This is a genomic window from Streptomyces sp. NPDC050263 (genome assembly GCF_040655955.1).
Lineage (GTDB): Bacteria > Actinomycetota > Actinomycetes > Streptomycetales > Streptomycetaceae > Streptomyces.
This window is the reverse complement of the sequence record NZ_JBFAKW010000015.1, coordinates 17,701-70,904: the sequence shown is the minus strand read 5'-3', so window position 1 is coordinate 70,904 and position 53,204 is coordinate 17,701. Positions and strand designations below refer to the sequence as shown.

The window sequence follows — 53,204 nt, the reverse complement described above, 5'->3', positions numbered from 1 at the left end:
GCGCTGACCCTGCGCGCCGCCCAGGGCTCGACGACCGTGGCCCTGATCACCACGGCGGGCATCCTCACCCCGCTCCTCCAGCGCGCCGACCTCTCCACGGGCCAGCTCTCCCTGGTCGCCCTGGCGATGGGCGCGGGCGGTCTCGCCGTCTCGCACATCAACGACGCGGGCTACTGGATGTTCACCAAACTGGCCGGTCTGGACGTCGCCTCCGGCCTGCGCACCTGGACGGTCCTGACGACCACGATGGGCGTCATCGGCTTCGCCCTGACGGCAGCGCTCTGGCCCCTGATGTGACGGGGACATCCCTGACGGGGACATCCCTGACGGGGACATCCCTGACGGGGATGTGGATCGTCGCCGGTACGACCGGGCTCAGCGGACGCTGACGCCGACCCCGAGCATCCCCAGCCGCCCTGCCCGCCGTACGGCGATCGACCCGTACGGGGTGCGCAGCCGCAGCCATCCGCCGAGCGAGAGCAACGCCAGGTCCCCGGACCCCGCCGAGGGGCGGAGGAAGCCGAGCGACTGGGCCGCGTGCACGGCCCGCACGGGAAGTCCGGTCTCCCCGACCGTCCGGGACCAGATCTCCCGCCCGATCCGGTCGAGCTCCGCCCGGGTCCGCAGCTCGGCCGCCAACTCCTCGGTACGGGACCGGAATTCGGCGACGGCCGCGCCGACCGTCGCGCGCAGCGCGTCCGGCGCGGGCAGCCCGGCCTCGGGCCGCCAGCCGCCGCGCGGCGGCAGCACACCGGCCCACGGCGGCCCGGTGACGGCCCCGGGGACCCCGGCCGTGGCGGCGGCCTCGTCGACGGACTCCAGCAGTTCGCCCGCCGAGACGGTCACGTCCAGCGTGGCGTCGATGCCGTTCTCGTACGGTTTGGCCAGCCGGACCGCGCGAATCGCGAGCACCTCGAAGGACGGCGGCCGGCCGAAGACGGCGAGCGCTGTGCCGGCCGCCTGCAGCCGGACCGCTGCTCCACGGTCGTAGTGGAGCAGCCGGGAGAGGAAGGCCGCGAGGTCCGCCGCCTCCCCCTCGTCGGCGAGGTGGAGCACCGTCATGCGGCGACGGCCTCCTTGTCGGCGACCTGGTCGTCGTCCCGGTACTCGTTCAGGAACTCACGCTCGTCCGCGGTGATCCGTCGCGGCAGCTGAGTCTCGAAGTCGAACGGCACCACGACGGTGGAGGCCTGGACATAGACGACGTCACCGTCCTTCACCTCGTAGGTGATGGTGAAGGACGCCGCCCTTAGCTCCGTGACCCACAGCTCGATGTCCACGGGCGTGCGCCGGTGGACGAGCTGTCGCCTGTAGTCGATCTCGTGGCGCGCCACCACGGACCCCTGCTTGAAGTTCTTCTCCGGGCGGAACAGGAAGTCGATACGGGCTTCCTCCAGGTAGCGGAGGAAGACCACGTTGTTGACGTGGCCGTACGCGTCCATGTCCGCCCAGCGCAGCGGGCAGCGGTAGATGTGCCGCAAGATCGATCAGCCCCGGGTCAGCTTCTTGTAGGTGGCGCGGTGCGGACGAGCTGCGTCCGCACCGAGACGCTCGATCTTGTTCTTCTCGTACGACTCGAAGTTGCCCTCGAACCAGAACCACTTGGAGTCACCCTCGTAGGCGAGGATGTGCGTGGCCACTCGGTCCAGGAACCACCGGTCGTGGGAGACGACCACGGCCGCACCCGGGAACTCGAGCAGAGCGTTCTCGAGGGAGCTGAGGGTCTCGACGTCGAGGTCGTTCGTCGGCTCGTCGAGGAGGAGCAGGTTGCCGCCCTGCTTGAGGGTGAGCGCGAGGTTCAGACGGTTGCGCTCACCACCGGAGAGCACACCGGCGGGCTTCTGCTGGTCCGGCCCCTTGAACCCGAAGGCGGAGACGTAGGCGCGGCTCGGCATCTCGACCTGGCCGACATTGATGTAGTCGAGCTCGTCGCTCACGACGGCCCACAGCGACTTCTTGGGGTCGATGTTCTCGCGGCTCTGGTCGACGTACGAGATCTTGACGGTCTCGCCGACCTTGATGCTGCCGGAGTCCGGGGTCTCGAGCCCCTGGATCATCTTGAAGAGCGTGGTCTTGCCGGCGCCGTTGGGGCCGATGACGCCGACGATCCCGTTACGCGGCAGCGTGAAGGAGAGATCGTCGATGAGCACCTTCTCCCCGAAGGCCTTGGAGAGGTTGTTGACCTCGACGACGATGGAACCGAGCCGCGGACCCGGCGGGATCTGGATCTCCTCGAAGTCCAGCTTCCGCATCTTGTCGGCCTCGGCCGCCATCTCCTCGTACCGCGCGAGACGGGCCTTGGACTTGGCCTGCCGCCCCTTGGCGTTGGACCGCACCCAGTCGAGCTCCTCCTTGAGCCGCTTGGCGCGCTTGGCGTCCTTCTGCCCCTCGACCTTGAGGCGGGTCGCCTTGGTCTCGAGGTAGGTGGAGTAGTTGCCCTCGTAGGGGTGGGCCCGACCGCGGTCGAGCTCCAGGATCCACTCGGCGACGTTGTCCAGGAAGTACCGGTCGTGGGTGACGGCGACGACGGTGCCGGGGTACTTGGCGAGGTGCTGCTCCAGCCACTGGACGGACTCGGCGTCCAGGTGGTTGGTGGGCTCGTCGAGCAGCAACAGGTCGGGGGCCTCGAGCAGCAGCTTGCAGAGCGCGACCCGGCGGCGCTCACCACCGGAGAGGTTGGTGACGGGCCAGTCGCCGGGCGGGCAGCCCAAGGCGTCCATGGCCTGCTCGAGCTGGGTGTCCAGGTCCCACGCGTTGGCGTGGTCCAGGTCCTCCTGCAGCTTGCCCATCTCGTCGAGCAGCGCGTCCGAGTAGTCGGTCGCCATCAGCTCGGCGACCTCGTTGAAGCGCTTGAGCTTGCCCATGATCTCGGCGGCGCCGTCCTGCACGTTCTCCAGGACCGTCTTGGCCTCGTCGAGCGGCGGCTCCTGGAGCAGCATGCCGACGGAGTAGCCCGGCGACAGGAAGGCATCACCGTTGGAGGGGTGCTCCAGCCCCGCCATGATCTTCAGAACGGTGGACTTACCAGCACCGTTCGGCCCGACCACACCGATCTTCGCGCCGGGGAGGAAGCTCAGCGTCACGTCGTCAAGGATGACCTTGTCGCCGTGCGCCTTGCGCGTCTTGCGCATGGTGTAGATGTACTCAGCCAAGAGAAACCGTCCGGCAGCTTGAAATCAGGCAGTGGGCAGATACACCCCATCTTGCCTGAGGTCCACCCCCGGGTGGTAACCCATATGGTCGGGAGTGGCTGACCTGGGGGTTCGGGGGTGACGGCTGGGGGTGGTCCGTCGCCGACAGTCGGTTTCCGACGCGTGCCGCCGGAGCTACAGCTGACGGGACTGGTTCGTGCTGTTCTCCTTGCGGCCGATCAGGATCAGCGCCGCGCCGCCGATGACCACCAGGCCGATGGCCGTGCCCGCGATGAGGGGGGTCACGCTGGTGCCGCCTGTCGCGGCGAGGTTGGTGTCGTTCGTGACCGAGGTGCCGCCCACCGTGGCCGGGCTCGGTTGGCTGAGGGTCTGGGTGGTCAGGTCGGCGGTCTCGTCGGCCTGGGTCCGGCAGTCCAGGACGCCGGTGAAGCGGTTCTCGACGCCCTGCGGCCCGTTGATCGTGAAGTCGTAGGCCTGGTCCTCCTGGAGCGGGACCGTCACCGTCTGGGACGCGCCCGCGGGGACGGCGTGCTCCGTGCCCATCAGTTCGAAGACGAAAGCCGCGTCGCCCTGGTTGGTGGCGGTGATGTCCACGCCCGTCTTCGCGCAGTTCTTCGCCGCCGACAGTGCCGGAATCGCGCCCTGCTTCGCCCAGGTCGCGCTCGCCGTCGCCGACACCGTCGACTCGCTGGAGCCGGCCAGGATCTGGGTCTGGCTGCGGCTCTCGGAGGTGAAGGCGCGGCCGACCGGGACGGTGGTCGAGGCCTGGACGGTCAGCTCGGCCGAGCCGTCCGCCGCGTCGAGGGGCACGTCGAAGAACAGCTGGCTGCCGTTCGTCACCGACGTGACCTCCTTGCCGTCCTTCCCGACGATCCGTACGCCGCTGGTGGCGGCGTCCCGCGGGGGCGTCACCGTCACGCCGCTCGCGTTGGTGTGCACCGTCACCGGGCCGAGCAGTTCGCCGGGGTGGCCGGAGACGGCGGGTGCGTCGAGGGTGAGCGAGGCCGTGGGCTCGGCCAGGGCGCGGGCGGCCTTCTGGAGGTAGTCCGCGAGCCGTTCGGCCTGCGGGTCGACGGCGTCGACGGCCGCGCCGTCCGAGTAGCGCCAGATGGCGACCTGGGTGCCGGCGGCCGCGTCCTGCTCGGTGAGACCGCCGTCGATGCCCGCCTTGTCCGCGAGCGAGGCGAGGTTGTTGACCTGGGGGTAGGAGTTCTGCAGGATCCAGCGGATCCGGCCCGCGTCCCGGTTGGCGCCGAGCGAGGTGCCGCTCCACGGCGTCTCGTGGTAACGGGCGTCCTTCTGCGTGGGGTTGTAGAGGTCGACGCAGTAGGTCTGAAGGGTGCCGCCGCCTTCGACGGACATCTCGAACAGGCCGGCCGAGACCTCCTGGTCCCCGCCCGCGGCGTGGATCACTGCGGCGCCGAAGGTCTTGAGGCCGCCTATGGTCGCGGTGGCCCCGCCCTGACTCTGTGCCATCTCGGCGGCCGCGGCCGGACCGGCGCCCGCGAGCACTCCGACGGTCACGGCGACGAAGCCGGACACCAGCGTCGCCACCGTGAGGCGGACCGCACCCCGTCCACGCACGAACGGCGCGGAGAACGAAGAAATCACGCAATTCCCCTTCGAGCAGGACCCGTTGATGTGGGGGGTACGGTCCCACCAGCAGAATCAGAAGCCCCGTGAGCCACGTCCGGCATCCTAGAGACGCCGCGCACCACGCTTACCGGTCATCTCATCGGATCGCCGATCCGACTCGGAATCGTTATCCCCAAGATCGTCCACGAGCCCGGCTTATCGACAAATCCATTCGGCTGCTTGGAACGCATTCGCCGATAAGCCGCAGTTCGGCCCCGGGGCACGGTTACGGCAGTTGACGCTCCGTCACCGCCGCCCCGTCCCCCGCCCCTGAGCACCTGCCCGTCAGCACCTGCCCCTCAGCTCAACCCGACTGAGCTCGGCTCAGCTCACCGCCACCGGCTCGCGTCGGTGCGCAGTGTCGGGCTCCGGCCGCGCGGCGTCGGCCGGGGAATCCGCGGCCGGTGTCTCCCAGTCGGGTTCGGGCTGCGCGGGCGTTCCGGCGGCCGTCGGCTCGGGGCGGCCCGAGCGCCGGAACGCCGACGTGCCCCGCGAGATGTCGTGGCCGATCGCCACCGCGTCGATGTCCGCCGACGTCCGGCCCTGCTGTCCGTCGCGCAGCTCCGTGCGCACCTTCAGCCTGCCCTGGACGATCACCGGGTCGCCGACGTTCAGCGAGGCCGTCGCGTTCGTGGCCAGCTGCCGGTTGGCCCACACGGTGAAGAAGTTGGTGTGCCCGTCCGTCCAGGTGCTCTTGTCGCGGTCCCAGTAGCGCGAGGTCACCGCCAGCCGGAACCTCGCCGACCCGCCCGCCGCCAGGTCCCGGTAGACCGGTTGCGTCGCCACGTTGCCCACCGCGCAGATGATCGTGTCGTTCACTCGAAACCCCTCCTCGCCGGACGGCCGCGCCGCCCGGATACGCGTACGGGCCCCTCCCGTACGGTTGCGTCCGCCTCGGCGGTCACGGCCGCCGCGTGCACCGCGTACCGTCACCGCCCTCGCGGCGACCGCGTCCGTCGCGATCGCCGCAGAGCCAGACTGCCTCCGTCGGGCCGGGCCCGCCGAGCGCTGTGGATCACCGTCCGCCTGTGGAAAACTCCACCACCCGGACGAGTGACCTACACCCCGCTCCCCGTGATCACCCGAGCCCGCACGGCCCACACCGTCCACACGGCCCCCACCGTCCGCACAGCCCACACCCCCCGCACCTCCCTCACCGCACGCCGGCCCCCACACCCGTGACCCGCGCGTACTGCTCCCGGACCTCCCGGTACCGCAGCAGTTCCGCGGCCACGGGATCCAGCACGCGTGCCCGGCCACACCCGGCCGCCGCCTCCCGCAACCGGCGCTCCGCGTCCTGTCCGTACCGCCGAGCCGGTCCCCGGGCCGCCAGCCGGCAGCTCCACTCGACCAGCGGGCCGCCGATGATGCCGACCACCATCAGCAGCACCGGCACCCCCAGGTTCGGCGCCATGACCCCGACGATCTGACCGACCAGCCACAGCCCCCCGACGACCTGGAGGAGGGTCATGGACGCCTGCGCCAGGACGGCCACCGGCCACCAGCCCGGCCGCGGCGGTCGCCCCGGCGGCAGTCCGGCGCGCGCCGCCAGCTCGTCCAGCGCCTCGGGCAGCCCCTGCGCACCTCGTACGGCCGCCTCCCGCACGGCCTGCGCCCACGGCGTGGGCAGCCCCGCCGAGGCCCGCTCGGACACCGTGCGCACCGCCTGCTCGACGCGTTGCCGTGCCGTGGCCTCCTCGTCGGCCTGGGCGCGGACCGGGAGCCGTCCGGTGGGAGGGTCCCGCCGCTCCTGGTGCCACCGCCACAGCCGCAGCCACGGCGTCCCGCACGCACGCCCCGCGTTGCGCAGCCAGGCGCGTTCGGCGGCCTCGCCCGCCGCGACGGCGCCCACGGCGTCCGCGAGCAGCGCGGCGAACTCGTCCCGCGCCTCCTCGCTGAGCCCGGTGCGCCGCCCGGTGGCGTAGACGGACCGCAGCCGCCACGCGGCGGCGTCCAGGTCGGCGGAGACCCGCCGGGCCGCGGCGCCGCGCTCCGCGACGAACTGCCCGAGCAGCTCGCGCAGTTCCCCGATGCCGTCCCCGGTGAGCGCGGACAGGGCGAGCACGGTGGCGCCCGGCTCGCCGTACTCGCCGAGCGCGACGCCGTCCTCGTCGAGCAGCCGCCGCAGGTCGTCGAGGACCAGTTCGGCGGCCTCGCCGGGCAGCCGGTCGACCTGGTTGAGGACGACGAACATGACCTCCGCGTGGCCCGCCATCGGCCGCAGATAGCGCTCGTGGAGGACGGCGTCGGCGTACTTCTCCGGATCGACGACCCAGATGACGGCGTCGACGAGTCCCAGGACGCGGTCGACCTGCTCGCGGTGCTGCACGGCCGCCGAGTCGTGGTCGGGCAGGTCGACGAGGACGAGCCCGCGCAACTGCGCCTCCGCGTCCGCGCTCTGCACCGGCCGTCTGCGCAGCCGGCCCGGGATGCCGAGCCGGTCGATGAGGTTCGACGCGCCGTCGCTCCAGCTGCACACGATGGGCGCCGAGGTGGTCGGCCGGCGGACGCCCGTCTCCGAGATGGTCACTCCGGCGAGGGCGTTGAACAGCTGGGACTTGCCGCTTCCGGTGGCGCCCGCGATGGCGACGACGGTGTGCTGCCCGGAGAGCCTGCGCCGGGCCGCCGCCTCGTCGAGGACCCGGCCGGCCTGGGCGAGCGTCCGGCTGTCGAGGCGGGTGCGGGAGAGCCCCACGAGTTCGCGCAGCGCGTCGAGGCGGGAGCGCAGGGCTCCGTCGTAGGCGAGCGGGGTCGTGGGCAGGGGGGCGGCGCCGCTGCCGCCGGCCCGCTTCTCCATGACGGCGGCCTGCTCGGCGGCGGAGGCCTCGCTCACGCGACGGGCGATGAGACCGTCGTCCCAGGCTCCGGCGGAGTCCGGACGAGCGTACGCGCGCGTGTCCGGACGCGTGTCCGCGCGCGTGTCCGGACGCGTGTCCGCGCGCTCGTCTGTGCGCGAAGAGACGTCGGCGTCGGGCACGCGCGCGTGCTTCTCCTCCGCGCCGCCCTCCTCAGGATCTGCGCCTGTACCGTCCTGCGCCTGCTTCCCGCCTTCCTGGTTCGACTCCTCGTTCCCCGCGCCGTCACTCTCCCCCGGACTGCTGTCGCCCGTGTCATCGGTGTGGCCCATGTGGCCTGTGTGCTCCACGTGGTCCGTGTGGTCCGTGTGGTCCGTGTGGTCCGTGTGGTCCTGGTCAGTGACGGCGGTCACCGGTCACCTCTCCTTCTGAAGTACGGACAGCGCGGCGATGAGTTCGGCCTGGGGTTCGGGGTGGACCTCGAGTGCGTCGAGCGGGGCGAGGCGGCGCTCGCGTTCCGCGTGCATCACGCGGTCGAGGTGCTCGGTGAGCAGCCGGCCGGCCCGGTCGCGCAGCCGCAGCGCGCCGTGGGCGCCGATCCGTTCGGCCAGCCCCTCGCCCGCGGAACGCGCCCTGCGGCCGCCCAACAGTGCGGTGGCGACGAGGGCGGCGACCGCGTCCGGATCGGGCGCGAGAGCGCGCTCCAGGCCGCGTACCTCGTCCTCGGCGTACTCCTCGAGCTCGCGCCGCCACCGTCGTACCGCCAGGCCGATCCGGTGTTCGGCGTTCTCCTGCGAAGCGTCCCGTTCCGTCAGCGTCGGTGCGCTCGCCGCCGGTTCGCGCCGCCAGGCCTCGTCGATGCGCTCGTCGGCGGCGGTGACGGCGCACAGCAGGAGCGCGCCGAGGCTCTCCACCAGGGCGTCCAGGAGTTCGCCGGCGGTGCAGTCCAGCGGGAAGGACCGCCAGCGCTTGAGCGCGTCGCCGGCGAGCACCGCGCCGCTCTGCAGACGGCCCCGCACGCGCGTGTGCTCGCTGTCGTAGGCCCCGTCGACGGCCGAGGTGAGCCGCAGCGCGGCCGCGTACTGCGCGGCGGCGGCGCCGGCCAGTTCGGGCATCCGGGCCTTGAGCGAGGCGAGGACGCCGTGGGCGGTGCGGGCCAGCGCGTGGCGGCGGGCGCCGGAGTCCTGGGTGTGATGGACCAGCCAGGTCCGCAGCGGCGCGACGGCGCTGGCCGGGAGGAGCCCGCCGCCCCAGGCGGACTCGGGCAGTTCGGGCACGGTGAAGCGCGGTACGTCGCCCAGCCCGGCCTTGGTGAGCAGGGCGCCGTACTGCCGGGACACCTCGGAGACGACCTGGTGGGGCACCCGGTCGAGGACGGTCACGAGCATGGCGTCGTACTCCTTGGCGGTGCGCAGCAGATGCCAGGGCACGGCGTCGGCGTAGCGGGCGGCCGTCGTGACCATCACCCAGACGTCGGCGGCGCAGATCAGTTCGGCGGCGAGAACACGGTTGTCGGCGACGAGGGAGTCGATGTCGGGCGCGTCGAGAAGGGCGAGGCCGGGCGGGAGGGTGTCGGCGGTCTCGATCCGCAGCACCCGTCTGCCGGCCTCGCCGGGGAGCAACAGGTCGTCCGCCGACTCCTGATGGGGCGCCCACACGCGGGTGAGGCCGGGCAGCACCCGCATGCCGCTGAACCAGTGATGGTCCTCCGGGTGGCACACGAGCACCGGAGTCCGTGTCGTGGGCCGCAACACACCCGCCTCGCTGACGCGCCGCCCCACCAGGGAGTTGACGAGCGTCGACTTGCCGGCGCCGGTGGACCCGCCCACGACGACCAGAAGCGGCGCTTCGGGCTGCCTGAGCCGGGGAACCAGGTAGTCGTCGAGCTGGGCGAGCAGTTCGTCGCGGTTGGCACGCGCGCGTGGAGCCCCCGCCAGCGGGAGCGGAAAGCGCGCGGCGGCGACACGGTCGCGCAGGGCGGAGAGTGCGTCGAGCAGCTGAGGCCGTACGTCCAAGGTCACCACACGCGAAGAATGCCCAATTTTAGGGGATTTATGAAGCATATAGGCATGTCTGCGCGCCGATAGGACACAAGGGACGGAAGGCGCGACTGGGACAGAGGCACAGCCCAGGCATAACGAGTGCACAACACCCGTAGCCCTGGAGGGCAAAAGCGATGCACGATTCGCACCTGCCTGCGATTATCAGGACCGCTTCACCGAACCTCCACATTGAGCCACGGAGGGGAAGCAACCAGGACAAGGAACCGGGAGCCCTATCCTTGTCCCCGGCAACGTCACGGATCAGCCCACACCCGGGCAGCACGTACGAGGCCACCACACCCGGCCCCCGTAGCTCAGTGGATAGAGCAGGCGCCTTCTAAGCGCTTGGCCGCAGGTTCGAGTCCTGCCGGGGGCGCAAACAACCTCTGACCAGCAGAAACGGGTTAGGGGCTTTTTCATGCCCAAGCCGCACAGCGGTATTTAGCCAAGCGCCTTGCACCTTGCGCGATTCGGCGTAGCGTCAGCCTCACCCCCCTCGGAGCCCCTCTCCGCGCACCGAGAGGCGGCAGGCATTCGCGTACCCGAATGAGGACGGTGAGGCGTGACCCACGACCAGCCCCCCTACGACATCGCGCCACTGACGACGTCATGGATCCGATCGCTGCGCGCCCGGAACCTCTCCGCGAACACGCAGCGGATCTACTCGCGCGCGGCAGCCGGGCTACGCGACTTCCTGCTCGCCTACGACCCGGCGGACAGCGAACACCGGCCCGCGCCGACCGCCTTGGAGGGGGTGCACGGAATCCACCGAGAGCACATCGAGGTGTACATCGGGGACTTGGTCGAGCGCACCTCGCCGGGCAACGCTCACCAGCACTTCCGCTCGCTGAAGACGTTCTTCAACTGGGCGGTCGACGAGGAGGAGATGGACCGTTCCCCGATGCGCACGATGAAGCCGCCGGCGGTGCCCGAGGTGCAGGTGCCCGTCGTCTCTGACGACTCCCTGAAAAAGCTGCTCGGAGCCTGCAAGGGCAAGGAGTACAAGGACCGTCGGGACACGGCCATCATCATGATGTTCCTCGACACCGGGGCCCGCCTCAGCGAGCTGACGGTACGCAGGCAGGAGAAGCTGGACCTGGACCTGATGGTGCTCCACGTTCTCGGCAAGGGCGGCCGCGAGAGGCCGGCTCCGTTCGGTCGCGCGACGGCCGTGGCGATGGACCGGTACCTGCGGGCGGCGGGGAAGTATCTCGGCCGCGGGCTGGTCCCGTCGGACCCGCTGTGGTTCAGCGTGAAGCGGCGCGAGGCCATGACGGTGTGGGGGGTGGGGACGATGATCGAGAACCGCTGCCGGGAGGCCGGCATCCCTCACATCCACCCGCACCAGTTCCGGCACACGTTCGCGCACCTGTGGCAGGTGAACGGCGGAGGCGACGATGCACTGATGAGGATCATGGGATGGCGGTCCCGGCAGATGCTCTCGCGGTACGGCGCATCGGCAGGCACGGAACGCGCGCTGAAGATCCACCGGGATCTGAGCCCCGGCGACCGGTTGTAGCCGCCGGGTCGCTCGCTCAGTCGAGGTCGCTCGCCGGATGGGGGGCGGCCTCGTTCGGCTCCTCGCTCGCGCCGGAGTGGTCTCGCATGTCGTTGCGGGACCAGCGGCCACTTTCGACGCCGTCCGTGAACAACTGCTGAAGACTGGCGACGATCGCCTCCGGAGGCCAGGAGAAGTCGATCGCCAGGTCGTACTGTCGTAGGCCGTCGCGGACGGCGACGGGCGTCTCCCCTTGTAGATCGACAGCGTGCACGAACACCTTCGGCGGCTCTGCCACTCGACCCCCATTCCCGTGTGCGCAGGCAACATGAATCGCACACACGTACGAAGCGCGCGAGGTTTGATCACTCTACGCCGAGTGGCCGTAAATAGGTGGTCACCCAAAGGGGTGAAGCTGAAACGTTCTGTGCATGGAGAAGTTCAGTTCGACGCCTGGCCGCCTTCGGCCTGCTGCCTGCACAGCTCCTCATAGAAGGCCTTCACGGCCGGCATGTCCTCGTCCGTGACGCCCACGGCCGCGGCGACGCGGTACACGACGTCGTCGTCTTGGTCGGCGGGGACTTCGAACGGGGGCTTGCTGCTGTACCAGCCGATGAACTGGCGGTGGGCGGCGTCAGCCACTCGCTTCGGGGCAAGGCCGAGTCCAGCAGCAAGGGCCTTAACGAGGGGCGGATTGATCTTGACGCCCTGCCCCGAGGCGATCTTCCATACGAGGTTCGGGCTGGGGCTATAGCCGCTCTCCGGGTCGACTGACCGGTTCGCGAGCTGCTCGAATGTGTCCTGCTTACCTTTGCCCGCGCGGGCGCTGACGAGCTGCGCCAGAGTCTCGGCGTCCCGAGTGCTCATGTCTGAGGTCTCCACGTCTGCGGCGCGCAGGGCCGGACGGTGTCGGCGTCGCCCGGCGGGGGTCCCCCGCGCCGCTGCGTCCATTGTCCACACCCGCGTACGCGAATGGGTAGCTGGCCTGCCAAGACAGGCTCAAAAACGACCCGCGTGTGTACGCGTAGGGGGGCGCAAGGGACGGAGTGAAGCCGCCCAGCGCTGTGCTAGACAATCGGCGAGCGCTGTGCTTAGCTTCCTTCATCCCCGTTCGAGGATGGGGATGGCAATACCGGAGGTTCTGTGTCGGCAGACAGATACCGCGTACACGACGGCGAGTTGCTGCATCGACTGATGAAGCACCCGCTACAGGGGGGCACGGTCCACTCGGTCAGGTCTCTGGCCAGCGCGACTGGCGTCTCGTACAGCAAAATCCAGAAGCTCGTAAAGGAAGAGCGCCCCACGGTTTCGGAGCCGGAGGCCGACGCCATCGCGGCGGCCGTCCAGTCCCGTCGGCGGGCTCTTTTTTCGCCCACTCCATCTCCATTCGGGGATGGAGATGAAAAAGAGAGGGAAGGCCATGAGCCCGCAGGACCGCGTACTTCGAGCCAGCCTCGCCGCACATGCCAGTTGGGCGAACACGCTCGACCCGGCGAGCAGGACGGCGAAGGCACGAGCCGCGGCGAACGGCCGGTTTGAGCGCGAGGCCCGGGAGAAGCACCCGGGCGCGACGGAAGCGCAGATCGTCCGCGTGGCCGCGCATCTCAAGAGCGCGCACTTCAAGCGCCTCGCGCTGGCGGCGGCGAAGGCCCGCCGCGCGAAGGCCGGCGCAGCTGCCGTCTGACCGCACGCAAACGGGGCCGCCCCGGACCTTGCCCGTCCGTAACGACCCCGCTCGAGACATCACCTCACATCACCGTTCTGAAATGAGGTTCACGTGGAGCAGGCTATCGCCCCCACGACCACCACGCCCAGACGAGGCGAGTTCCAGCACGCGAACAGCGTTGCCGGATCCATCGTCTCCTCCCTCGAGCAGCAGCCGTTCGCGGTCGAGATCGAGGAGGACTTCCCCTCCGGCTGGCGCGTCCACCTGAAGTTCCGCGAGAGCCGCGCCGCCGGCCTCTTCGAGTTCGCCGCGCTCGTCGACGTTCCCGTCACCCGCGCCGAGACCACGTTCGGTGTACACCTCGACGCCGTCGCCCGTGTCGAGACCATCGAGGTCCGCGGCAGCGCGCTGGTCAGCCAGGCCCGGGCCGCCGAGCTCGAGGGCCTGCCCGCCCCGCTCCCGACGCCCGATGCCTCGCCTGCTGCGCAGCCGGTGCCGCTCGGCGCCAGCGTCCTGGCCCAGGTCCCCGCCATCACCCCCGTCGTCCCGGCCGGCGAAGAACCGCCGCCGGACGACGAAGACGGCGACGACGACGCGCCGCGGTGCGTGCGCTGCGGCTGCACCGAGGACGCCGCCTGTGAGGGCGGCTGCTCCTGGGTCCCCAACCGTCAGCTCATCGACCTGTGCAGCAGCTGCGCGACCAGCGACGAGATCGCGGCGATGGCGCACACGCTCGCGGGATCCGAGGCCGTCGGCGGCGGCCGGTGACCCACGACCCGCGGCCCCTGCCGCACCGCCTGCACACCGCCCTGCAGACCGCCACCGCCAAGCTCGACCTGCCCCTGGAGACCCGCCACATCGAGGCCCTCGCCGACGAGCTCGGCTCCTTCGTGCGGGCGTTGTGCGCCGAGGCCCGGGCGGACGCCGACGACGACGCGCCGATCCGCTACGCCGTCGCCGCCGCGTCCGCGTCGGTGGACGAGCAGGCCGGGGTGGAGACGACCGAGTACGCCGGATGCATCCGCCGGATCAGCGTCGACGTCGACCACGACTCGCCCGCCGCTGTCCTCGCCGAGCGGCTGCGCCGTCACCACGACGTCGTCGTCACCGACGTCCCCAACGCCGTGTACCTCGGGCTGACGATCCGCCCGAGGACGGCGGCCGCCTGGCGGTGGTGGCTGAAGGAGCTGTCGATCCCCGCCGCGTCGGTCACCGTCCAGGGCACGCACGCCTACGCGGCCGGCGAGGTCGACGGCGTGGCCGTCCACGTGTGCGGCGAGGACACCGGCACCCTCCTCTCCGCGGACGTCCACACCCGGCAGGGCCTGGCAGTCGACCTCGGCACCCCGGCCGGCGCCGCCGCCGCGTGGGCCCGACGCCAGCCCGACGTCACCTCGATCGAACTGCGCGACGCCCACACCCTCACCGTCACCGTGCGCGCCACCTCGCCGGTGGAGTGGCAGTGGTGGCTGAGGGAGCTCGGCGTCGAGCCCGGCTCGGTCACATTCGACGGCGCCACCGCGATCGCCGCCGGCGACAAGGGCGGCGCGGTCGTCCGCCTCCGCGGCGACGACGTCCAACCCTTCTACGAGGACCAGGCCACGGCCCGCCTCATGGGACTGATCGCGAGCACCACCCCGTGACCGGGGCCGCGACGACCGCGCAGTGGCTGACCTGCGCGGGCATCGGAACCGGAACCAGCGCCGTCGTCTTAGGCCTGCTGAAACTCGCCATCGACGGCCCGCCCGAGTTCCCGTACCGGGAACCGCCGGCCGGACAGCCGCCCGCTCTCCCCGCCGCGCCCGTGCCCGCCGCCGCGCCTGCTGCCGTGTCCCGGCCGCGGCACGCCGGGCCGCCGGCCGTGGACGAGACCCAGCCCATCACCTGCCTGCAGCCGACACGCGCACGCCACAGCAAGGGACCCGCATGGAACTGATCACCGAGACCTACTTCGGGTGGAAACCCCTCGCCCACGCGCCGGCCTGCCCGTCACCGGTGTGGGACGACGTCCAGGTCCTGCACTCCGAGGGCGTACGCCCCGGCTCCTACAGCGCGGACCAGCACCACACCTGCACGCACCCCGACTGCGGCCACACCAACGTCTTCGACCGCGTGCAGCTGCGGCTGCTGTGCCAGGACTGCACGACCGTCATCGTCATCTCCGGCGAGAGCCTCGTCCAGGTCATCACCCACACGTCCGCCACCGGATGGGGCCAGCCCCCCACCGAGCTCGCCGGCGTGTGGCTGTGGCCCGGCCGCCCCGCCATCGAAGGCGGACAGCCGCACCAGTACCTCGTCACCCGCCAGGCCCAGGCCGTCACCCCCGACCTGCTGTACGGGATCATCACCGCCTACCGCGACTCCGAAGGCAACCGCCGCTGGATCGCCGCCGCCGTCCCCGCCCCCGACGGCGCGCAACAGGTGTCCACCCTGCGCTGGCGGCACGCCTCCAACGGCCTCACCGACCTGACCGAGGCCGCCGCGTGGATCGCCGACGCCGAGCTCCGCGCACGCCGCCCGCTGGTGGTGGCCGTCTGATGCGCGAGATCACCGACGTCCTGCTCGGCGGAGTCATGGCGCTGGAGTCCGGGGCTTTCCGCGCCGGACAGGTAGCGCGGCGTCTGCTGTCCGAACACCCGGAGCTGACCGTGCGCAGGGCGACGTGCTCGGCGTACAGCCACGCCGACACATGGGATCCGCCGACCTGCACGCCGACGCTCGACCTGCGTGCCGACGGCCTGGACGGCGTCCGCGCCTGGGCGCTGGTCCTCGGTGCCGAGGTGAAGCCCGACATGCGGGGCGGACCGTACGTGTACGAGTCCGGTGACTGCGAGGCCGAGGTCGACGGCGTCCTGGTCCGGGTGACCGGCTCGCGCAAGCTCACCGACGACGAGGCCGCAGCCTGGCGCAACCAGCAGACCGAGGCCGCCGCGGGCGGTGAGGGTTGATGCCACGCCGTGCCTACATCGAGCGGAAGTTCAGCCCGGCCAGCAAGGCGCTGATCGTGAAGGCCGAGGAGATCTGCAGGGCGTACGCCGCGCAGGGCTTCGACCTCACTCTGCGGCAGTTGTACTACCAGTTCGTCGCCCGCGACCTGCTGCCCAACAAGCTGTCCGAGTACAAGCGCCTGGGCTCCGTCGTGAACGACGCGCGCCTGGCGGGCCTGCTCGACTGGTCCTACATCGTCGACCGGACCCGCAACCTGCGAGGCCTGCCCCACTGGGACGACCCTCGGTCGGTGATCCAGGCTGCCGCGTCCGGATACCGCACTGAGCGGTGGGCGTCACAGCCGTACCGCGTCGAGGTGTGGATCGAGAAGGACGCCCTGGTCGGCGTGATCGCCGGGGTGTGCGAGCGCCACGACATCGACTATTTCTCGTGCCGCGGCTACACCTCGCAGTCCGAACTGTGGGGCGCGGCCCAGCGGATGATCGGCTACCAGGGCTCCGGGCAGAAGCCGGTGGTCATCCACCTCGGCGACCACGACCCGTCCGGTGTGGACATGACCCGGGACATCCGCGAGCGCCTAGCCCTGTTCGAGGCCGACGTCGAGGTACGGCGCATTGCGCTGAACATGGACCAGGTCCTCGCGTACGACCCGCCGCCGAACCCGGCCAAGCTCACCGACTCCCGCGCTGGCGGATACATCCGCGAGCACGGTCGCAGCAGCTGGGAGCTGGACGCCCTTGAGCCGACGCTGCTGGACCGGCTCATCGAGGACGAGATCGAGCTGTTCCGCGACGAGGACCTGTGGGACCAGGAGACCCGGATCATGCGGCGGGAGCAGTCCCTCCTCGAAGCCGTCGCCGGTCAGTGGGACGACGTGGCGGCCATGGTCGCCGAGGGCGGTGAGAGCTGATGAACCGCGTCGAGGTCATCGCCGCCGTCTTCCGCCACCCCGCACCCGTCCGGCTCCCGCTGGCCTGGGAACTGCGTGGCCCCGTCGTGCAGTTCGTGGGCTCCGGCACCACCGACCCGACCTGGCAGGCAACCCCCGAGCTGCTCGCCTCCGCCGTCGACGCCGGCCTGGCCCGGGCGGAGCGCGAGGAGAAGGACATCCCCACGGGGACGGCGTTCACTCCTCTCTTCACCCCTCTCCCCTCGGACGGCCACGCCCTGATCATCCGGCCCGTCGGCACCGACTACCTCGGCTCCTGCCAGTGCGGCCAGGCCATCGGCCGCACCCCACGCACCAAACCGATCGACCACCTCGCCGGGCTGTGGGAGCGGCACGCCGCTCCGATCCGCGACCAGGCCTGGGCCGACGCCCTCACCGCCCTGCCCGCCGCATCCGTGAACGGAGCGTCATGAACGAGCCCCTGCCCCACGACACCTACATCACCGCCGTGCTCGACGCCCTCGACGACGCCCGCCTGGCGCCGACCGATTGGCACACCTCCGGCGCTGAGACCAACCGGTACGAGACCGGCCCGGACGCCGGGCTCACCACCCAGCTCGACGCGCTGCTCACCTGGGACGGCGACGCCGAGGGCCTGAACACGGACGCGCTCGAGGACGGCTTCGTCCTGCTATGGGAGCACCCGGCGGAACAGTGGCAGTGGGCACCCCGGAAGCAGCACGGGGAGCTGGTGCGCACCCCGGATTTCCTCGTCTCGCTGCCCCGCTGGGCGGACCCGCGCACAGTCGTCATCGTCGTCCGCGAGTTGTTGGCCGGCCGCCCCGCCCCGACGTACCCGGGCCCGCGCTTCCGGCACCACGAGCAGGCGCAGGCCGCGGTCGACGCCTGGGCCGCCGGGGGCTGAGCAGTGCGAAGCAAGCCGCCGGCCTGCGAGTGGCAGCGCGTCGACCTGCACGCGCTGACGTACGCGCGGCTCTACCCGTCCGGCTGGTGGTGCGCCCGCCACACCCCCAACCGCCAGGCCGGCCGCCCGGAGCCCCCGCCGGGCCCGGGCTGGCCGATCCACCGCCAGCCCCCGCCTGGCCCCGACCCCGAGGCAGCCGCCCCCACCGGCACCGAGCACGAACAGGAACCGACGACATGACCGCACCGCACGGCCGCTGCTTCAGCCCGCTCGACATGGCCCGCCGCAAGCCCAACCCCCCGGCCGCCCCGGCACGCAAGCCGACGCCGGCCGCCGCGCCGCCCCGCACCGGGCCCCGCCCGGCTGCCGCCGTTCCGGCCAGGCCTCAGCCCGTGGACGGCATGGTCACGGCCGCCGACGCCGTCCGCCAGGGCAAGCTCCGCCAGGGCGAGTCGTTCCGCACCATGCTCGAACAGGGCGTGCGCATCAGCGGGATGAAGCCGAACACCCGCCTCGTCGCGCTCACCCTCCTCGGCTACGCCAACTTCAGGAACGGCGAGATCCACGCCCGCTGGCGCCCCACCCCCGAGCAGCTCGCCATCGCCACCGGCCTCACCGCCGACCAGATCGGCGTGCAGCTGGCCGCCCTCACCAGCCGCGGCTGGATCCACGAATTCACTCTCGCCAGCGGCCCGCGCGCCGGCGAGCGGTGCTGGCAGCTCGGCGTACCGGTCGCCGTCCTCCAGCAGCTCCGCGACCGCGCTGCCCGCCGCGCCTCCGCGAAGAAGCCCTGACCTCGTTCGCTCCGCCCTCACCAGATCCGCCGGGCGGGCGATGCCCCGTCTCGCCCGCCCGGCACCCAACCCGCAAGGAGAACACCAATGGGCCTCTTCGGCCTCGGCAAGAAGACCACCACCCCGCCCCCGGCTCAGGCTGCCGCGGTCCCCGCGGTGAACACCCAGGCGCTGAACCTGACGGGCATCAGCCTCGCCAAGGGCGCGTCCACCGGCATCAGCATGGTCAAGGCCGACCCCACCGTGCAGATCACCGCGCACCTCGACTGGGACGGCGGCACCTCCGGCCGCCGCGCAAAGGGCGCCGACCTGGAGCTGTACGTCCTCTACGTGCCCGCCGCCGACGTCAAGACCGGCTGCGACACCACCTTCAACGCGATCTACTACCGCAACCTGGGCCGCCTGCACGACGCCCCGCACATCCAGCACCACGGCGACAGCCGCGTCCCCGGCCGCGAGACCGCCACCATCGGCCGCCCCGACCAGCAGGGCTACGCCCTCATCTGCGCCTACAGCGCCGTCGGCAACGGCGTCGGCAGCTTCCGCGAGTACGGGGCGAAGGCCATCGTCACCGACGGCCGCGGCCAGACCGTCACCGTCCCCCTCTACGACACCGACCGCTACGCGTACTGGGTGGCGATCGCCCTCGTCGACTTCACCGGCGACGGCGCGGTCATCTCCCAGGTCGAGAAGTACTCGGCACCCGGCAGCGAGGCCCGCCCAGTCCTCGCCTCCGACGGCCAGGTCCTCATGGACGCCGGGCCGGTGGAGTTCAAGTGACGCGCCCCCTCGCCGCGCTCGGCGCCGCGCTCACCGCCGTGGCCCTGCTGCTGACCGCCGCCGCCTGCGACGACGGATACCAGCAGGGACCGGCCGGCCACGTCGTCGCCAAGGACCGCGACTACGAATGCCGCACCGCCGGCACCGGCAAGAAGGCCCGCCGCTCCTGCCACTGGGAGTACGAGCTCACCACCCGCGACAGCGACGGCCAGGACCACGAGTTCGAGGTCTCCTCCACGGTTTACGACGCCTGCCGCCGCGGCTCCGCCTACCCCTCCTGCACCAACCGCTGACCCACCCCTCGAAGGAATCCGATGTCCGCCGCCGCAGCGCTCGCCGCGCCCCGCCACATTCGTGGCGGGGCCGGCAGTGCTGCGCCCGGCGTGCTGCCGCGCCGCCCCGCACGCCGCGCGACGCAGATGGTCGACATCCCCGAACGCGTCTACCGCGGCCCGCACTACAGCGATGTCTTCGTCAAGGTCTGGGGAAAGCTCGCCGCCCTCGATCTCGACGTGAACACCGAGCACTGCAACGCCCACGTCGCCGAACTCGCCCGCTTCGCCGGTCTGTCCGTCCGCGACCTCGAGCGCGGCCTCACCGAGGGCCGCACTCCTGGACCCGACGGCCGGGAACCGGAGTTCACCACCAGGCGTATGACCCGCAGCGGCGGCAGGGGACGCACCGCGATCCGCTCCGTCCGCCCGGTCACCACCGCCGAGCGGTCCGTCCGCGTGCCCGTCACGATGTGCGACGCGCTCACGCCCCGGCAGCTGCGTGCCGCGCTCCTGGCCGCCCACGCCGAAGCCGACGGCCACGTCTTCACCGCCGCCGAGCTCGCGGGTGAGCTCTTCCACCACAACGGTGAGAGCAAGGGCACGGCGCTCACGGACCGCACGGCCCGCCGCATCCTCAAAGACCTCGAGGCCTCGGGCTGGATCGGCGTCGGCCACCGCGCCGGACACCAGGGCCGCAACACCGTCACCCTGAACCGCCATCCCCTGCGCCCCACCCCGCTCGCCGACCCGGCCCCCGACGCGCAGCCCGCCGACGAGAGCACCGAGCTCCCGCCCGCCGCCGCCCCGGCCGCGGGCCAGCCGAGTGCGGACATCCATGGCGGATCCGGTCCGGACGCCCATGGCGGATCCCTCGCGATCAAGGAATACAGCGGGGTTACTACTGACGGGATGGCGCAGGGGGTGGTGGGTATCCGCCGTAGGCGTCCTACCGGTAGTAAGCCCGCCGCGCCTGTGGAAAACCCCGGCGGCCGTGTGCCGGACACCTTCGGCCCAGGCCCTGGCGTGCTGCGCACGGACGTCCCGGCGCCCGCCGCCGACGTCCTCGGACCACAGCTCAGCAGCCAGGAGTGGGCGGCCGTGTGGGCCGTCCTCGCCCCGGTGGCCCACGCCCTCACCGACCTCAGCGCCTGGGAGTGGACCCGCACCGTCCGCGAGATCCGCTGCCAGCTGCGCGACGGCACCACCGTCGACCGCCTCGCCGACCGCATCGCCCGCCGCTACGCCAGCACCGAGACGATCCGCTCCCTGGGCCGCTGGCTCCTGGGCGTCGCCCTCGTCCGCCGCGGCTGCGCCGACCCGCGCTGCGAGAGCGGCGTCATCCTCACCTCCGACCCCGACGACCACGAGGCCGGCCGCGACTGCCGCACCTGCGCCTACACCCGCGAAGCCGCCACTGCACAGGCGCAGCGCATGCGCGACCTCGAGGAGAGCGAGCGGCGGGCAGCGGAGCGGCGGGTCGAGCGGATGCACGAGGCGCAGCGCCTGGCCCGCGCCGAGCAGTCGGCCCCGGCGAAGGCGTCGTACCGGGATCGGGAGCAGGCGCCGGAGTGGGAGATCCGGGCGGCGATCCGCACGCTCGGCCAGGCCCGGGCGCTGCACGTGTACGGGGCGCTGCGGGTGCTGCCCCTCCTGGACCAGGACGAGCAGGCCGCCCCCGCCCCTGCCGTGCCCGTAGCGCCGGTGGTCGGGCCTGCGTACGCGTACGTGCCCGGCCAGGTCCGCGCCGCCCTCGGCGCACGCCGTGTCCTGCCCGGCGGTCTGTCCGCCGCCTGCCCCGACTGCCGTGCGCTGGCGGGCCAGGCGTGCACGACCCCGCGCGGACGCCGCCGCACCGACGTCCACCAAGCCCGCCACACCGCCGCCGTGTCGAGCGCGGCCGCCACCAGCGTGGAGGAGATCTGATGCCCACCACACCGCACCCCACCCGAGGCGTCACCACCTGCAACCGGTGCAGCGCCCCGATCCGCTGGGCCGCAGGCCCGGCCAAGGGCGAGCGCACACCGCTCAACGCCATGCCCTCCCCGGCCGGGAACCTCGCCGCGCGCACGGACAGCCACGGCGGTCTGGTCGTGCGCGTCCTGGACGCGGAGTTCCCGGAGCCCGAGGCCGCGCGCCTGGAGTGGCGGGCCGTCGCCCACTGGCACAGCTGCACCGGCAGCCAGCAGGCTCCGGCTGTACCGCTGCCGCGGTCGCGTCCGGCGAGGCGCAGGCCCACCGTGCAGCCCCCGCTGTTCGGCCAGCAGCCGGGGCGAGGTGGCCGGTGAAGGCCCGCGCGGATGTCGTCGAGCTGCTGCAGGCCGGGCACTGCGATGCGGAGATCCACCGCCGGACCGGGGCTGACGTCCGTGAGGTCGCCCGCACCCGCAAGGCCGGCCGCTTCGGTCCGGCGACGATCACCCGGCGTGGTACGCGCCCGCACCCCAAGGACGCGCAGATCCGCGAACTGCTGCACGCGGGCCTCGGTAACAACGACATCGCCCGGCAGTTGGGCGTGGACCGTGCGGCCGTACGCCGCATCCGCGCCGACGCCCGCGTGCCGCTCCCGCTGCGTCAGCCGATGTCCCTGGACGCGAAGTGGGAGGCGAACACCCAGCCGTTGGAGGGCGGACACCTGGAGTGGACCGGGTCGCGCGCCAAGAAGAGCGGTACCCCTGTCCTGCGTTCCGGGGACCGGATGCACACCGCGGCCGCGGTCGCGTTCCGCCGGCGTACCGGCCGCGACCCGGTCGGCCAGGTCAAGGCCGAGTGCGGCATGCGCCAGTGCGTCGCGCCGGACCACGTCGAGGACGAGCCCGGCCGCGTCCGGCTGCGCGAGCAGCTGCGCCACGTCATGGGCATGGGCGCCCGCAAGCCGCGCTGCAGGCGCGGCCACGACCAGGCCGAGCACGGCCGGTATGAGCCCGACGGCACCGCGTACTGCCAGGCCTGCCACGGTCAGGAAGCGGGCGCGCCATGACCGCCGTCGACGCGCAGCGTCCCCCGGTAGAGCGCCGCGCCGCGTCCCCCGCCTCACGCCCCAACGGCACACGCCTCACGGCCGAAGAGCGCGCCGAGGTCGAGGGCAAGACCGTCGCGCTGCTGCTGTCGGGCGCCACCTTCGATCAGATCCGCGCCGAGGTGGGCATCACCGCGCCGACCATCGTCCGCATCCGGCGTGACGCCGGCCTGCCCGCCTCCGGCAGAGGAAGGCGCAACCCGCCGCCGCGATCGATCGACGACGCCCTGGCCGCCGCGATCGAGGCAGGCAGTGACGGGCACGCCCGCTGGAGCGGGCCGATGGCCGGCCGGATGCCTCAACTGTTCGCCGAGGGCGACCGGTTCAACGCCCGCCACGTGATCTTCGAACGCCATCACGGGCGGCCGCCGGTCGGCTACGTCCGCAGCGACTGCGGCGACCAGGCCTGCGTGGCCGGCGCACACCTCACCGACGACGTCCTGCGCAACGCCAGCCCGGAGGAGCCCGTGACGATCCGCGCCCTCGCCGACCTGCTCGACGAGATCGACCGCGAAGGCGGACCGCAGGCCGCCCGCGACAACCGCCTCCGCCTACAGACCGAGGAGTCCCCCATGGCCATGGCCACCGCCGATGCGCCCGCCGTCCGGACCGCCGCCGTACGAGCAGCCCCGCCCGCCGTGCCCACCGCGCCCGGGCCCGCCACGGGCAGGAGTCCGTCGGAGGCCCTGCCGACCGGGAAGCTCCTGAAGTGGGCGGAGGACCACCCGGACACGGACGTCCAGGCCACGGCCCAGCGCACACGCGCCGCCCTGACCGGCCTGCGCAACCGCTACGACGCCGACCACGAGCTGGCCGAGCTGGACACGGAGGCCGAACAGCTCGAGCAGCGCCTCGCCGAACTCCGCGCCCGCCGACAGGAACTGGCCCCGGCGAAGCCCCGGAAAAAGCACACCCCGGACCCCGACGCCCCGGCGGCACGCACCTGGGCGAAGGCCAACGGAGTCGACTGCCCGGGCACCGGCCGCGTCCCCAAAGCAGTCATGGACGCCTGGCGTGCAGCCGCCGACCAGCCCGCTCATTGAAGGACATCCCTTGTCGATCATCAAGAACACCCAGCCTCTGTACGCGCTGACTTGCGACACGGAGCGGTGCGCCGCCGTCGCCGAGCACGACGACGGCATGCCCTGGTACTTCCAGTCCCGCGACGCCGCCGCCGGCTGGGCCCACGACAACGAGTGGGAAGGGCCGCACATCCTCAACGACGGCGCGCCCGCCTACTGCCCCGACTGCGCCCGCAACCGGGCCGAGGCCGAGGCCCGCACCCGGTCGGACCGCGAGCACCACCAGGCCGAGATCAACGCGGCGATCGCCTACGCCATCGAGGAGCTGTAGCCGTGGCCGTCGAGTGCGAGCTGTGCAAGCAGCCGATCCGGTCCGCCGCCGCCCGCGCCCGGCGGATCGGGTCCCGCTGCTGGCGCAAGCTCCGCCCCGACCAGCGCGCCGCGATCCGCCGCGACCCCGCCCGCATCCGCGCCGCCCTCAGCCAGCCCGCGCCCGCCGTCGACGGGCAACTCCCCCTCGAACCACAGGAGCCCAGCCAGTGAGCACCGACCAGCCCCGCCCCGACCACCGCTATCGGCTCCGCCCCGCCGACGTCGAGGCACGGCCCTTCACCGCCGACTCCAAGTACCAGATCCTGCAATGGGTCAGAGAGTGCGGCGCCACCGCCACCGAGGCCGCCGCACTCGACGGCGTCCCCCTTCTCCTCATCAAGGTGCCGGGCGGAAACGTCCGCGCCGAACCCGGCCACTGGGTCGTACGCGACGCGGCAGGCGCGTTCTCCACCGTGCAGCCCCAGGCCTTCGCCTCGAGGTACGAGCCCGCCGTCCTGAGCCCGGCCGTCGTCCAGCGGCCGGACCTGACCGGTGTGCTGTACGAGATCGCCGCCGAGCGCGCCCGCCAGGACGAGACGGTCGGCGAGCCCAGCCACCCCGACGGCACCGGCCAGTACCCGGAGACCGTCGACGCGGACGTCGCCCGGATGGCGTGCGAGCAGGCCGCCAAGGGCGGATACCTGGACTGGCTGCACATCCTGCGCGCCGACGTCGCCGAGGCCTTCGCCGAGACCGACCCCGTCCGGCTGCGCGCCGGGCTGATCCGGACCGCAGCCGTCGCGGCCGGCTGGGCACACGCCATCGACCGGCGCGCAGGCCGCGGCTCCCCGCCACCGCCCGTGGAGACCACCGCCGGGGCGTGCGCGCAGCACCCGCACGCTCCCGTCATCGGCGGTCACTGCGGCGGATGCACCGTCTACCCGGCCGACGTCCCCGCCCCGCTGCCCGGCAGGGGGCGTCCGTGACCGAGCCCTGGAGCGTCCTCACCGTCACCACGGCCGTCGTCCTGGTCCTCCTCGCCGCCGTCCTGCGCACGGCCCTGCACCTGATCAGCCCCCGCACGACCGTCGGCCTGTGCGCCGGGGCCTGCCTCCTCATCGCCGCCTGGACGTTCCAGCTCGAGCTGTGGCCGTGGGACGTCCTCTCCGCAGCCCTGACCCTCCTCGTCCTCTTCGCCTGGGCGCCCGGCCCGGACCGCACCCCACCCGACGCCGACGCCAGCACGCGGGAGTCCTGATGCGCGAACTCAACTGCCCCGGCTGCCCCGGCCGCCGCACCCCCCGCCAGTACCTGTGCTCCGCCTGCTGGCGCACCCTGCCCGCAGTCACCCGCGGCCGCCTCGCCCGCCGCGACCAGCACGCCGGGCTGCGCCTGCGCGAACTCCACACCGCCCTCGCCGCACGAACCCCGCTCGGCGTCATCCGGGTCAGCCGATGAACCGCCAGACCGCCCTCGGCGCTCCCGCCCGCATCCAGCGCCAGCACACCAAAGGCTGGCGCGCCCCACACGGCGCCGTCTACGTCGGCCGCGGCACCCCGTGGGGCAACCCCTACACCCTGCGCGAGCACGCCGGCCACCACCTGGTGACGAGCCCCGAGCGCGGCGTCATCTACGCCAGCACCGACGAGGACGACGCGCGGCGGGTCGCCGCCGACTGGTACCGGGCCTGGTTCTCCAGCCAGGCCGGGCTGCTCGCCGCGATCCGCCGGCAACTGGCCGGCCGGGACCTCATGTGCTGGTGCCCGCCCCCGGCCCCCGGCGGCCCGGACCACTGCCACGCCGCCGTCCTCCTCGCACTCGCCAACGAGGCCGGCCGATGAACCGATACCGGCGCACCTTCCGCATCGCCCGCACCGCCGCCCTCGCCCTGGCGGCCGCCGCCTGCTGGTCCGCCGTCGGCCGGCAGTGGTGGCTGGCCGACGGGTTCGGCTACCTGGCGTTCGTGTGCGCGTGGATCGGCGGCAACTACGCCGGCCTCCACCGCATCGAACGCGCCCGCCACGACCGGGCACGGCGCGCGAGCGGGACCGAAGGACCGCTGCAGGAGCGGCCCGTGCCGTGCTGCAGCTTCTGGCGCAACTCCAACGGCGCCGTCCACGGACCGGACTGCGCCCGCCGCGGCGACGAGCCGCGCGTGTACGACGGCCGTCCCCTCGACGAGCGGGAGACCGCCGTCTTCACCGCGATCGCCGCCCGCTACGACCACGGGAGCAGGGCATGACCGCTCACCCGATCCCGGAGAACGCAGGCTGCTGGTGGCTGGTGTGCGGGAAATGGCGACGGCTGCACGCCGTCCCCGGCCCGCAGGTCACCGCCGAGCAGATACGCGACGCCATCGACGACTCCCGGCCGATCGTGCGCCGCGCCGTGTGCGGGATACGCCGCGGCTGGTGGATGCCCGGCCTGAACTCCCGCCTCGGCCGCCGCCGCTGCGCCCCCTGCTGGCACGCCCTCGCCATCCCCACCGGATACGGCACGCCCGCCAACGAGAACGACCGGTCGAAGGTGGTGGCTCCGTGACCGAGCTCGTCGTCTACCGGTACCTGTGCCCGTTCTGCGAGCAGGGCGACATGGGCCCGTCCACCGGCCGCTGCCTGCACTGCGGCGGCAACGGCCTCACGAACGACGTCGAGCACGTGCCTGCCGACATGATCCGTGAGGCGCCCGTCCCGCCCGGCGTCATGCGCAAGCCGTGCGCGGACTGTGCGTTCCGGCCCGGCTCGCCCGAGCTCGAGGACGGCGGCCAGTGCTTCCCCGACGACGGCCCGTTCTGGTGCCACCACGGCACCACCCGCGGCTACGGCGGAGCCAACGTCCCCCTGGGCGCGTGGCGTCCGCCCGGCCACGCCCGCGACATCCCCCTCGGCGAACTCATCTGCGCCGGCTGGTGGGCCAAGCAGACAGGCCGGCCCCTGCCCACCGAACCCTTCCGCGACATCGACACCCCGAAGGACCGCACATGACCCAAGCGCACATCGACGAGGCCGAGCCCTGCCGCCAGGTGGAGGTAGACGGCGAGACGGTCCTCATCCGCGGCGCCGGCGACTTCACCGAACGAGACATCGAGCTCTTCGGCGAGATCGTGCGCGCCGCCAAGCGCAAGCACGCAGCCGAACACAGGTCTACCGCCGCCGCGGAAACGCGCGCCGCACGCCAGGCCAACATCCGCAGCCTCCTCGACCGCATCGGCCGCGGCGAGTCCCTCGGCGCCAGCGAGGCAGAGCTGCTGCACAACCAGGTCGAGGCCGAAATGCGCCTGGGCATCCACGCCGAGAAGCGATGCGAGGAACTCCGCACCGAATCCCGGCGGCGCGGCAAGGCGACGCTGCAGTACGCCGAGCGCGTCCGCCAGGTGGAAGCCGAAGTGCAGCGCTGGCTCGCGTTCATCGAACGCGGCATGGACACCCACATGCAGTTCAGCGTGATCCGCGAGGACGGCTCGACGGAGCAACTCCCGTGCGCTGACTGGTGCTACGCCTGCCGCATCGAGAAAGCCGAGGGCGCCGTCGCCCGTGTCGGCGAGCTGCACCGCAAGGCCAACAACGGCGACACCTGCGTCTACTGCGCGCACGGGCAGCGCGTCGGCTACGACACCACCTGGCCCTGCGACACCATCCGCGCCCTCGACGAGCCCGCGCCCGGCTCGGCAGCGACCGACGTGACCGAACTGGAGACGACCGCCCGCGTCTTCGCTGCCCTGCGCCAGTCCGCCGAGCAGGACGTGAGCCGCGTCATCGCCCTCTACGAGCAGTGGGTCAAGGCCGGGCCGCCACCGATCGGCGCGCCGCTTGCCCGCTGGTGGGACGCCCGCCTCGTTGAGCTGCACGCCGCGATCCTCCCGCCGGAGCAGCCGTCCGCCACCAACCCGACCAAGGAGCACGACATGGAGCAGCAGGAGCACGCCACGCCCGTCGACTGGCAGGCTGTTGCCGCGCAGCGTGAGCGCGAGCTGAAGACCGTCGGTGAGCAGAAGCACGCCGCCGAGGAGGAGCGGGACGGCGCGTACCGCGAGCGAGCCCACCTCGTCGCCCTCCTCGCCGCCATGACCGAGGGCGCGGTCATCGCCTCGGCGTACGACGTCGACGAACCCGGCTGGCAGATCGTCTACCTCTACGTCGGCGGCCGCCAGGCCAGCTGGCACATCAGCCCGCGCGACGCCGACCTGTTCGCCCACGTCGAGCATGTCGACCGGCCGCTGCGAGACCGCGAGGAACCGATGACTATCGAAATCTGGAGCAATTCGGACCGCGAGTGGAAGCCCGTGCCGGGCGTCACCGACTTCATTCTGTCCTTCAGCGCCGTCACGGAGGCCGTGACGACGGTGACCGAGAACACGGCCCGCGCCCTGGAGAAGTTCAGCGAGGCGCTCCGCCGCGACATCGAGCCAGCATCCGTACCCGTCGTCGCCTTTCCGTGCCGCTCGCCCCATGCAGTGACCTGGCCACAGCAGTTCGGCAAGACCGCTTTCACGATCGACATCCCGTTCAGCGGCGCCCTGCGTCAGTGCTTCGAGCCGCTGTTCGCCGCGGCCCGCGCCCGCAAGGACCGGCGGCTAGCCCGCCTCGCAGGCCAACTCGGCCGCAACCTGGGGGCCATGCGCCACCAGTTCGACACCGTGGTGCGCGTCCTCGAGGCCGCTGGCATCGCCGACGGTTACGGCAACCTCACCATCCCTCAGCCCGTACGCCCGCCCGTCCAGCCGCCGGTCGCCTCCGAGCTCGTGCCCGTCTACGCCGCCCCGTTCGAGCAGCTCGCTCGCCCGTCCGGCAGCCGACCCGCAGCCACCTGGTGCAGCTGGAAGTCGCGCCCTCAACACAACCACTCATGAGCCGCTGCGAGTTCACCGACCTCGAGCAGAGCACGTGCGCGCACTGCCGACCGTCGGCCGAGCCGGACCAGCGGCCGGCCGGCCGCTGGTTCCACGCCGTCCACCCCGGCGCGTGCGCCGACTGCCGTACGCGGTTCACCGCAGGGACCCCGATCCGCATGCAGATCCCGGCCGGCTGGATCGCCGACTGCTGCGACACCCCCACCTGGTGAACCCCGCCGGGCTCGCCTCACGCGAGCCCGGCGCCCCAGCCCCACCCGCACCACCCCGAGGAGAACCCCGGTGACCACCACCTCCTGTGCAGCCGAGTCCTGCACCCGCGCGCTGCGCGACACCGAGCAGGCGACAGGGCAGACCCTGTGCACCCCGTGCGTCGACGTCATCGGCGTGTGGCTGCGCGAGCTCCCCCTGCAGATCACCGTGCTCGAGGGCTCCCGCCAGCGCGAGACCACCGGCACGAGCGGCGGCGGCCGCACCGTCTACCGCACGGCGCCCCTGCCCGGCCGCGACGACGTCCTCAACCTCCTCGGCCCGGCCGCCTGGTCCGACGGCGTCCGCGACCCGCACGGCGACGCCACCGAAGACCAGCACGGACAGCTCCCCATCGCCGGCGTCCTCATTCACTGGGTCCGCGTCATCAGCGAAGACCGCCGCTGGAACCCGCCCGTCAGCCTCACCCCCCAGTCCCTCGCCGCGTGGCTCGCGGACGGCCGGCCCCTGGACTGGGCCTCCCGCCAGGACTGGGCCGGCGTCATGCACGACGAACTGCGCGACCTGATGCGTACCGTGCGCGACACCACGTGCCTGCGTCCGCGCCGCCGCGCGATCGCGCAGCCGTGCCCCCGCTGCGACTCCCTCGCCCTCGTCGCGACCGACCACCAGATCTACACCGAGTGCGGCACCTGCGGATCCATGTACACCCGGGAGGAACTCGCCCTCGCCGCCCGCATCACCTACGCCGCGCTCGACGCCGACGCGGCCTGACCGGACAGCGTGATGCCCCCACCTTCCGCGTGGTGGGGGCATCGTCAGGTACAGCTACTCCTCGGGCTGGTCCAGGTCGGTTCGCTTGCCCTGCCGGATGCTCGCCTGCCGTTGCGCCCAGTACTGATCGAACCAGGCGACGTCGTACTCCGGCCGCGAGCTGCCCGGTTTGAAGACAGGGGCTGGCCACCCCTCCGCGGGATTCGTGGCGAGCCGGTGAATCAGAGTCCGGCTCTTACCCACCCTCTCGGCGAGTTTCGGGATGGTCATCGTCTCCCTCTCCGGCTCTTGCCGCTCGGGGGCGTCGGGCATGGGCCAATCCTCTCGAAGAAGTGTGGACATTGTCCACACTTCTCGCTACGGTCGTTCTCGGCACAACGGGAAAACCCCTCAGCCCATATGGAGTTGGAGCTCCGGGCCGAGGGGTGGACCCGTCCTCAACGCGACGAGAGAGCAGGTCCGCCATGGAGCGTACCCAGTCCGCCGTACCCGAAGAGCCCCAGCAGTCCACCGCCATCGCCCGCCACGGCCACCCCAGCGCGTCGGTCGAGGCGCAGGTCCGCAGGTGGCTCGGTGAGATCGCCGACCGCCTCGAGCACAACCGGCCCGCCGCCGAGCTCACCCCCACCGCCCGGCTCGCCGTGCTCCAGGCCACGACCATGGACCCCGTCCTCAGTCACGCCCTGAACACCGCCGCCCCTGAGATCACCGGGCCGATCACCCGCCGTGACTACGCCGCGAGCCTCCGCGCGGTCCTGGACGGCACCCCGGCGGGTCAGCCGAGCCTCCTCGAGCGGTACGCCGCAGCCACCCAGCGCTGCCGCGACATCGCCAAGGACATCGGCTTCCGCGACTGCGACACCAACCCCCGCTGGCGCGCCGCCGACCGCCAGGCCGAGGCCGTCTGGAAGCAGGCCCTCGCCGCCGGCCACACCAGCGAGCAGCTGACCGCGGCGAGCAGGGGCAAAGCCGACAGCTGACAAGGCCGCGGGCCCCGCGTCCACCCCCGCGCGGGGCCCGCTCTTCCTCTTCTTCCCTCCTGCTGGAGCTCACGTGTTCCTGGACCAGCCCAACGCGTGGACGGACCACCTCTCCTGGCCGCCACTCCTGGCCGCGGCCCTCCTCCTCGCCACCGTCACCGGCGTCGCCGCCCTCATCGTCAGCCGCACCAGCGGCGCCGTCCTCACCGCCGGCATCGGCGCCCTCATCTGCACCGCCTACAGCGGCGACACGTCCTGGCGCTTCGCCGAGCACCGCCTCGGCATGGCCGACGTCGACGAGCGCGCCGTCATGTTCGCCGCCGGGGAGGCCGCCCTCCTGGCCTGCGCCGTCATGGCCCGCGCCAACAAACGCGCCACCGCCACCGCCGACCACGCCGGCACCCCGGGAGTGCCCGGCGTCCTCGTCTGGTGCATCACCGGCGTCCAGACCATCCCCGCCTTCGCCGAGTCCGGCTTCACCGCCGGCATCGTCCGCGCCGTACTCGGCCCCGTCATGGCCGCCCTGCTCTGGCACCTCGCCATGGGCCTCGAGATCCGCGTCACCCGACCCGAGGCCCTCTCCACCGGCCTGCCCGCACAGATCGGCCACGAGCTCCGGGAACGCCTCCTGTCCCACCTCGGCCTCGCCACCCGCAACCGCACCGCCGAGGACATCACCCGCGACCGCGCCCACGCCCGCGCCGTACGCCTCGCCTCCCGCCACTACCTCGGCCCGTGGGGGCGGGCCCGCCTCGCCGCAGCCGTCGCCCGCACCCACGCCGCCGCCGACGGCGCACGCCGACACGCCCTCCTCACCGACCTCGCCGGCCGTCGCACCGCCATCCACCTCAAGACCATGGACATCACCTCGCCCTGGGTGGCCGAGCCCGCGCCGCAGCCGCACCCGGCCACCCCCCTCGGCGTGACCGGCGCGCAACTGCGCCGCATGCATCCGCTCGACGCCGTCCGCGCCATCGCAGCCGCGCACTCCGAGGCGAGCGTCGAGGAGATCGCCTCCCTGTCGACCGAGTACGGGGTGCCCGTCTCGGCGACCCAGGTACGGATCGCGCTGCGCCCTACGGCTGCACTCCCGCAGCCGGACACGCAGCCGCTCCTCACCACGCAGCCGCAGCCGCTCCCCGCACCGGCTCCTGTACTCACGCAGCCGGATGCACCGCACCCGGATCCGGCTGCACCCCGCGACGTTGTAGCGGCTGCGGCTTCACCGGGTGCGGCTGAGTTCATCGCCCCCGGGGAGGCGCTGGTACTGGACCTGCGGCCGACGCTGCCGCCGCAGCCGGACCTCTGCGCACCCGACCCCGCAGCCGCCCCGGCCCGCAGCCGCAGCCAGGTCGCGCAGCTGCGCAGCCCCGACGATGCCGCAGTCCTCCAGAAGGCCCAGGCCCTCAACGCAGCCGAGCTTTCGCGGACCGGCAAGCCGGTGTCGAAGCGCCAGCTGCAGCGCGACCTCGGCATCGGCCAGCGCCGCGCCCAGCGCATCCACGAACAGCTCCCGGCTGCAGCGACCACGGCTGCGGCTGCGCAGCCGGACGCCAAGGAGGCGTCCGCACGATGAACTACACCTGCCACCTCCTGCTGCTCCTCGCGCTCCTGGCCCTCGTCGTCGACCCGGGCCCGCGGCTGCGCATCCCCGCCCGCATCCGCAGCTGGCTGCGCAGCCGACGCCACCCCGTCGGCGCCGGCGCATCCGCAGCCGCCCGCGCCCGCCGGCTGCGCACCCCCGCCGTGCGCGTCGCCGACCGCCTCGGCATCCCGACCCAGCGCGGCAGCGAGGCAGCCCGCTGGGCGGCCGGAGCGGAAGGGGAGCGCCGCACCGCCCGACGCCTGCGGGAGCTTGAGAGCGAGGGCTGGACCGTGCTGCACGACCGGGCGCTGCCCGGCAGCCGGGCCAACCTCGATCACCTGGCGGTCAGCTGGAGCGGCGTCGTCTTCGTCGTGGACACCAAGCGCTGGTCGGCGCACTGGCCTGTCTCCGTCCGCGACGGCCGCCTCTTCCACGGCGACCGCGACGTCACCGACCGCCTGGACGGCGTACGGCACGAAGCAGACGCGGTCGCCAAGACGCTCCGCCATCGCTTCCGCGTGATCCCCGTCGTCCTGGTCGACGGGCCATCATGCGACGGCCGGCCGCTCCTCCTGGACGACATCCACATCGTGCCCGCCAGCGAGGCATGCCTGCAGCTGCGCATCCTGGCCCGCATCCGCCCGGCGTACGACGGGGACGTCGTCGGCCGCGCCGTCCGCGAACTGTTCCCGCCCTACGGCCGGCGAGGCGACCGGTGACCCTCGCACTCCTCACCCTCGCAGCCGCCACGGCCCTGTGGCTGCGCAGCCGTATCCGCAGCCGCCACCTGACGGACGCAGCCGACCCGACCCCGGTACAGCTCCGGCTGCGGCACGCCGTCCTCGCCCTGGCCGTCGTCGCCGCCATCGCAGCCGCCCGCACCCTGCACTCCCGCGCGCAGCCGCAGCCGTACCGCTGCCCGGATACAGGCCACGACTGCACCGCAGCCGGGCAGTCGGCTGCACGCCGCGCGATCGGCTGCGACTGCACCGCCCCGTACCGCAGCCGGGCCCGCTGATGGCCGCGCGGCCGCACCTCGACGCAGACGAGCTGCGCGCCCGCGCCTACCTGCACCGCCTCGCCGCCCGGCCCCTCGGCCACCAGCACCAGGAGCACCCCGTGCCCGACCAGCCCATCGTCCCGACCCGCGTCATCCCCGCGGGCGTACCGCTGCCCGCCCGGCCGCCCGAGCCCGGCGAGCTCCCGCCCTGGCGCACCCCGCCCACGCCGCCACCGCCTCCTCCTCCCGCCCCGCCACCGCCTCCACCACAGCCCGCGGTGGTCCGGCACATCCACGAGGTCGTCCTGATCGTCCCCGAACCCGAGGAAGAGCGTCCGCCGCTCTGGTCCCGGCTCTGGGACCGGCTCGTCACCTGGCGGATGGCCGCCGCGATCCTCGCCGCGGTCACCCCTTGGGCCGACGGCGACAGCCCCATCGGCGCATGGGCCGACGCCCTGCACCAGGCCCGCACCGAGGCCGGCATCGGCGCCGCCTACGTCATCGCCGGCGTCGCCCTCACAGCCGCCTGGACGCTCGACCGGGCCACCGGCCGCCTCATCCCTCGCTTCTTCCTGGTCACCGCGCTGACCGGCTCCGTCGGAGCCCTCGGCTGGTACGACCCGATCACCCTGCTCACCGGAGTCATCCCATGACCGGCACCACCGCCCTCACCCTCGGCGGCCTCCTCTCCGCCCTCCTCGTCCTCTACGCCAACCTGCGCCCCTGGTGGACCGGCGGCCGCGAGATGAACAAGCTCGCCGCGTTCGCCAAAGGGTTCACGGCCGCCGCATGCGCCGCTGCCTGCCCCGGCGGCCTCCTCGGCTGGGCCTCCCACCGCTCCGGCACCGTCGCCAACGGCAGCGGCGAACGCCTCGGCCACGCCACCACCGGCACCGTCCAGACCGCCGGCCTGACCGCCGGCCAGCTCACCGGCCTCGGAGCCACCGGCGCCGCCATCGTCGTCCTGGTCGTCTTCGCCGTCAGCCTGTCCTGGAAAGACGCAGGCAAGGCCGACAAGCGGCGCATCATCGGCGGCGCATACACCGGCTCGGTCCTCTGCCTCACCGCAGGAGTGGCCGGCCTCCTCTCCTGGCTGCCCGCCGCCCTCAACGGCGCAGGCGCCGCCGCCGTCGAGGCCTTCCAGGGGGCGAACATCCTGTGAGCCGCCTCGCCTCAACCGCAGGCCGCCTCGCCGCCGGCTCCACCACGCTGGCCCGCCACCGCACCGCCCGCCTCACCGCCTGGGTCGCCCGCGGCCGCCGCACCGACCTCACCGGCTGGCGCGCCAGCCTCGGCTGCTGGGCACGCCTGCTCCTCCTCGCCTTCGCCGTCTACCTGCTGTGGTGCGTCACCAGCGCCGCCCCGAACCTCATGTGGCTGCTCACCGCAGCGTGGCTGACCGCCGCCTGGCGGGCCGGGAAACCCACCCCCCAGCAGGCCCTCGCCGACACCCCGGCAGCGCCCCGGGACGAGGCCATCCGCGCGCTGCTCCTGGACCTCATGGGCGAGGCCTCCGCCGTGCACCTGCGCACGGTCCTCGCCCACCTCCAGGAACACGGCCAGTGGGAGGGCCGCACGGTGAGCGACCTACGCGCCCACCTCGAGGCCCTCGGCATCCCCGTCCACCTCAAGGTCAAAGCACCCGGCTCGAAGGTCCCCACGAGGGGCGTGAAGCGGGCCGACCTGACCCCTTCCCCGGCCTCGGCCCCGGTCGCGTCTACCGCTCCGTCTACCGCCGCCTGACCTGCACGTCTACCGCCGCGTCTACCGGCGATCTACCCCGGATCTACCGGGCCGTCTACCCCGGGGCGGCCGCCCGCCTGGCAGCTGACCGACCGCCCCGGTCCACCCATCCCGTACACGAGACAGGAACACCATCATGGGCCTATTCAGGAGCAAGCCCGACGCCACGCCCGAGTCCACCGGACTCGCCGCCGCCCGCGCCGCCCTCCCGCAAAGCGTCGCCGACTGGACGTCCGAGCAGCGCCGGCGGTACGCCGACCAGTCCGACCGTGCGATGCGCGAACAGAACGGCGTCGCACAGCCCGGCGAACAGAACTGACCGGTACGTCACGTTCTGGTGAATCTCACCATTCGCCGCAACCACACAGCCCCTCCACAAGTCGTTCATCCGTACGTCGTCACTCACGCCTCGGGGAAATCATGAGCCAGCAATACCCGCACCAGCAGCCCAACCAGCCCTACCCACAGCAGCCGCACCCGCAGCACGGCTACGGAGCCCCGATGCCCCAGCCGCCGAAGAAGCGCAGCGTCGGAAAGATCGCCGGTCTCGGATGCCTCGGCGTCTTCGGCCTGTTCGTCATCATCGCCATCGCGGCGAACGCTGGCGGCGGCAACGACTCCACCGACAACAGCAACAAGGACAAGGCCGTCGCCGCCACCGCGTCCGCGAAGGCCGGCGGAGCCAAGGACACCCCGGCGAAGGAAGAGGCACCGGCCGAGAAGACCCAGGCCGAGGAGTTCCAGGCCTGCGTCGCCAAGACCGGCACCGCCACCGAGAAGACCGCCATCAAACACGTCACCAAGGTCACCGGCGCCGACAAGCGGAACAACCTCATCGACGCCCCCGAGGTGTTCACCGACTTCACCGGCGGCCTGATGGGACCGCACCAGGGCGAAGGCAAGCTGATCGCCTCCGCGTTCACCTCGTGCTACGAGTCCGACAACGGACTGGTCACCGTGTACGACAAGAATGGCGAAATCCTCGCCAACGCCAACTACTGACCGGACCGACCACGGTCCTGTAGCAGACTGGCCACCAGGCTCCGCCGCGCAATCCCCCGTCGCGGCGGGGCTCCCCCGCTCCAGCCGCCGTCCCGCTGCACGCCCCGTCCTCGCCACCCCAAGGGGGAGCCATGCGCCGCACCACCGCCCTGATCACCACCGGTGCCCTGGCCGTCGCCGGCACCGCCACGGCGACTGTGATCTGGCTCCAGCAGCCGTCGTACGACGACACCGTGAGCAGTTGCCGCAAGGCACTCGCCGAGCAGTACAAGAACGACGGCAAAGGCAAGCCCAAGGCCTGCGACGGAGTCAAGGAGGACGACTACGACGCCCTGGTCCTCGACGCCTCGCTCAACGACCTCGGCTGGACCGACAGCGACGGCAACTTCGACGAGAACAAGATGCTCGAGGACACCCTGAACGACACGCCGTGATCCCACTGGTCTAACTCGCGCACACCCGCGGCCCCCTTGGCTGGCTCGGCAAGCAGCCCCTCCTGCGCCCAGCCGCCGTGTTACTTGCTAGATCACAGCGCTGGACACGCCGACGATCAGCACTGCATAATCCGGTGCCAACAGCACAGTTGTGCCCACAAGCACCACGAGCCCCCGCCCAGCGCGGGGGCTTTCGCGTTCCCGAAGGGGGTGAGCATGCCCCACCCCGACGACTACGCCCCCGGACACGGCCGCGAGGACGCCGACGGCCGCCTATGGTTCACCGTCCGCGAAGCCGCAGCCTTCACCGGCCGCGGCATCCAGACCATCTACAGCTGGGAACGCCGCGGCCACCTCCAGCGCAGCGACGCCCGCACCGACGAGCACGGCCGCCGCATCTACAGCCAGGAGCAGGTCGCCGCCGCCGAACGCGCCGCCCGCCTCAACACGGCCGCCGCCCGCCGCCTCGCCGGCTGAACCCCCTGTACTCCGCCGCCCGGCGACGGGACTGAGGAAGTCTCCACCTCGGGGGGTCCCCAGCGGGACGCCTCCTGGTGTGCGCGCAGCGTCCGGGCGGCGGCCCCACACCGTGAAGGGAGGACAGCATGGCCTTCCCCGAGGGCGCCTCCACCATCACCCTCCTCGGCACCTTCCCCGTCCCCGTCGGCGGCACCGCCCGCACCGGACGCATCGTCCTCACCCCCTCCGCCGTCCTCGTCGACAGCCGCACGGCGGGCGCCCCTCGCCACAAGGAGCCCCGCATGCCCGACACCCCGCCCACCGCCTTCGACCGCGACACAGCACTGCGCATCGCCCAGCAACTCGCCTTCGAAAACGCCCACGCCGCCCAGGAGCACCACGACCAGGCCGCCCAGCACCGCACCGCCGCCGCAGAGATGGTCCCGGCCTGGGGCGAAGACCACGACCGCGAGCTCGCCTCCGCCCAGGAGCACCGCGGCCTTGCAGACCGCGCCCGCGCCATGGCGGACACCTGGGCCCACGTCGCCACCGCCCTGACCGCCGGCCTCGACGCCCGGCCCGCCGCCTACGACCTGAACATCCAGCTCGCCCCTGAGAACCCCGATCCCAAGGCCGTAGGCGAGGAGCTCGCGCGCCAGATGCGCAGCGGCCGGCGCCGCGACGGCGGCTGACCATGCCGACCAACCCCCGCAACGGCCGCCCCTACAGACGCCTCTGCACCAAGCAACGCGCTCTCCGCCTGCCCTGCTGGTGGTGCGGCGAACCGATCCGCTACGACCTCACCGGCTACGCCGCCCAACGCCACCGCGACGCCTTCACCCTCGACCACGCCATCCCGCTGTCCCGCGGCGGCGACCTCAACGACCCCGCCAACGCCCGCAGCGCTCACCGCAAGTGCAACTCACAACGCGGCAACCGCACCGACGCCGCCCGCCAGCCCGTCCGCTCCTCACGCAGGTGGTGACCATGAGCTACGACGACGACTACGCCAAGCTCGCCGCACGCTTCAAGGCCGAGGTCGCACGCGGCAGGCGACGCGTCCTCACACCCCGCAACTCCGCCTGGCAGGCACGCACTGGCCTCCGCTGGTGGCTCGGCTACGCACTCCACGAACCCCGCGACTTCGCCTACGCCGCACCCCGCCGCCTCGCCTGCACCCTCCTCGGCCAGCACAACCCCACCTGCATCGGCCGCCGCGCCCCACACCCCCGAACGTGGTGACCATGGCCTCAGGCGAATGGGACTGCCACGTCCGCTGCCCCGCGTGCGGTGAAGAGATCACCCTCGGGGCGCGCCTGCGCACCGACATGAAGCGCATGGTCCTCGGCTTCGACCTGGCCCCCGTCCACGCCCACATCGCCGAGCACCACCCCGAGTCGGACACGTAGCGTGCTGACCAGGCTCCTCGCCCGCATCGCCGGCCGCTGCCCCACCCACGACCGGGCCTCGTACGCCGTGACCAGCTGCCTGGAACGCGACCTCGGCATGACGCCCAGCCCGCCGCCCGACAGCCTCACCGACACGTTCAGCGACCCCGCCCTGATCGACTGCGGCAACACATGGTGCCGCACACGGAGGCCCTGATGCTCCCTAGCCTCATCGTCTTCCTTCAGACCGTCTCCGCTGCTGAGGCTGCACGCCAGCAGGGCACCACGACCGCCGAACGGTTCGTCACCACAGCAGCAGCCCTACTCAAGGACGGCCACACACCGGACTCCGTGGCCGCTGCGATCATCACCGGCAACCACGAGTTGCTGCGCCCCGCCCGAGGCAACGTTGAGCGCGTACTGCGCTTCCGGAACCGCCAGGAACTCCGCGAAGCGTTCACCCTCTTCGCCCGAGTCTACGAGGGCGATCGCTTCGTGAAGCGTGTATCGCACGCCTACGGCCGCGAGTTGATCGATTTCCAAGACGGCACGTCCGTCATCTTCCGCGCGGGCCCTGATGCAGGCTGCCTCTGGCCTCTCGCCTGCGACTACCCCGCCCCCTGCCCTGGCTGCCCGCCGCGCACCCAGCCAGGGACGTGACGCAGCGTGCTGTACGTCGTCACCGGCCCGCCGGCTGCGGGCAAGTCCTCCTGGATCGAGGCCCACGCCAAGGCTGCGGACATCGTGATCGACCTGGACCGCATCACCCGCGCCCTCACCGGCCCCGGCGCGCCGAACTGGAACCAGGACCCGATTCACCTGCGTGTGGCCCACAAGGCGCGGTACGCGGCCATGCAGGAGGCGTTCGAGGTGCGGGACCAGGTCGACGTCTACCTGATCCACACCATGCCCAGCGACGCCTGGCTCGCCCGCTACCGGGGCCTGGGCGCCGAGATCGTCACCGTCGACCCGGGCGAGCAAGTGGTGCGCGAGCGCGTGCGAGCGATGCGCTCGTCCGCCATGGACCGCGTCGTCACGCGCTGGTACCGCCACTACCGCGGCGGCGACCCCCGCCCGGCCACCGCCCAGGCGTCCCGTGACTGGTGACGGCCGGCCGCCCCGCGGCCGCCTCTTCACGCAGCGCGACGCAAAGCGATGACAGCGAGCGACGCGCAGCGCGGTCTGTGATCGGCCGGATGGCCGGCGGGAGAGAGTGGATCAAAAGTTCAGGGCAGGACCGGGCGACCCAAACGCCCTTGTCGCCCGTCTCTCTCCCCGACCAAGATTTTTCACGCGAACTCGGTTTGGACCTCCTAACTCGTCACACTCCGTGACCGCCTCATTGCTCACTCTATGTAACCACCGAGCCTGTCACTCCGCGTGACGCCCTTCGGTGTGCGGAGGTGATCATGAGCGAGCCCGGTGTCAAGCGAGTCCGCGCGGGTGCCGTCGCCAAGGCGACCAGGGCCGAGCTCGATGACCTCGGCGTCTCCTCCGAAACGAACGCTTCCGCTGCCGCCGCAATGAAGCTCGCCAAGATCATGGACTCCGCCATCGACCCCAAGGACGTCGCCAGCGCCGCCCGGGAGCTGCGGCAGGCCATGCACACAGTGCGAGGACTGGCGCCCCCGAAGGACAGGGGGGACAAGATCGATGAGCTTGCTGCTCGACGCCCCCGCAACTCCGCGTAGCAGCGACCCGATCGGCTGCCAGACCCCGCGGATCATCTCCACTCCGCACTACCGACGCATCGAGACGGGCCGGTGGAGCGGCGTCGAGGACCAGGCCGCGCTGGCCTTCCGGTCTCCGGCTGGCCAGGAGGCCGTGGAACTGGCCGCGGACTCCAACCTCGTGCTCGACCCGTGGCAGCAGCTGGGCCTTCACCACAGCCTGGCCGAGGACCGTGAGGGCCGCTGGACGTCGTTCGAGGTAGTACAGAACGTCACCCGGCAGAACGGCAAGGGCGGCTTCCTCGAGGCCAGGCAGATCGCCGGGGTGATGCTGTTTGGCGACAAGCTGGTCATCCATACCGCGCACGAGTTCAAGACGGCACAGGAGAGTTTCCGCCGCCTGGACCAGATGATCGAGGGCTCGTACGCCCTCAGCCGCCGCGTGAAGCGCGTGATCCGTTCCCACGGCGAGGAGGGCTTCGAGTTCCTCAACGGGGCGCGGATCCGGTTCCTGGCGCGCTCCGGGAGCTCGGGCCGTGGCTTCTCCGGCGACCTGCTGGTGATGGATGAGGCGATGTCGCTGCGGGCGGCGCCCATCGGTGCGCTACTGCCGGTGATGTCGGCGCGGTTCAACCCGCAGATCGTCTACACCTGCAGCGCCGGCATCGGTCAGGAGAGCGAGCAGCTTGCGCTGCTGCGGGCGCGGGCTCTGGCTGACACACCGGAGCCGGACGAGTCCCTGACGTACCTGGAGTGGTCGGCCGTACTGCACGCGCGGGAGTGCCCGCGGGACGAGGACGGACGCGTGGTGTGTGACGAGCACGACGACCGGGCGGACGTACGGACGTGGCAGCGAGTGAACCCCGCCCTCGGGATCCGGATCCGTGTGCAGGCCGTGAGACGTGAGCTCGCGACGATGCGCCCGGACCTGTTCGACCGTGAGCGGCTCGGCGAGGGCGACTACCCGGCGCAGGCCGAGGAGACATGGCAGGTCATCGCAGAGGCGGCGTGGCGGGCGCTGAGGGTGCGCCAGTCGCGTCTGGCGGACCCGGTGGCATTCTCCATCGACACGACCCCGGAGCGGACCGCGTCCGCCATCAGCGTGGCCGGAGGCACGGACGACGAAGCGCGGCACGTCGAGGTGGTGGACCACCGGCCCGGTACGGACTGGGTGGTGGAACGGGCGGACGAGCTGGACCGCAAGTGGTCACCGTGCGTATGGGTGATCGACGAGGGCGGGCCGGCCGGATCACTGGCCCCGCCACTGCGGAAGAAGCTCGCTGCGCGGGGCCGTGACCACCTGGTGGTGGCGCCGAAGGTCCGCGAACTCACCCAGGCCTGCGGCCAGTTCTACGACCGTACGCAAGACGGAAGCCTGCAGCACCTGGACCAGGCGCCCATGGCGGTCGCCCTTGCCGGGGCGACGAAGCGGGACGTGGGCGATGCGTGGCTGTGGTCGCGGCGCGGCGACGGTGTGGACGTGTGCCCGCTGGTGTCGGGGACGTACGCGCTGTGGGGCTGGGAGCAGTACCACGACGTCGAGCCGGAAGGGGCGCCGAACCTGTGGTGAAGAAGGAGCCGGTGGAGCCGGAGGCTCGTGCGGGCGGGCGTTGGCTGCTGGTCCTCGAGGCGCTGTTCGTCCTGGTCGTAGTGGCCGGGCTGGCGCTGTGGAGTGTGCCGGCGGCGGTGATGCTCGGCGGCGTGCTGGGGGTGCTGGCATGCGAGCGGGCGATGGCCGACCGGCGTGCTGCAGGTGGGCAGGGCGGCGAGCAGGGGGGAGGTGAGGGCACGTGAGCGGTCTGTTCGGCCTGTTTGATGGGGCGTCGAGGCGGGGGCTGGAGAGTCCGGCGCAGCCGCTCACCTCCGCCGCGTTGAGCGAGTTCCTCGGTGGCGTGCAGTCGGATGCCGGGGTGGCGGTGTCGGAGACGACGGCGCTGCGTGCGTCTCCTGTGTGGCGGGCGGTGTCGCTGATCGCTGGCGTGTCGTCGGCGCTGCCGCTGCCGACGTACAAGGAGGGCACGCGGGAGAAGCAGCCGTTCGAGCTGCTGCGCAATCCGCATCCGGATCTGACGCCGGTGGAGCTGTGGCGGTTCGCGTACCTGTACCGGGTGCTGTGGGGCAACTCCTACATTCAGAAGATCCGTGACGGGGCGGGGCAGATCCGGGAGCTGTGGCCGGTGTCCTCGGACCGTGTGCAGGTGGACCGGGAGAAGCCGAGCGACGGCAACCCGTCGGGCAAGTGGTTCTACGTCACGGACGACTGGGGAACGCAGCACGTCAAGACGCCTCACGAGATCCTGCACATCCCGGGCCTTGGCTACGACGGCCTCACCGGCTGCTCTCCCGTACGCCTGGCCTCGCAGGGCATCGGGCTGGCGCAAGCGGCGGAGAAGAGCGCGGCCCGCCTGTTCGGCTCCGGCAACCTGATCGGCGGCGTGCTCCAGACGGAGCAGCGCCTCGACCCGGACCAGGCCGCCCGGCTGAAGGAGCGCTGGAAGGCCAAGATGTCCGGCGTCGGCAACAGCCACGAGGTGGCCGTCCTCGACAGCGGGGCGTCCTTCAAGCCGGTCGCGATGCCGAACACCGACGCACAGTTCCTGGAGTCCCGGCAGTTCCAGGTCACCGAGCTGGCCCGCATGTTCGGCGTCCCGCCGTTCCTGCTCATGTCCACCGAGAAGAGCACGTCGTGGGGCACGGGCCTGGAGCAGCAGGCGCAGGGCTGGGTGACGTTCGACCTCAACCCGACCTGGCTGACGCCGACCGAACAGCGGATCACCAAGGAGCTGCTGCCGCGCGAGCTGTACGCGAACTACCAGATGGGCGGCCTGCTGCGGGGCGACTCGGCGGCGCGGGCGACGTTCTACCGGGCGATGCGCGACGTCGGCGCCTACAACGCGGACGACGTGCGGGCGCTCGAGGAGATGCCGCCGCTGCCTGCGGGCAAGGGCGGAGACGTCTACCTGCAGCCGATGTACATGGCCCCGCTGGGGTCGAACCCGCTCGCCCCGGACGGCGAGCAGCCCACAGGGGGCTCGAACAGGGCGCGGGCGGCCGCGCTGATGGCGGAGGCGCAGCGACTGCTGGCGGCCCCTGACGAGACTGAGGAAGGCGTGTGATGAGGACTCTGACGAGGACGACGACTGAGGAGCGCCGCCGCCTGCCTCTCTCGACCGCGGGCGTGGCCATCCGCGCGGACGAGGGCGTGGACGCCGGCGAGCGGTTCAACGGGTACGCCGCGGTGTTCAACTCCCGCACCGCCATCGGAAATCCCCTGCGCTGGGGGTTCTACGAGGAGATCGCTCCGGGCGCGTTCACCAAGACCCTGTCCGAGGGCGACGCGCGGATGCTCATCGACCACGACTCCTACTACGTGGTGTCGCGGGTGTCGGCCGGCACCCTGGCCCTGGCGGAGGACACACGCGGCCTGGCCGTCGACTCCGCCCTCGACGAGGGCCTGTCGTACGTATCGGACCTGAAGGCCAACGTCCGCAACAAGAACATCACCGGCATGTCCTTCGGGTTCTACGTCATCAAGGACGACTGGACCCTGGAAACGGTGGAGACCTCCGACGGGCAGAGTGCCGACGTCGAGGTGCGGCGGATCCTCGAGGCCCGCCTCATCGAGGTCAGCGCGGTCACCTTCCCTGCATACGTCGACACGGAAGCCGAGCTCGCCAGCGTCGCCAGCGCGCTCGTCAGCCGCGGCGACCAGAGCGCGATCGAGCAGCGCGCCAAGCTGCGGCCGGAGCTGCGCGACCTCCTGCAGCTGGTCGGCGCCGGAGCCACGGCCGGTGACGCGCCGGCCGGGCAGGCGCCTGCTGCGGGCGAGAGCGTCCGGCAGGCCGCGGCCGCCGAGGAACGGGGCGGCCTGGCCGTCCACTCCACCGACACCTCCGACACCGCGTGGGACGGGCCGGCCAACTCCAGCGATCTCCCCCAGGAGGAATCGGCGCTGCGGATGGCGCACGCCTGGGTGGACCCCGACGGCGACGCCGCGGCGAAGTCGTCGTACCGGTTCATCCACCACTTCGTGGGCGTCGACGGCGACGTCGGCGCGGCCTCGACGGTCGCGTGCACCACAGCGATCGGCGTCCTCAACGGCGCCCGCGGCGGGACGACGATCCCCGAGGAGGACCGCCAGGCGGTCTACAAGCACCTGGCCCGGCACCTGAAGGACGCCGGGGTCAAAGCGCCTGAACTGAAGGCAGTTGGAAGCGAGCCGGGTGAGTCCACTCGCGAGACCAGCACACCGGAGCCAGCCGCGGCCCCGACCGCACCCGAGCCGGCAGAGACCACTCGGAGCGACACGGACACGCGCGCACTCCGCATGAGGGGACTGGCCGCCCGCTACGGGCTGCAGCTGACCCCCTCGTAATCACCACTCACCTCGAGGCCCTGGCCACCTCTGGCCGAGGCCTCTCGCATGCCTGGGAAGGACAGACATGCCTGCACAGCTCACCCGGCTCATCGAAGAGCAGAACACCACGTGGCAGCGGATGCAGGACATCCAGGACCTCGCCGAGCGCGAGGGCCGGGACTGGACCGCTGAGGAGCGCACCAACTGGGACGGCGCCGAGAAGCGGCTGACCGAGGTGTCCGGCGACATCGAGCGCCTCAACAAGATGGCCTCGCTCGACAAGATCGACCGCAGCCAGATCGTCACCACCACCGGTGAGCCCGGCGACGGCCGCCGCGGCACCGACGCCGAGGAGAAGACCAAGCGGTACCGCGACGCGTTCGGGATCTACCTGCGCGGCGGCATGGACCGGCTCACCGCCGACCAGCGCAACCTGATGATGGACAACGAGGTCGACCTGCGCGCGATGGGCGCGGGCATCGACACCGCCGGCGGGTTCACCGTGCCGGACGAGTTCCGCAACGTCATGACCGAGACGATGAAGGCCTTCGGCGGCCTCCTCGGTCTGGCCGAGGTCATCCCGACCGGTACCGGCGCCGACCTGAAGTGGCCGACCAACGACGACACCGGCAACGAGGGTGAGATCCTCGGCGAGAACCAGTCCGCCGGTGAGCAGGACATCACGGTCGGCGGGAAGACACTGAAAGCGCACATCTTCAGCTCCAAGCAGGTCAAGCTGTCCATGGCGCTCCTGCAGGACACGGCGTTCCCGCTGGAGTCGTGGGTGCCGAAGAAGCTCGGCGAGCGCATCGGCCGCCGTGCCGCCCGGGCCTGGACGACGGGCACGGGCGTGGACCAGCCCGAGGGGATCACCACCGGCGGCGTCGTCGGCAAGCAGGGCGCCAACGGCCAGACCACGTCGCTGATCTACGACGACCTGATCGACCTCGAGCACAGTGTCGACAGCGCCTACCGGCCCAACGGCCGGTACCTGATGCACGACCAGACGCTGAAGGTGATCCGCAAGCTCAAGGACACCCAGGGGCGCCCGCTGTGGGTGCCGATCCCCGCGCCCGGGTTCCCGGCCACGATCAACGGTTTCGAGTACACCCTCGACAACTCGATGCCTCAGCCCGCCGCCAGCGCCAAGACGATCGCGTTCGGCGACTTCAAGGCGGGCTACGTCATCCGCCAGGTCCAGGCCGTGCAGACCCTGCGCCTGGTCGAGCGGTACGCCGAGTACCTGCAGGTCGCGTTCCTCGGGTTCTCCCGCCTGGACGGCATGATCCAGGACTCGTCCGCGATCCGCCTGTACCAGCACTCCGCCAGCTGACCCCCGCACGCACGGGCCCGGGCCGCCGCGCCTGGGCCCGTCGGCGCTCACAGGAAGGAGCGCGTCGTGAAGGACGCGTACAGCAACATCACCGTGCGGGAGACCCTGGCGATCGCCACCCGCACCGCTTCGGCGAACGGCACGGGCGTGGACCGCTACCTCAACGGGGCCGCGTTCCAGGACGCCCTGATCGTCGTGCACACCGGGACGATCACCGATGGCACGCACGCCGTCGACGTCCAGGAGTCCGACGACAACACCACCTTCACCTCCGTGGCCGCTTCCGAGCTGCAGGGCACGGAGCCGTCCATCGGTGCCTCCGACGACAACAAGATGTACGTCGTCGGCTACAAGGGCCTCAAGCGGTACCTGCGCATCGCGGTCACCGCCTCGGGCACCACGTCCGGCGGAACGTACGGGGCGTCGGTCGTCCTGGCCAACCCGCGCAACGCGCCGGTGGTGCACCCCTGATGCCCCACATCCGCGTACTCGAGGCGATCGCCGGAGCCGACTTCTCGTGGGCCCCCGGCGACGTCGTCGAGGTGAGCGAGGAAGAGGCCGCGAGCTGGGCCGACGGGCACCGCGCGGTCCTCGCCGACGACGGCCAGGAGCAAGGCGGCGATCGTGTGCCGTCGGCGGTGCACCAGGAGCCGCTGGTGGCCGGCGAAGACGGGGAGCCGCTCGAGGTCCTCGCCGCGACGCTCGAAGAGATCGAGCCTCCCGCCGGCGTCGAGGACGGCCCGCGCTGGGTGCGCTGGTCGGTGACTGTGCGCCTGCCCGTCCCGTCTGCCGACGGCGACGGCCAGACGCCAGGGATGGAAGACCCGGCGGCCCTGGAGAACCAGGACCCCGAGGAGCCCGCCGTGGCGTTCAACCCGGACGAGCACAGCAACAAGGAAGTGCTCGCCTACCTCGACACCGTCGGAGAGCAGGAGGCCCTGCGCGTGCTGGACACCGAGGCCGCCGGCCAGAACCGGGCCGGGATCGCGAAGAACAGGGACCAGGTGCTCGAGGCCGCGCGGTCCCGGGACGTGGCAGAGGGGCGCAGCCCGCAGCGTGAGGTCGCCGCGGACTTCTCCCGGGGCGGGGGCGGCGCCGAGCCGCCGGAGACCCGCTCCTGGTAGCCGCCGTGCTCGGCGGTGGTCCTCGTCGCCGCGGCGACGGCCGCGGCGACGAGGCCGCCCCGACCCGACTGTGAAGGGAGGCTGAGATGCCCTTCGACCTGGGGGCGCCCGCGCGCCTGAGTACGACCGTCACGGACGACGACGGCGTGCCGGCCGACGCGGGATCCATGGCCCTGACCGTCATGCTGCCCGATGGGACGTCCAGCGTCTTCGACCCGGTCGTCCCGGTGTCGACCGGCCAGTACAAGTACACCTACGCCACGACGCAGCCGGGCCGTCACGCCGTGCGCTGGGTGGCCAGCGGCATCAACGCGACGGCGTACGTGGACGTGTTCGACGTCCGCGAGGCGATCCCGACGTGGATCATCTCGCTGGCCGACGCGAAGCAGCAGCTGAAGATGCCGGCGGGCACGTCGCAGGACGAGAGCATCCGCCGGTGGATCGGCGCGACCACCGCGGCGGTGGAGTGGTTCGTCGGCCCGGTCGCCGAACGCACCGTCACTGAGACCCACACCGTCGGCCGGGTCCAGGCGCTCGCCCTGCGCAAGCTGCCCGCCCTCGCCCTGACGAGCGTGGTCCCGGTCCTGGACGGCGGCCCCACGTACGACGTCGCCGCTCTGGACCTGGACGGCAACGACGGCATCGTGCGCCGCAAGGACGGCGGCCCGCTCTACGGGCCGCTGCGCGTCACCTACACCGCCGGACGGCGCATCGTCGCCGAGAACATCAGCGCGGCCGCCGAGCTGATCCTGCAGCACCTGGCCCGCACCCAGTACGGCTCCGGCCGCCCGCAGCTGGGAACCGGCGACTTCGACGTCACCGAGCCCGTCCCCGGCCTGGGCTACGCGATTCCGAACCGGGCGCTGCAGCTGCTCAGCCCCGACCAACTGCCCCCGGGAATGGCCTGACATGGCGACCTCCGCAGTACCCAACGCCATCACCCAGCTCCTGGCGATCCTCGCCGCCCGCCCCGCCCTGCAGCAGGGCGTCCTCATCCTCGACGGGCCGCCGACCGGCGACGTCTCCCAGGCCGACCTGATCGCCGTGGGCTGGTCGATCGACGGCGACCAGGCCGTCGAGATGACGCAGAACTTCAACGCCGCCGGCGCGCGCACCCGGAACGAGCAGTTCGCCATCAACGGCGTGATCGACGTCTGGAACGGCGGCGACAGCATCGCCGCCGTACGGGTGCGGACCTTCGACCTGTTCGCCGAGATCGAGGAGGCGTTGCGCGCCTCCGCCCTCAACCCCACGGCGCCGACCCTCAACGGCGCTGTGCTGTGGGCGCACCTGACCAGCGGCGTCCTGCGCCAGACCTTCACCGAGCAGGGCGCCCGGGTCGCTCTCGCGTTCACGGTGACCTGCCAAGCCCGGATCTGAGGAGGAGCAATGGCGCGTGTGCGTTTCATCGGCCCGGAGCCGGTGACCGTCCCCGAGCTCGACAACCGCACGGTCGAGCCGGACGAGGTCGTCGAAGTGCCCGACCACCGCTTCGAGGGCTACGTGTGCCAGCCCGGCACATGGGAGGCCGTCGAAGAGCCCAAGGACGAAGCGGCCCCGCCGCTGAAGAAGACCGCGGCCAAGACCGCGAAGGGAGCTGAGGACTGATGGCCATCGGATCCGGGCTCGGCGCCCAGATCGGGATCGCTGCTGAGTCGACGTACGGCACGTTCGTAGCACCGACGCGGTTCCCGGAGTTCACCAAGGAAAGTTTGGTCCTGAAGAAGACGACGGCTCAGTCGGCCGGCATCGCCGCGAACCGGCTCCTCGCGCTGTCCTCTCGGCGTGTGGTCACCCGGCGGGAGGCCACCGGGTCGATCGATCTGGAGATCGCCAACAAGGGCATGGGGCTGCTCGTCCAGGCGCTGATGGGGACCAGCGTCACGCCGGTGCAGCAGGGGGCGACGGCCGCGTACCTGCAGACGCACACCCTGGCGGACACGGCGGGCAAGAGCCTGACGATCCAGAAGGGCGTGCCTCTCACGACGGGCACGGTCACCGACAAGTCGTTCCTCGGCTGCAAGATCACATCGGGTGAGTTCTCCTGCGGCGTCGGCGAGATGCTGACGGGCTCCTTCGAGTTCGACGCCAAGGACTGCGACGAGAGCCAGACCCTGGCGGCTGCTTCCTACGTCAACGCCTCCCCGTTCCACTTCGGGCAGATGGCGCTCAAGGTCGGATCGTTCGGCGCGGAGGCGGCTCTCGACGGCATCCGCAAGGTGAGCTGCAAGATCGAGCGGCCGCAGGACACCGAGCGGTTCTACGCCAACCAGTCGGCCCTGAAGAAGGAGCCGATCAGCAACGACCTGGTCAAGATCAGCGGATCGCTCGAGACGGACTACGTCGCGACCACCCTGGACGACCTGCACACCTCGGACGGGGCGACGTCCCTGGTGTGGGAGTTCGTGGGCCCGCTCATCGCCAGCACGTTTTTCGAGACGTTCCGGATCACGCTGCCCGCCGTGAAGCTCGACGAGGGGCCGCCGGCCGTCGACGGGTACGGCGTGGTCAAGCCGACGTTCAACTTCACCGGGCTCTACGACGGGACCAACCTCCCGAAGATCGAGCTCATCAGCGTCGACACCGCGCTGTGAGCCGGCGGTGGTACGCGACATCCGCATCACCGGCACCGGCCAGCTGATCGAGCTGTCGGCGCGGCTGCGCAGGGCCGGGCACGAGAACATCCGCAGCAGCTTCCAGCGGCGGCTGCGCCGGGCGGCCGAGCCGTTGCGGAACGACCTGCAGAGCGCGATCCGCGGACTCGACATCCGCTCGCAGGGCCGGGCCGCAGGCAAGCGGGGCGGTCCCTCGCCGACGACGCGCCCGCTGCGCATCGCGATCGCCGACGCCATCCGCATCAGCGTGCGCACCACGGGCAACCCCGGCGCCCGCGTCTGGCTGGACAGATCGCAGCTGCCCTCGGACATCCCGGCCTCTCTCGTCGAGCGGCTGAACGAGGGCAGGGTGCGCCACCCCGTCTTCGCCAACCGCAGGCGCTGGGCGCAGCAGAACGCCAACCCCGGCTGGTGGGACCGCACCGTGCGCTCCCACACCGGCCGGATCACCAGCGAAGTCGAGCGCGTCGCGGACGACGTGCGGCGTCGCCTCGAATAGGAGCAACCCCCCTTGATCATCGTGTACACCCCCGCGGGCGGGGAGCCCGAGCAGTACGACGCTGCGGTTCTGAAGGTCTCCGAGGCGGCGATCGTGCAGCGCACGGTCGACATGAAATGGCAGCAGATCCTGCAGGGCCTGGAGGAGGACGACCTGGAGGCGATGCGCGGCATCGTCTGGGTCATCAAGAAGCGCAGCAATCCCAGCCTGCGGTTCGGGGAGTTCGACCCCGGGGTCACCGAGATGACGACCCGCTTGAGCAATGCCGAGGTCGCGGCCTACGTCGACAACGCGTTCGCTTCGCCGGACAAGGACCCGGACCTCACCCGCGAGATGGTGGCCGGCGTTCTCCTGGCCCGGATGCCTGCGCTGGCCGTCGATCCCGACCATGCGCGGGCCCTGATCGAGGCGCGGGCGAAGGACCCAAAAGAGGCCGCGCCGACGCCGGCGGACACGGAGAGCCCGCCGGCCGGTCCTTCGAGCCCGAGCCCGACATCGAACGGGCCCGCAGCGTCTACCTCGGACTCTTCGCCCACATCCTCCACATCCCCCCTCCCCTCGTCGACGACCTCGCCGTCGGCGACTTCTACGTCCTGACCGCCTGGATCGAGCAGCACCAGGCGCAGCGGGCCGAAGGCGGTGACTGATGCCGGGCATGCTGTTCACCCTCACCGGCGCCGACGACCTGTCGGGCACCCTCGACGGGGCCGGTGACCACGCCACCCTGCTCGCCCGCCGCCTGGACGACGCGGCCCGCGCCGGCAACGCGTCCATGTACGGGTTCACGCGGGACACGCAGGGGCGGCTGCGTGACCTGCACGGGCGGTACATCTCCGTCGCCGAGGCCATGGCCCTGCTGACGGCCAGCACCGGAGACCTGACCGCCCAGACGCATGCCCTGTCCCCGGCGGTCCGTTCCAGCAGCAGCGCCATGGACGAGCTCGGCAAGGTCACGCGCCTGCTGTGGCCGGCCGCAATCCCGGCGGCGGCCTCCCTCGTGCCGCTCGCTCTCGGCGCGCTGACGGTCGCGGCGGGGATGGCGGCCATGGGCGCCGCGATCATCCCGCAGATCAAGGCGCTCGGCGAGGTCGCCGAGGCGGAGAAGGCCTACACCGACGCCGTCGACAAGTCGGGGGCGTCCTCGCAGGAGGCGGCCCAGGCCCAGATCGAGTACGCCGCCAAGGTGGGCAAGCTGCCTCCGGCGACCCGGCAGGCGGCGGCCGCGGTCAGTGTCCTGAAGGACCACTACAAGGAGTTCTCCGACAGCCTCGCCGGCACGACGATGGCCCCGTTCATCAAGGGCGTGGAGATCGTCGACGCGCTGCTGCCCAAGACGGCCGGGCTCGCGGCGGCGGCCAGCGTCGAGGCCGACCGGCTGATGACGGTCCTCGGCGGGGCGGTGGCCTCGCCCGGCCTGGACCGTCTCAACGCGAAGTTCACGGCGTTCGGGCAGAAGACCCTGCGCGGCGTCAACGACGAGATCGTCCACCTGCTCCGCCTCAGCGCCAGCGGAGAAGTCGGCGGGAACGCGCGGGCGTTCCTGGAGTGGGCGCGTGCGCAGGGCCCCACCGTGGCGAGCGTCATGCGCAGCGTGGCCGAGTCCGTGATCCACGTGCTGGACGCCGGCAGCGACGTCGGCGTCGGCCTCCTGCAGACCGTCGAGGCCGTCGCCCGTCTGGTGTCCGCCGTGCCGCCCGGCGCGATCGCGATGTTCCTGCAGCTCGCACTCGCGCTGAAAGCCGTGAAATTGGCGGCGCTGGGGTTCACCGCGGCGAGGGCGGCGGTGGTCGCCTTCATCGCGCAGCTGATGGCCATGAAGACGGCGGCGGCCGCCGCACCCGGCACGCTCGCCGGGGTCAGCGCGGCGATCGGCACACTGTCGCGCACGGCGAAATTGGCCATCGCAGGCACCGGGATCGGCCTGCTGCTGATCGCCCTGTCGCAGCTGTCCGAGAAGAGCGGGCAGGCGCCGCCGGACGTCGACAAGCTGACGTCCTCGCTGCGCCAGCTCGGCACCACGGGCAAGGCCACCGGCGAGGCCGCCAAGGCGTTCGGCACGGACCTGGGCGGCCTGTACGACAAGGTCCGCGCTCTGACCGACCCGACGACCACGGACAAGGTGCAGCAGTTCCTGGTCGGGTGGACGGGATGGGACTCCACTCCGGTCAAGGACGCCAAGGCCAACATCGACGCGGTCGACAAGGCGCTGGCGAACCTGGTGCAGGGCGGCCAGGCGGACCTGGCCGAGGCCGCGCTGAAGAAGCTGACCGCTCAGTACGGCAAGGGCGGCCGCGACACCGTCGAGTTCACGAGCAAGCTGAACGACTACAAGTCGGCGCTGGCCGACGCCAAGTTCGAGCAGGCTCTCGCGGCCCAGAGCATGGGCCTGTTCGGGGCCCAGGCGCAGAGCGTGCAGCAGAAGCTCAACCTGCAGAAGCTGTCGGCGGACGGGCTGCGGCAGTCGATCCAGGCCCTCAACGACGTGCAGCGCCAGGGACTCAGCGGGATGATCGGGTTCGAAGCCGCGATCGACGCCACGACGAAGGCCGCACAGGACAACGCCGGCGCGCTGTCGATGTCGCACGGCCAGCTGAATCTGAACTCGGAGAAGGCCCGCGCCGCGGCCACGGCGCTCACCGACCTGGCCGGGAAGACCGACGCAGCAGCGGCGTCCGCGCGGGAGAACGGCTCGTCCTGGTCGGCGGTCAACGCCGTCTACGAGCGCGGCCGCACCAAGCTCATCGAGTCGGCCATGCAGATGGGCCTGACCCGGGCCCAGGCCAAGGCCCTCGCCGACCAGATCCTCAAAACCCCGGACAAGACCGCGCGGCTGAAGGGCGACCTCGAGGACCTGAGGAAGAAGCTGGCCGAGGCCAAGGAGCGGCTGGCGAAGGCCCCGTCGTCGAAGACGGCGTCGATCCGTGCGGACATCTCCGACCTGCAGCGCAAGATCGCCCTGGCCAAGGACGCGCTGACCAACCTGGACGGCTACTCGGCGACGACGTGGATCTACACCAACTACTCGACGCCGCACCACATGGCCGGCGGCGGCCCGGTCCGCCGAGCTGCCGGAGGCCCCGTCCACCGGTTCCCGGGCGGGGGCAAGGTCGCCGGGCCGGGCACGTCCACCTCGGACAGCGTGTCGGCGATGTTGTCCAACGGCGAGTACGTCATCAACGCAGCGAGCACGCGGAAGTATCTGGGGCTCGTCGAGGCCATCAACGGCGACCGTCTCGGCGGCGGCGGAGGCGGCGCGAGGTCCGTCCGGGTCGGCAGCCCCCAGCCCGTCATGCCCCGCGCGCTGGTCGTAGCGGGCGGGGGCGGCGGCGGGGGGGGGGGGGCGGGGCGCAACCCGGCCCCCACCCCGCCCCCCCCCCGAGCCGCCCCCGCGGCGGGGGGGCGGGGGGGAGAACAACAAAAACAGCGCCGCCG

The 53,204-nt window shown here is 72.0% G+C and carries 74 protein-coding genes and 1 tRNA gene (1 of these 75 running past the window's edge); 65 read left to right on the top strand and 10 right to left on the bottom strand.

The window, feature by feature from the left end; all coding sequences use genetic code 11:
- Positions 1–297, top strand: the 3' portion of a protein-coding gene (locus tag AB0J04_RS10060; RefSeq protein WP_363167883.1) for an SLC13 family permease. 1,203 nt of this gene lie to the left of the window's left edge; the window shows 297 of its 1,500 coding nt (coding positions 1,204–1,500); the start codon falls outside the window, past its left edge; its stop codon occupies positions 295–297.
- A 78-nt stretch (positions 298–375) separates the two neighbouring features.
- Here the strand turns inward: AB0J04_RS10060 and AB0J04_RS10055 are convergent, their stop codons facing one another.
- From AB0J04_RS10055 to AB0J04_RS10025, 7 genes are all read right to left on the bottom strand, one after another.
- Positions 376–1,062, bottom strand: a complete 687-nt coding sequence (locus AB0J04_RS10055; protein ID WP_363167882.1) for a hypothetical protein — start codon at positions 1,060–1,062, stop codon at positions 376–378.
- Positions 1,059–1,481 carry a thioesterase family protein gene (locus tag AB0J04_RS10050; protein ID WP_363167881.1) on the bottom strand — a complete coding sequence of 141 codons (423 nt, stop codon included), beginning with the start codon at positions 1,479–1,481 and terminating at the stop codon, positions 1,059–1,061. The genes AB0J04_RS10055 and AB0J04_RS10050 overlap by 4 nt, the downstream gene beginning before the upstream one ends.
- A gap of 6 nt (positions 1,482–1,487) precedes the next feature.
- Positions 1,488–3,152 (bottom strand): energy-dependent translational throttle protein EttA, encoded by a 1,665-nt coding sequence (gene ettA / locus AB0J04_RS10045; protein ID WP_351906380.1) that lies wholly within the window; start codon positions 3,150–3,152, stop codon positions 1,488–1,490.
- Between the two features lie 174 nt (positions 3,153–3,326).
- Entirely contained in the window at positions 3,327–4,763 is a 1,437-nt protein-coding gene (locus AB0J04_RS10040) for a TQXA domain-containing protein (RefSeq protein WP_363167880.1), read from the bottom strand.
- A 348-nt stretch (positions 4,764–5,111) separates the two neighbouring features.
- The gene (locus tag AB0J04_RS10035; RefSeq protein ID WP_363167879.1) at positions 5,112–5,606 is read right to left on the bottom strand and encodes a single-stranded DNA-binding protein; all 495 of its coding nucleotides are present in this window, start codon (positions 5,604–5,606) and stop codon (positions 5,112–5,114) included.
- A 334-nt stretch (positions 5,607–5,940) separates the two neighbouring features.
- Complete coding sequence (locus AB0J04_RS10030; protein ID WP_363167878.1) at positions 5,941–7,995, bottom strand: GTPase; 2,055 nt, start codon at positions 7,993–7,995, stop codon at positions 5,941–5,943.
- 3 nt (positions 7,996–7,998) lie between these two features.
- Positions 7,999–9,606: a dynamin family protein gene (locus tag AB0J04_RS10025; RefSeq protein ID WP_363167877.1), complete on the bottom strand. Its 1,608-nt coding sequence runs from the start codon at positions 9,604–9,606 to the stop codon at positions 7,999–8,001.
- Between the two features lie 321 nt (positions 9,607–9,927).
- On the opposite strand from AB0J04_RS10025, the gene AB0J04_RS10020 reads away from it, so the two are divergent.
- Both AB0J04_RS10020 and AB0J04_RS10015 read left to right on the top strand, forming a co-directional pair.
- Positions 9,928–10,000, top strand: a tRNA-Arg gene (locus tag AB0J04_RS10020).
- A gap of 186 nt (positions 10,001–10,186) precedes the next feature.
- Complete coding sequence (locus AB0J04_RS10015; protein WP_363167876.1) at positions 10,187–11,143, top strand: tyrosine-type recombinase/integrase; 957 nt, start codon at positions 10,187–10,189, stop codon at positions 11,141–11,143.
- Between the two features lie 16 nt (positions 11,144–11,159).
- On the opposite strand, the gene AB0J04_RS10010 is transcribed toward AB0J04_RS10015, so the two are convergent.
- Together AB0J04_RS10010 and AB0J04_RS10005 are read right to left on the bottom strand one after the other, a co-directional pair.
- Positions 11,160–11,420: a hypothetical protein gene (locus AB0J04_RS10010; protein WP_363167875.1), complete on the bottom strand. Its 261-nt coding sequence runs from the start codon at positions 11,418–11,420 to the stop codon at positions 11,160–11,162.
- 143 nt (positions 11,421–11,563) lie between these two features.
- A complete protein-coding gene (locus AB0J04_RS10005) occupies positions 11,564–11,989 on the bottom strand; it encodes a hypothetical protein (RefSeq protein ID WP_363167874.1) in 426 nt (141 codons plus the stop codon).
- Between the two features lie 553 nt (positions 11,990–12,542).
- On the opposite strand from AB0J04_RS10005, the gene AB0J04_RS10000 reads away from it, so the two are divergent.
- The 29 genes from AB0J04_RS10000 (at position 12,543) to AB0J04_RS09860 (ending at position 29,583) form a co-directional block, all read left to right on the top strand.
- On the top strand, positions 12,543–12,806 hold the full coding sequence (locus tag AB0J04_RS10000; protein WP_363167873.1) for a hypothetical protein: 264 nt from the start codon (positions 12,543–12,545) through the stop codon (positions 12,804–12,806).
- Positions 12,807–12,899: 93 nt separating this feature from the next.
- Positions 12,900–13,556: a hypothetical protein gene (locus AB0J04_RS09995; RefSeq protein WP_363167872.1), complete on the top strand. Its 657-nt coding sequence runs from the start codon at positions 12,900–12,902 to the stop codon at positions 13,554–13,556.
- Positions 13,553–14,431 (top strand): hypothetical protein, encoded by an 879-nt coding sequence (locus AB0J04_RS09990; RefSeq protein ID WP_363167871.1) that lies wholly within the window; start codon positions 13,553–13,555, stop codon positions 14,429–14,431. The genes AB0J04_RS09995 and AB0J04_RS09990 overlap by 4 nt, the downstream gene beginning before the upstream one ends.
- A complete protein-coding gene (locus tag AB0J04_RS09985) occupies positions 14,428–14,724 on the top strand; it encodes a hypothetical protein (RefSeq protein WP_363167870.1) in 297 nt (98 codons plus the stop codon). Before AB0J04_RS09990 ends, AB0J04_RS09985 begins: the two co-directional genes overlap by 4 nt.
- Positions 14,715–15,326, top strand: a complete 612-nt coding sequence (locus tag AB0J04_RS09980; RefSeq protein WP_363167869.1) for a hypothetical protein — start codon at positions 14,715–14,717, stop codon at positions 15,324–15,326. The genes AB0J04_RS09985 and AB0J04_RS09980 overlap by 10 nt, the downstream gene beginning before the upstream one ends.
- Positions 15,326–15,736 carry a hypothetical protein gene (locus AB0J04_RS09975; RefSeq protein WP_363167868.1) on the top strand — a complete coding sequence of 137 codons (411 nt, stop codon included), beginning with the start codon at positions 15,326–15,328 and terminating at the stop codon, positions 15,734–15,736. The genes AB0J04_RS09980 and AB0J04_RS09975 overlap by 1 nt, the downstream gene beginning before the upstream one ends.
- Entirely contained in the window at positions 15,736–16,647 is a 912-nt protein-coding gene (locus AB0J04_RS09970) for a hypothetical protein (protein WP_363167867.1), read from the top strand. Before AB0J04_RS09975 ends, AB0J04_RS09970 begins: the two co-directional genes overlap by 1 nt.
- Complete coding sequence (locus tag AB0J04_RS09965; RefSeq protein ID WP_363167866.1) at positions 16,647–17,099, top strand: hypothetical protein; 453 nt, start codon at positions 16,647–16,649, stop codon at positions 17,097–17,099. The genes AB0J04_RS09970 and AB0J04_RS09965 overlap by 1 nt, the downstream gene beginning before the upstream one ends.
- Positions 17,096–17,551, top strand: coding sequence for a hypothetical protein (locus AB0J04_RS09960; RefSeq protein ID WP_363167865.1), 456 nt, complete (start codon positions 17,096–17,098; stop codon positions 17,549–17,551). Before AB0J04_RS09965 ends, AB0J04_RS09960 begins: the two co-directional genes overlap by 4 nt.
- Before the next feature lie 3 nt (positions 17,552–17,554).
- Entirely contained in the window at positions 17,555–17,791 is a 237-nt protein-coding gene (locus tag AB0J04_RS09955; RefSeq protein ID WP_363167864.1) for a hypothetical protein, read from the top strand.
- Positions 17,788–18,345 (top strand): hypothetical protein, encoded by a 558-nt coding sequence (locus AB0J04_RS09950; RefSeq protein ID WP_363167863.1) that lies wholly within the window; start codon positions 17,788–17,790, stop codon positions 18,343–18,345. Before AB0J04_RS09955 ends, AB0J04_RS09950 begins: the two co-directional genes overlap by 4 nt.
- Before the next feature lie 87 nt (positions 18,346–18,432).
- Positions 18,433–19,125 (top strand): hypothetical protein, encoded by a 693-nt coding sequence (locus tag AB0J04_RS09945; protein WP_363167862.1) that lies wholly within the window; start codon positions 18,433–18,435, stop codon positions 19,123–19,125.
- Complete coding sequence (locus AB0J04_RS09940; protein WP_363167861.1) at positions 19,122–19,418, top strand: hypothetical protein; 297 nt, start codon at positions 19,122–19,124, stop codon at positions 19,416–19,418. Before AB0J04_RS09945 ends, AB0J04_RS09940 begins: the two co-directional genes overlap by 4 nt.
- Before the next feature lie 21 nt (positions 19,419–19,439).
- Positions 19,440–21,323: a hypothetical protein gene (locus AB0J04_RS09935; RefSeq protein ID WP_363167860.1), complete on the top strand. Its 1,884-nt coding sequence runs from the start codon at positions 19,440–19,442 to the stop codon at positions 21,321–21,323.
- The gene (locus AB0J04_RS09930) at positions 21,323–21,685 is read left to right on the top strand and encodes a hypothetical protein (RefSeq protein ID WP_363167859.1); all 363 of its coding nucleotides are present in this window, start codon (positions 21,323–21,325) and stop codon (positions 21,683–21,685) included. Before AB0J04_RS09935 ends, AB0J04_RS09930 begins: the two co-directional genes overlap by 1 nt.
- A complete protein-coding gene (locus tag AB0J04_RS09925; protein ID WP_363167858.1) occupies positions 21,682–22,377 on the top strand; it encodes a hypothetical protein in 696 nt (231 codons plus the stop codon). Before AB0J04_RS09930 ends, AB0J04_RS09925 begins: the two co-directional genes overlap by 4 nt.
- Positions 22,374–23,459 (top strand): histone-like nucleoid-structuring protein Lsr2, encoded by a 1,086-nt coding sequence (locus tag AB0J04_RS09920; protein WP_363167857.1) that lies wholly within the window; start codon positions 22,374–22,376, stop codon positions 23,457–23,459. The genes AB0J04_RS09925 and AB0J04_RS09920 overlap by 4 nt, the downstream gene beginning before the upstream one ends.
- 10 nt (positions 23,460–23,469) lie before the next feature.
- A complete protein-coding gene (locus tag AB0J04_RS09915; RefSeq protein ID WP_363167856.1) occupies positions 23,470–23,769 on the top strand; it encodes a hypothetical protein in 300 nt (99 codons plus the stop codon).
- 2 nt (positions 23,770–23,771) lie between these two features.
- Positions 23,772–23,981 carry a hypothetical protein gene (locus AB0J04_RS09910; RefSeq protein WP_363167855.1) on the top strand — a complete coding sequence of 70 codons (210 nt, stop codon included), beginning with the start codon at positions 23,772–23,774 and terminating at the stop codon, positions 23,979–23,981.
- Positions 23,978–24,736: a hypothetical protein gene (locus tag AB0J04_RS09905; RefSeq protein ID WP_363167854.1), complete on the top strand. Its 759-nt coding sequence runs from the start codon at positions 23,978–23,980 to the stop codon at positions 24,734–24,736. Before AB0J04_RS09910 ends, AB0J04_RS09905 begins: the two co-directional genes overlap by 4 nt.
- The gene (locus tag AB0J04_RS09900; protein ID WP_363167853.1) at positions 24,733–25,008 is read left to right on the top strand and encodes a hypothetical protein; all 276 of its coding nucleotides are present in this window, start codon (positions 24,733–24,735) and stop codon (positions 25,006–25,008) included. Before AB0J04_RS09905 ends, AB0J04_RS09900 begins: the two co-directional genes overlap by 4 nt.
- A complete protein-coding gene (locus tag AB0J04_RS09895; protein ID WP_363167852.1) occupies positions 25,008–25,208 on the top strand; it encodes a hypothetical protein in 201 nt (66 codons plus the stop codon). Before AB0J04_RS09900 ends, AB0J04_RS09895 begins: the two co-directional genes overlap by 1 nt.
- The gene (locus AB0J04_RS09890; RefSeq protein ID WP_363167851.1) at positions 25,205–25,591 is read left to right on the top strand and encodes a DUF4326 domain-containing protein; all 387 of its coding nucleotides are present in this window, start codon (positions 25,205–25,207) and stop codon (positions 25,589–25,591) included. The genes AB0J04_RS09895 and AB0J04_RS09890 overlap by 4 nt, the downstream gene beginning before the upstream one ends.
- Positions 25,588–25,992: a hypothetical protein gene (locus AB0J04_RS09885; protein WP_363167850.1), complete on the top strand. Its 405-nt coding sequence runs from the start codon at positions 25,588–25,590 to the stop codon at positions 25,990–25,992. The genes AB0J04_RS09890 and AB0J04_RS09885 overlap by 4 nt, the downstream gene beginning before the upstream one ends.
- A complete protein-coding gene (locus tag AB0J04_RS09880; protein ID WP_363167849.1) occupies positions 25,989–26,291 on the top strand; it encodes a hypothetical protein in 303 nt (100 codons plus the stop codon). The genes AB0J04_RS09885 and AB0J04_RS09880 overlap by 4 nt, the downstream gene beginning before the upstream one ends.
- Complete coding sequence (locus AB0J04_RS09875) at positions 26,288–26,734, top strand: hypothetical protein (protein ID WP_363167848.1); 447 nt, start codon at positions 26,288–26,290, stop codon at positions 26,732–26,734. The genes AB0J04_RS09880 and AB0J04_RS09875 overlap by 4 nt, the downstream gene beginning before the upstream one ends.
- Positions 26,731–28,599, top strand: coding sequence for a hypothetical protein (locus AB0J04_RS09870; RefSeq protein ID WP_363167847.1), 1,869 nt, complete (start codon positions 26,731–26,733; stop codon positions 28,597–28,599). Before AB0J04_RS09875 ends, AB0J04_RS09870 begins: the two co-directional genes overlap by 4 nt.
- Positions 28,596–28,811 (top strand): hypothetical protein, encoded by a 216-nt coding sequence (locus AB0J04_RS09865; protein WP_363167846.1) that lies wholly within the window; start codon positions 28,596–28,598, stop codon positions 28,809–28,811. Before AB0J04_RS09870 ends, AB0J04_RS09865 begins: the two co-directional genes overlap by 4 nt.
- A gap of 70 nt (positions 28,812–28,881) precedes the next feature.
- Positions 28,882–29,583: a hypothetical protein gene (locus tag AB0J04_RS09860; RefSeq protein WP_363167845.1), complete on the top strand. Its 702-nt coding sequence runs from the start codon at positions 28,882–28,884 to the stop codon at positions 29,581–29,583.
- A 54-nt stretch (positions 29,584–29,637) separates the two neighbouring features.
- On the opposite strand, the gene AB0J04_RS09855 is transcribed toward AB0J04_RS09860, so the two are convergent.
- Positions 29,638–29,895, bottom strand: a complete 258-nt coding sequence (locus tag AB0J04_RS09855; RefSeq protein ID WP_363167844.1) for a hypothetical protein — start codon at positions 29,893–29,895, stop codon at positions 29,638–29,640.
- 152 nt (positions 29,896–30,047) lie between these two features.
- On the opposite strand from AB0J04_RS09855, the gene AB0J04_RS09850 reads away from it, so the two are divergent.
- From AB0J04_RS09850 to AB0J04_RS09690, 33 genes are all read left to right on the top strand, one after another.
- Positions 30,048–30,563 (top strand): hypothetical protein, encoded by a 516-nt coding sequence (locus AB0J04_RS09850; protein WP_363167843.1) that lies wholly within the window; start codon positions 30,048–30,050, stop codon positions 30,561–30,563.
- Between the two features lie 73 nt (positions 30,564–30,636).
- Positions 30,637–32,139 (top strand): hypothetical protein, encoded by a 1,503-nt coding sequence (locus AB0J04_RS09845; protein WP_363167842.1) that lies wholly within the window; start codon positions 30,637–30,639, stop codon positions 32,137–32,139.
- Positions 32,136–32,867, top strand: coding sequence for a nuclease-related domain-containing protein (locus AB0J04_RS09840; RefSeq protein ID WP_363167841.1), 732 nt, complete (start codon positions 32,136–32,138; stop codon positions 32,865–32,867). The genes AB0J04_RS09845 and AB0J04_RS09840 overlap by 4 nt, the downstream gene beginning before the upstream one ends.
- A complete protein-coding gene (locus AB0J04_RS09835) occupies positions 32,864–33,166 on the top strand; it encodes a hypothetical protein (protein WP_363167840.1) in 303 nt (100 codons plus the stop codon). The genes AB0J04_RS09840 and AB0J04_RS09835 overlap by 4 nt, the downstream gene beginning before the upstream one ends.
- Entirely contained in the window at positions 33,166–33,801 is a 636-nt protein-coding gene (locus AB0J04_RS09830) for a hypothetical protein (protein ID WP_363167839.1), read from the top strand. Before AB0J04_RS09835 ends, AB0J04_RS09830 begins: the two co-directional genes overlap by 1 nt.
- Entirely contained in the window at positions 33,798–34,310 is a 513-nt protein-coding gene (locus AB0J04_RS09825; RefSeq protein ID WP_363167838.1) for a hypothetical protein, read from the top strand. The genes AB0J04_RS09830 and AB0J04_RS09825 overlap by 4 nt, the downstream gene beginning before the upstream one ends.
- Positions 34,307–34,891 carry a hypothetical protein gene (locus AB0J04_RS09820; RefSeq protein WP_363167837.1) on the top strand — a complete coding sequence of 195 codons (585 nt, stop codon included), beginning with the start codon at positions 34,307–34,309 and terminating at the stop codon, positions 34,889–34,891. The genes AB0J04_RS09825 and AB0J04_RS09820 overlap by 4 nt, the downstream gene beginning before the upstream one ends.
- 136 nt (positions 34,892–35,027) lie before the next feature.
- Positions 35,028–35,210, top strand: a complete 183-nt coding sequence (locus tag AB0J04_RS09815; RefSeq protein WP_363167836.1) for a hypothetical protein — start codon at positions 35,028–35,030, stop codon at positions 35,208–35,210.
- Between the two features lie 101 nt (positions 35,211–35,311).
- Complete coding sequence (locus AB0J04_RS09810) at positions 35,312–35,893, top strand: hypothetical protein (RefSeq protein ID WP_363167835.1); 582 nt, start codon at positions 35,312–35,314, stop codon at positions 35,891–35,893.
- A 131-nt stretch (positions 35,894–36,024) separates the two neighbouring features.
- On the top strand, positions 36,025–36,327 hold the full coding sequence (locus AB0J04_RS09805) for a hypothetical protein (protein WP_363167834.1): 303 nt from the start codon (positions 36,025–36,027) through the stop codon (positions 36,325–36,327).
- 216 nt (positions 36,328–36,543) lie between these two features.
- On the top strand, positions 36,544–36,804 hold the full coding sequence (locus AB0J04_RS09800; RefSeq protein ID WP_363167833.1) for a MerR family transcriptional regulator: 261 nt from the start codon (positions 36,544–36,546) through the stop codon (positions 36,802–36,804).
- A 128-nt stretch (positions 36,805–36,932) separates the two neighbouring features.
- Positions 36,933–37,478, top strand: coding sequence for a hypothetical protein (locus AB0J04_RS09795; RefSeq protein ID WP_363167832.1), 546 nt, complete (start codon positions 36,933–36,935; stop codon positions 37,476–37,478).
- Positions 37,479–37,480: 2 nt separating this feature from the next.
- Positions 37,481–37,771: an HNH endonuclease gene (locus tag AB0J04_RS09790; RefSeq protein ID WP_363167831.1), complete on the top strand. Its 291-nt coding sequence runs from the start codon at positions 37,481–37,483 to the stop codon at positions 37,769–37,771.
- Between the two features lie 2 nt (positions 37,772–37,773).
- On the top strand, positions 37,774–38,028 hold the full coding sequence (locus AB0J04_RS09785; protein WP_363167830.1) for a hypothetical protein: 255 nt from the start codon (positions 37,774–37,776) through the stop codon (positions 38,026–38,028).
- A gap of 2 nt (positions 38,029–38,030) precedes the next feature.
- Entirely contained in the window at positions 38,031–38,195 is a 165-nt protein-coding gene (locus tag AB0J04_RS09780; RefSeq protein WP_363167829.1) for a hypothetical protein, read from the top strand.
- A 1-nt stretch (position 38,196) separates the two neighbouring features.
- Complete coding sequence (locus AB0J04_RS09775; RefSeq protein WP_363167828.1) at positions 38,197–38,391, top strand: hypothetical protein; 195 nt, start codon at positions 38,197–38,199, stop codon at positions 38,389–38,391.
- Complete coding sequence (locus AB0J04_RS09770) at positions 38,391–38,834, top strand: hypothetical protein (RefSeq protein WP_363167827.1); 444 nt, start codon at positions 38,391–38,393, stop codon at positions 38,832–38,834. The genes AB0J04_RS09775 and AB0J04_RS09770 overlap by 1 nt, the downstream gene beginning before the upstream one ends.
- 6 nt (positions 38,835–38,840) lie before the next feature.
- The gene (locus AB0J04_RS09765) at positions 38,841–39,281 is read left to right on the top strand and encodes an AAA family ATPase (RefSeq protein ID WP_363167826.1); all 441 of its coding nucleotides are present in this window, start codon (positions 38,841–38,843) and stop codon (positions 39,279–39,281) included.
- 302 nt (positions 39,282–39,583) lie between these two features.
- Positions 39,584–39,865: a hypothetical protein gene (locus tag AB0J04_RS09760; RefSeq protein ID WP_363167825.1), complete on the top strand. Its 282-nt coding sequence runs from the start codon at positions 39,584–39,586 to the stop codon at positions 39,863–39,865.
- Entirely contained in the window at positions 39,828–41,414 is a 1,587-nt protein-coding gene (locus AB0J04_RS09755) for a terminase (protein ID WP_363167824.1), read from the top strand. Before AB0J04_RS09760 ends, AB0J04_RS09755 begins: the two co-directional genes overlap by 38 nt.
- The gene (locus tag AB0J04_RS09750) at positions 41,408–41,638 is read left to right on the top strand and encodes a hypothetical protein (protein ID WP_363167823.1); all 231 of its coding nucleotides are present in this window, start codon (positions 41,408–41,410) and stop codon (positions 41,636–41,638) included. The genes AB0J04_RS09755 and AB0J04_RS09750 overlap by 7 nt, the downstream gene beginning before the upstream one ends.
- Complete coding sequence (locus AB0J04_RS09745; protein WP_363167822.1) at positions 41,635–42,960, top strand: phage portal protein; 1,326 nt, start codon at positions 41,635–41,637, stop codon at positions 42,958–42,960. Before AB0J04_RS09750 ends, AB0J04_RS09745 begins: the two co-directional genes overlap by 4 nt.
- Positions 42,960–44,219: an HK97 family phage prohead protease gene (locus tag AB0J04_RS09740; RefSeq protein ID WP_363167821.1), complete on the top strand. Its 1,260-nt coding sequence runs from the start codon at positions 42,960–42,962 to the stop codon at positions 44,217–44,219. Before AB0J04_RS09745 ends, AB0J04_RS09740 begins: the two co-directional genes overlap by 1 nt.
- Positions 44,220–44,286: 67 nt before the next feature.
- Positions 44,287–45,534, top strand: coding sequence for a phage major capsid protein (locus AB0J04_RS09735; RefSeq protein WP_363167820.1), 1,248 nt, complete (start codon positions 44,287–44,289; stop codon positions 45,532–45,534).
- Positions 45,535–45,600: 66 nt separating this feature from the next.
- Complete coding sequence (locus AB0J04_RS09730) at positions 45,601–46,005, top strand: hypothetical protein (RefSeq protein WP_363167819.1); 405 nt, start codon at positions 45,601–45,603, stop codon at positions 46,003–46,005.
- Positions 46,005–46,658 (top strand): hypothetical protein, encoded by a 654-nt coding sequence (locus AB0J04_RS09725; protein ID WP_363167818.1) that lies wholly within the window; start codon positions 46,005–46,007, stop codon positions 46,656–46,658. Before AB0J04_RS09730 ends, AB0J04_RS09725 begins: the two co-directional genes overlap by 1 nt.
- A gap of 86 nt (positions 46,659–46,744) precedes the next feature.
- The gene (locus AB0J04_RS09720) at positions 46,745–47,566 is read left to right on the top strand and encodes a hypothetical protein (protein WP_363167817.1); all 822 of its coding nucleotides are present in this window, start codon (positions 46,745–46,747) and stop codon (positions 47,564–47,566) included.
- Between the two features lies 1 nt (position 47,567).
- Positions 47,568–48,038 carry a hypothetical protein gene (locus tag AB0J04_RS09715; protein ID WP_363167816.1) on the top strand — a complete coding sequence of 157 codons (471 nt, stop codon included), beginning with the start codon at positions 47,568–47,570 and terminating at the stop codon, positions 48,036–48,038.
- A 9-nt stretch (positions 48,039–48,047) separates the two neighbouring features.
- Positions 48,048–48,266: a hypothetical protein gene (locus AB0J04_RS09710; protein ID WP_363167815.1), complete on the top strand. Its 219-nt coding sequence runs from the start codon at positions 48,048–48,050 to the stop codon at positions 48,264–48,266.
- A complete protein-coding gene (locus AB0J04_RS09705) occupies positions 48,266–49,252 on the top strand; it encodes a phage tail tube protein (protein ID WP_363167814.1) in 987 nt (328 codons plus the stop codon). The genes AB0J04_RS09710 and AB0J04_RS09705 overlap by 1 nt, the downstream gene beginning before the upstream one ends.
- A 7-nt stretch (positions 49,253–49,259) precedes the next feature.
- A complete protein-coding gene (locus AB0J04_RS09700; protein ID WP_363167813.1) occupies positions 49,260–49,772 on the top strand; it encodes a hypothetical protein in 513 nt (170 codons plus the stop codon).
- Between the two features lie 12 nt (positions 49,773–49,784).
- The gene (locus tag AB0J04_RS09695; protein WP_363167812.1) at positions 49,785–50,369 is read left to right on the top strand and encodes a hypothetical protein; all 585 of its coding nucleotides are present in this window, start codon (positions 49,785–49,787) and stop codon (positions 50,367–50,369) included.
- A 49-nt stretch (positions 50,370–50,418) separates the two neighbouring features.
- Positions 50,419–53,204 (top strand): hypothetical protein (locus tag AB0J04_RS09690; RefSeq protein WP_363167811.1); only part of this gene is annotated, 2,786 nt, incomplete at its 3' end.

Excerpts from the sequence above, each read along its gene's own strand:
- AB0J04_RS10055 (WP_363167882.1), bottom strand. The coding sequence starts at position 1,062 with ATGACGGTGCTCCACCTCGCCGACGAGGGGGAGGCGGCGGACCTCGCG.
- AB0J04_RS10005 (WP_363167874.1), bottom strand. The coding sequence starts at position 11,989 with ATGAGCACTCGGGACGCCGAGACTCTGGCGCAGCTCGTCAGCGCCCGC.
- AB0J04_RS10000 (WP_363167873.1), top strand. The coding sequence starts at position 12,543 with ATGAGCCCGCAGGACCGCGTACTTCGAGCCAGCCTCGCCGCACATGCC.
- AB0J04_RS09980 (WP_363167869.1), top strand. The coding sequence starts at position 14,715 with ATGGAACTGATCACCGAGACCTACTTCGGGTGGAAACCCCTCGCCCAC.
- AB0J04_RS09975 (WP_363167868.1), top strand. The coding sequence starts at position 15,326 with ATGCGCGAGATCACCGACGTCCTGCTCGGCGGAGTCATGGCGCTGGAG.
- AB0J04_RS09970 (WP_363167867.1), top strand. The coding sequence starts at position 15,736 with ATGCCACGCCGTGCCTACATCGAGCGGAAGTTCAGCCCGGCCAGCAAG.
- AB0J04_RS09965 (WP_363167866.1), top strand. The coding sequence starts at position 16,647 with ATGAACCGCGTCGAGGTCATCGCCGCCGTCTTCCGCCACCCCGCACCC.
- AB0J04_RS09960 (WP_363167865.1), top strand. The coding sequence starts at position 17,096 with ATGAACGAGCCCCTGCCCCACGACACCTACATCACCGCCGTGCTCGAC.
- AB0J04_RS09950 (WP_363167863.1), top strand. The coding sequence starts at position 17,788 with ATGACCGCACCGCACGGCCGCTGCTTCAGCCCGCTCGACATGGCCCGC.
- AB0J04_RS09945 (WP_363167862.1), top strand. The coding sequence starts at position 18,433 with ATGGGCCTCTTCGGCCTCGGCAAGAAGACCACCACCCCGCCCCCGGCT.
- AB0J04_RS09935 (WP_363167860.1), top strand. The coding sequence starts at position 19,440 with ATGTCCGCCGCCGCAGCGCTCGCCGCGCCCCGCCACATTCGTGGCGGG.
- AB0J04_RS09930 (WP_363167859.1), top strand. The coding sequence starts at position 21,323 with ATGCCCACCACACCGCACCCCACCCGAGGCGTCACCACCTGCAACCGG.
- AB0J04_RS09920 (WP_363167857.1), top strand. The coding sequence starts at position 22,374 with ATGACCGCCGTCGACGCGCAGCGTCCCCCGGTAGAGCGCCGCGCCGCG.
- AB0J04_RS09895 (WP_363167852.1), top strand. The coding sequence starts at position 25,008 with ATGCGCGAACTCAACTGCCCCGGCTGCCCCGGCCGCCGCACCCCCCGC.
- AB0J04_RS09890 (WP_363167851.1), top strand. The coding sequence starts at position 25,205 with ATGAACCGCCAGACCGCCCTCGGCGCTCCCGCCCGCATCCAGCGCCAG.
- AB0J04_RS09885 (WP_363167850.1), top strand. The coding sequence starts at position 25,588 with ATGAACCGATACCGGCGCACCTTCCGCATCGCCCGCACCGCCGCCCTC.
- AB0J04_RS09880 (WP_363167849.1), top strand. The coding sequence starts at position 25,989 with ATGACCGCTCACCCGATCCCGGAGAACGCAGGCTGCTGGTGGCTGGTG.
- AB0J04_RS09870 (WP_363167847.1), top strand. The coding sequence starts at position 26,731 with ATGACCCAAGCGCACATCGACGAGGCCGAGCCCTGCCGCCAGGTGGAG.
- AB0J04_RS09865 (WP_363167846.1), top strand. The coding sequence starts at position 28,596 with ATGAGCCGCTGCGAGTTCACCGACCTCGAGCAGAGCACGTGCGCGCAC.
- AB0J04_RS09855 (WP_363167844.1), bottom strand. The coding sequence starts at position 29,895 with ATGCCCGACGCCCCCGAGCGGCAAGAGCCGGAGAGGGAGACGATGACC.
- AB0J04_RS09850 (WP_363167843.1), top strand. The coding sequence starts at position 30,048 with ATGGAGCGTACCCAGTCCGCCGTACCCGAAGAGCCCCAGCAGTCCACC.
- AB0J04_RS09840 (WP_363167841.1), top strand. The coding sequence starts at position 32,136 with ATGAACTACACCTGCCACCTCCTGCTGCTCCTCGCGCTCCTGGCCCTC.
- AB0J04_RS09830 (WP_363167839.1), top strand. The coding sequence starts at position 33,166 with ATGGCCGCGCGGCCGCACCTCGACGCAGACGAGCTGCGCGCCCGCGCC.
- AB0J04_RS09825 (WP_363167838.1), top strand. The coding sequence starts at position 33,798 with ATGACCGGCACCACCGCCCTCACCCTCGGCGGCCTCCTCTCCGCCCTC.
- AB0J04_RS09815 (WP_363167836.1), top strand. The coding sequence starts at position 35,028 with ATGGGCCTATTCAGGAGCAAGCCCGACGCCACGCCCGAGTCCACCGGA.
- AB0J04_RS09810 (WP_363167835.1), top strand. The coding sequence starts at position 35,312 with ATGAGCCAGCAATACCCGCACCAGCAGCCCAACCAGCCCTACCCACAG.
- AB0J04_RS09805 (WP_363167834.1), top strand. The coding sequence starts at position 36,025 with ATGCGCCGCACCACCGCCCTGATCACCACCGGTGCCCTGGCCGTCGCC.
- AB0J04_RS09800 (WP_363167833.1), top strand. The coding sequence starts at position 36,544 with ATGCCCCACCCCGACGACTACGCCCCCGGACACGGCCGCGAGGACGCC.
- AB0J04_RS09795 (WP_363167832.1), top strand. The coding sequence starts at position 36,933 with ATGGCCTTCCCCGAGGGCGCCTCCACCATCACCCTCCTCGGCACCTTC.
- AB0J04_RS09790 (WP_363167831.1), top strand. The coding sequence starts at position 37,481 with ATGCCGACCAACCCCCGCAACGGCCGCCCCTACAGACGCCTCTGCACC.
- AB0J04_RS09785 (WP_363167830.1), top strand. The coding sequence starts at position 37,774 with ATGAGCTACGACGACGACTACGCCAAGCTCGCCGCACGCTTCAAGGCC.
- AB0J04_RS09780 (WP_363167829.1), top strand. The coding sequence starts at position 38,031 with ATGGCCTCAGGCGAATGGGACTGCCACGTCCGCTGCCCCGCGTGCGGT.
- AB0J04_RS09770 (WP_363167827.1), top strand. The coding sequence starts at position 38,391 with ATGCTCCCTAGCCTCATCGTCTTCCTTCAGACCGTCTCCGCTGCTGAG.
- AB0J04_RS09760 (WP_363167825.1), top strand. The coding sequence starts at position 39,584 with ATGAGCGAGCCCGGTGTCAAGCGAGTCCGCGCGGGTGCCGTCGCCAAG.
- AB0J04_RS09755 (WP_363167824.1), top strand. The coding sequence starts at position 39,828 with ATGAGCTTGCTGCTCGACGCCCCCGCAACTCCGCGTAGCAGCGACCCG.
- AB0J04_RS09740 (WP_363167821.1), top strand. The coding sequence starts at position 42,960 with ATGAGGACTCTGACGAGGACGACGACTGAGGAGCGCCGCCGCCTGCCT.
- AB0J04_RS09735 (WP_363167820.1), top strand. The coding sequence starts at position 44,287 with ATGCCTGCACAGCTCACCCGGCTCATCGAAGAGCAGAACACCACGTGG.
- AB0J04_RS09725 (WP_363167818.1), top strand. The coding sequence starts at position 46,005 with ATGCCCCACATCCGCGTACTCGAGGCGATCGCCGGAGCCGACTTCTCG.
- AB0J04_RS09720 (WP_363167817.1), top strand. The coding sequence starts at position 46,745 with ATGCCCTTCGACCTGGGGGCGCCCGCGCGCCTGAGTACGACCGTCACG.
- AB0J04_RS09715 (WP_363167816.1), top strand. The coding sequence starts at position 47,568 with ATGGCGACCTCCGCAGTACCCAACGCCATCACCCAGCTCCTGGCGATC.
- AB0J04_RS09710 (WP_363167815.1), top strand. The coding sequence starts at position 48,048 with ATGGCGCGTGTGCGTTTCATCGGCCCGGAGCCGGTGACCGTCCCCGAG.
- AB0J04_RS09705 (WP_363167814.1), top strand. The coding sequence starts at position 48,266 with ATGGCCATCGGATCCGGGCTCGGCGCCCAGATCGGGATCGCTGCTGAG.